The sequence below is a fragment of the Paracoccus nototheniae genome (genome assembly GCF_004335005.1).
GTDB classification, from domain to species: Bacteria; Pseudomonadota; Alphaproteobacteria; order Rhodobacterales; family Rhodobacteraceae; genus Paracoccus; species Paracoccus nototheniae.
Genome location: NZ_RQRT01000012.1, coordinates 1 through 57,327, shown reverse-complemented (window position 1 = coordinate 57,327; position 57,327 = coordinate 1). Strand labels below are relative to the sequence as shown.

The following is a 57,327-nucleotide window of genomic DNA, read 5'->3' as shown; positions in this document are numbered from 1 at the left end:
GCGGACATTTACTGTGATAGCCAGTGTATTATCGGCGAACTTGAACGGCGCCACCCTTCCCCCACCCTAATGCCCACGTCCGAGCAGGGTTTGATGTGGTGCCTCGGCAGATGGACGGACAGGACCTTGTTTGACCAGACAGTGCGACACGTTCTGGGAGCCGCTGGCTATAGTCAGGATAAGGACTTTGCTGCGGATCGCGGGCGCCTTTATCTTGGCGAAGACTGGGCCAGATGGGGCTTTGGCGCTGATTGAAGAACCGGTGTAAGTCTGCCGCCTCTACGAACGAATTTGTGCCAGCATACTAAGCAGGTCCAAATTGTTCTGCGTTTGCTTGAACGTGCGTCCGAACGTAATCAACCCAGTTTGGGTACCAGTACCAAGCTCCGTCTGCCAAGGTGATGCCATAAGACTTGCCTGCAGCTTTCGCATCTGAAGCTTTCCACAACTGTGTATGATGATGAGCCTTGAAGCGAGGGTAGCCCTCCTGTTGCAACAGGGCGACAATTTGACCTGGTTTTAATTTCGGCTTCTCGACTTCTTTCAAAGCTAGCCGCACATGGTCACCTTTTTCTGTTCCTGGGCGCAGAAACTCAACAACTTGATCTGCCTTGCCACGAGAGTTTACTGCTTGCTCAATATAGGCGACACGATAAGAATAACGAGGATCGGAAACAATTTCGTCAGAAATTCCGTTTTCAAAGGCCGTATGTGCCGCCTGAATGTGCGCTGGCATATCAGTGTCAGATAGCAGCAAGTCTCGTTGATCCCGAGAAATTCCGCTAAACTGCAATGCAAGAGCAAGGTCTCGATCAAGTCCGTTCTGCGCGCCAGAGAGTTCTTTAATAGACCTATTGAAATTAAGACAGCAAGCTTGAAGCTTTGCTGATATAGCGTCGTCAATCCGGTTCGTTAATTGGTGCTCGATCTCATGCCGAATAGCAATCAAGAATCGAAGGTTTGCTACGGAAGGCGCATCAAGAGGACAGTCAGCATGGTCTATGCAAGCCTCAAGCTCCCAATGTTTATCAGCGCCGTGCCGCGTTCGCAAAACGGTCTCAACACCATCTACCATTCTCTTATATCGGATATCTATTCCGTTCCGACGATAGTACCAGTGAAGAAGGTAAGTGTAAGCAATCACGGCAATGACAATAAACGTCTCACTCTTAAAGTAGGCGCGAGGATTGTTGAAACCTTGTACCGCTTGGATCATCGCCTCCCGCGCCTTTAATAGTAGCTCGTCTCCCTTTAGATGGGCTCCGGTAGCAGGGTCGATCTGCGGCCAAGATGCGAGAAAAGCATCGAATTCTGCTTGGGTCGCCGCGAGTGTGTTTCTGTGTTTGGTCTGATTGCGGATTTCTGAGATGCGGGCATGATTGATGCTTCGTGTGGGCCTAGTAAAAAACGCTAGGATGTCTTGGTCATTCAGTCCACCAGACGAAATCATCTTTTTGATGATCGCGATCTCCCACCGTTCCAGCTTATTTACAACGTTACGTCTCGGTTCCTGCGCCACGGCATCAATACCTTCTCTCAACTGAATCCATGAAAGTGAAAGTCGTCATATTGCCTGTCGTACATACGCTTCTGAGCGTTCCTGATTCAGCTTAAAGAGACGGGCTAGAATTTCATCATCGGTCAGCTGGCCCGCGCGCCATTCGTTGCGCCAGCCATAGGCATCGGCAACGGCGGCATCCAGATCGGCATGAGCATGGGTCAGCCAGGCTGGGCGTTGGTTATATAGGTTCGTCAGGGTGCGTTTCTTTAATTCCTTTTCCGCATTGCCATCGACGGGCAGTATGCGATCAGGATAGCCCGGCACAACCTCGGGGACGCGGCGCACCAGATCGGACGGGTTCAGCCAGTTTTCGCGCAGTTCGTTCAGGCGGGCGGCAGCCTTGGCGATGGCCTGCGCGCGTGGGTCGGCGGCATAGTCAGCGGCGGGAATGTTAGGCGTCAGGCCCTGCGGAAAGGGGAAGGTTTCAAAGGTGGTCGAAGGGGTGTAGCGGGGATCATTGCCCACCCCAAGAAAGGTGCCCATCCGCAGCGACCAGAGTTCATGAAAGCTGGAATGCAGGATGCCAAAGGTGGTATCATCGTCGCGTGCGATAGCGTCTGTTGCGGTATCAGGAACAGTGGATTTAGGTTGCCAAGTGAATATTCGATATTTTGAAACCCTCGGGGTAATAATATATCGATCAAATGCCGATATCTGCTCTCTCAACCTGTTCCTCGGGCGCTCATATTTCCACCATATTTCTTTAGTCTTTTCGTTCCTAATTTGCTGCCTATATGGATAGACAAAGCTTTTTGCCCAAGTGAAGGGTAGCTCATAAAGCGAAGCGTTGGCCTCTGTGTTTTGATCGCTCAAATCTATAACCCAACGATCCTCTGGCCTTCTTACGATGTCCATCGCGTTCACCAGTCGCTTCAAAACATCTGCGTTAGAGCGTCCATTTGGGTTTACTGGGCTAATCAGCCATAGTCTTGCGGTGTCCCCAGGAACGTCGAAAGGACCATATTTTTTCATTCCCTCAAAGCATATACCGGAATTTTCTTTTAGCCTTTTAGCCGCCGTTAGGTCGAAGCCATGATTGTTTGAAGTTAGATCGGAAAGTATTTTCTCAGCCGCTTTGCCGTTTAAGTTTATGCTTAATGAATTGGATTTTTTAACAAAGCAAACCAAAGAGACGCGCAATGCAGCGCCCTCAACCGTCCATGGCTCATCGCTCCAAGCGTCAAAAATGCGCCCACTATCAACGATAGGCTTTAAGACCTCGCGGTTAGCTCCACCCCGGATCGAGTTCGTCGCCACAAGCCCGGCACGACTTAGCGCGCCCGCTTGCATCTGTTGCCACGCCTTGGCGAACCAATAGCAGACCAGATCGGCCGCCCCCGGCACGGCAGGCCACGCAGCGCGCAAGCGTGTAGCGTAATCCTCTCCCAATTCTCCAATCATTCTGCTTGTACCCAAGAACGGGGGGTTGCCTACAACAACATCTACGGTTGGCCACTCGGCTGGCCTACCATCAGAGGCCAGTACAGCATCGCGATTGTCGATTGTCGCTAGCGGCCGAAGGATTGGGTTACGCGCAGCCTCGAACCCGTTGCGACGCATCCATTGAATTTCGCCGATCCAGACTGACACGCGGGCCAGTTCGGCGGCATAGGGGTTTAATTCAATCCCATAGACGCATTCCGGCCCGACACGGGGAAAGCCGCGCGGCAGGCCCATCGCCTCGGCATCCAGATTGATGCGGTGTTCGGTGTCCTTCAGCGCCAACAGGGATAGATACAGGAAATTTCCCGATCCGCAGGCCGGGTCCAGCACCCGGAAATTCGCCAGCCGTTCCAGAAAGGCATCCTTCAGCGCCTCGGCCTGTTTTGTCGCGCGGGTGCGGGCGGCGGGGGACTTCGCGGCCTGTGCCTTGTCCAGCGCATCGGTGATGCTGGCGCGCACCGCATCCCATTCCGCCAGCAAGGGGCGGATGATGACGGGTTCGACAATCTGCATGATCTTGTCGCGGTCGGTATAGTGCGCGCCCAACTGGCTGCGCTTATCTGGGTCCAGTCCGCGTTCAAACAGCGTGCCCATGATGGATGGGTCGATTTCTGACCAATCCAGCCGGGCGGCGGCCACCAATTCCTTGATGTCGATGGCCTCAAGCGGCAGGGCGTCCGCATGGTCAAACAGTCCGCCGTTGAACCATTCCACCTGTTCGAACCCAACACGCCCGCCCGATTGCATGGCCTTGAACAGGGTGCCCGCATCCACTTCGAACATGCCAGGATCGCGCTCCGCGCCTTCGATCATGCGCTGAAACATGCGGTTTGGCAGGAGGTTCACATCTTCTGCAAACATGCAGAAAATCAGGCGGTTCACGAAATGGGCGACGGACTGGGCGTCGTGGCCGCGCTGCCGCAGGTTCATCGCAAGGGTCGCAAAGCGGCTAGCGGCTTCCTCGGTCAGGGCCTGACGGGTTTTGGACGGGCGCAGGCGTTCAGGGTCAGTAAAGGCGGCTTTCAAAAGGTCGCGTTTTGTCGCGTCGGCAAGTTCGTCCAGCGCAATCTTATGCACTCGGTAGACAGTATTGGTCCAGTTCGTGTGGATTTCGATGCGGTCCATATCTGACACGATCAGAAGGGGCGGATTATCCAGTGCAAGTGTATATTGTTGAAGCTGAGATAAGGCTTCTTTCAGATTCTTGCGCTTACCCTTGTATTCCCAGGCAAAACATTCCTTGCGCCACACATCGGCCCAACCCTCACCCCCACTGGTCTTGCTCGCGCCCCGCTCGAACATATACCAATCGCCTTTGGGGTCTGCCGTTACCGGATCTTCGACGTCCAGCAGGCGGCACAGGTCCAGAAAATGCGCCTGCGATGCGCTGCGTTCTTTGAGTTCGACGTTCTGCCATTTTGCAATGAAGCTGTGCGGTGTCATGGTCCCTCCGGTTGAGACATATGAATGTGCAAGAGGGGCGGCGGCAAGCCGGGAAACCTTTAGCGGCGTCCCTCGTGTTGGTCGGTCTAGGGCTGATCGCCCTGGACCGACCAACACGAGGGACCGCGCTCTAGGCTTGGCCGGCTGCACCGGCCTGCGCCCCGAGCCTATCCCCCTGCCCCTCCTTTGCGCCTGATCCCGCGCGGCCTGTCTCTCCGAGCCAGTCCGCGCGGTGGCGCAATAGTCGGCCCAGGGCGATAGTCTCGGCCCTTCGGGTCACGATCGCTCGCGCAAGGGCCAGCCTGCCCACAGGACGTCTCGCCTTCCTTCGCTCTATGAAGGCGCGTCCAGCTCGACGCCTGCAAGGCCCTGCCCTTCCGTTCGTCAGTCAGGGCTGGACAGGGCTGGCATAGGGCACCCGGTTGTCCAGTCGCGCGCCGGGAACGACCTTGGGAGTGAAGGCGCGGGACCGGAGCAGGCTGTAAGCGAGACCACAGGGATCGAGCGTCAGCCTGTGGGCAACCGGGTGCCCTGTGACAGCCGATGCAGCAGAGCTACCCCCCTTCCCTTTCCAGAATACCAAGATCCCCGCGCAAGCGCGGTGATCGCCCCTCCGGGGGGATTTGGACAAGCCAAACGCCCCCTGCGTGGCGTTCCTTATCGCGACGGGACGGGCCTGACTGTCACCCTTCGGCCTGGTCGCGTCCTGCGCCTGACAGATCGTCCCCATCCACCCAAGGGGCTTTCGCGGCATATCCTTGCCCCTGCGGGCCTACGGTATTCCACGGTCCCCTTGTGCGTCTGTGACCGATCCGTCCTGCTGGTCCTTGCGCGACCGACCCGAAGGCTGACGAAGAAGTCAGGCCAGGCGCCGATCCGCGACCGTCACCAATACGGACACCGCGTTGCGGTGACAGTTTCTTTTTTGGCCCCTTGCGGGGCTGTGCGCTCCCTCCCCTCAGGCATCAAAAGAAGCCCGAAGGGGGTGCCTCGGTCAAGCTATTTAGTTGCCGAAAACGGCAATAAATAAGTAGGAAAGCGTTGTTATACATAGTAAAAAGGAGGTGCGGAAGGGGCGCAGCAAGCGAACCACGCTAACCACCACAAGGAGGCCAGACATGGCTCAAGCAATCCAGACCGACACCGCCGCCGAACAGGCCCGCGACCACATGCTGCGCCTGCTGATCGCAGAGCAAAATGATGCCTTTCGGCGCTGCCTGGGCTTCGCAGCCCTGTGGCGGGACCATCATCTGAAAGGCCGCGCTGTCGTCACGCCGGGCTTCGAGGCGCTGCCCGTGGCGACTAAATCCGCGCTGATGGAGAAGGTTATCAACTTCACCGACTTCACCGAAGAAAACGACCCTTGGGAGGATCATTCCTTTGGGCGCGTGGAGGCCGATGGCTCGGCGATCTTCTGGAAGATTGACCTTTTTGACACCGCCTACACCTTCGGCGCGACGATGCCCGATTGTGCCTGTGACCCCGACCAGACGCGCCGTGTCCTGACGCTCTACCTGCCGTCCGAACACTGACCAGAGATCGGCCTGCTTTCGCTCCGTTAGCAGGCCGATGCTTCCCGCAGCTTCAACCGGAAAGGGGGTGAACACATGAGCAATGCAATCTTGGAACAGCGCCTCGCGGAAGCATGGGCGCTTGTCAGGAAGGGCGACACCTTTGGAATTGGACGCCGCTTCCTGAGCCAGCACGGGGTCAACTAAGCCCCCCTCGCCTTGTCCTGCCCTCACAGCCGGACAAGGCACAAAACAACAATAATCGCACCACATAGGAATACCAGCCATGAAAACCGAAATCATCGCCGCCGCCCCGATCCAGTATTTCCCGCTGGCCCAACTCTATGTCTCCGGCCTGAACCCGCGTCAGGATGCGGACCCGGAAGGGATCGACCTGCTGGCCGACAGCCTTGCCATGATCGGTCTGATCCAGAACCTGTCCGGCACCGTCGATGCGGATGGCCGCGTCGGCATCGTCGCCGGGGGCCGCAGGCTGCGCGCCATCGCCCGCGCAGTCGAGCGTGACCCTACCGTCACCAAGCGCCACCCTGAACTGGCATCCGTTCCCGTCCGCATCGCCCCCGACGAGGCCACCGCGCGGGCATGGGCCAGCGCCGAGAACGCCGCCCGCGAGGACTTGGCCCCCGCCGATGAAATCCGTGCCTATGGCCGGATGAAGGAGGCGGGCGCAGACGTGTCCAACATCGCCCGCAGCTTCGGCAAGACTGAAGCGCATGTTTATCGCCGCCTTGCGCTGGCCGCACTGCCCGCCCCCGTTCTGGACGCCTTGAAGGCGGGACAGATCAGCTACGGGATGGCAAAAGCCTTTACCGTGTCCCAGGACGAGGCCCTGACCTTGCAGGTTCTGGCCGAGGTGAAGGGCCGCGACCTGTCGGAACACCAGATTAAGCGCGCCTTGCAGCCCGACGCGATCAGCGGCACCGACCGCCGCGCCGTGTTTGTCGGGCTGGACGCCTACGAGGCCGCAGGCGGGCGGTTGATCCGCGATCTGTTCAGCGAAACGACCGCGCTGCACGATGCCGACCTGCTGGACCGCCTGTTCATCGAAAAACTGAAAGAGGAAGCGGCGAAGGTCGGGGAGGTCTGGAAATGGGCCGATGTTTCGACCGACAGCTATATCCCCTACGGCACCACCGAGAAGATGGACCGGGTTTACCGCGTCGAGGGCGAACTGACCGAGGAACAGACCGAGCGTTATGACGAGTTGGCCGAACTGGCGAACGGCGACGTTCTGGACGAGGCAGGCCAAGCAGAACTGGCCGAACTGATCGCAATCCTTGACGGAGATTACACCGATGCACAGCGCGCCGTGGCGGGGGTGTTCGTCTATGTGGGGAGCGATGGACGGCTTGGTGTAACCAACCCCCTTGTCAGCCCCTATGACCGGGAGGAAGCAATCGAGACGCAGGTTCTGACCGGCCACGCCGCAACGCGCCACGGCGCGGCCAGCGTCGAGGATGCCCCCAAATCGCCCTATTCCGGCGCGCTGGTCGAGGACATGAAGGCCGTGCGGCTGGCCGCGATCCAGACCGCGCTTCTGGACAAGCCGGAAATGATCTTTGACCTACTGGCCTTCGGCATGTCGCTGGCATCTGGCGTCAGCACCCATGTTTTCGACCTGTCGCCCGGACGTCCCAACAACTGCCCGAGCAAGCCCGAGGGGTTGGAGTTTTCCGAACGTCTGACCCATGCCCCTGCGGGACATGAGGCATGGAGCCGCCGGGAATTGCGGGTGGACGATCTGGCGACCGCCTTCCGCACGTTCATCGCCGCTGGCAAGAAAGCCCGCAACGCGGTGCTGGTCGAGAGCGTGGTGCGGACCCTGCCCTATGGCGCAGGTAGCGCGGAGTTCTTCGGACTGATCGAGGCCGATGCCGGGGCCGGTATCCGCAAGGTCTGGACGCCCACCGCCGAGAACTTTTTCAGCCGCGTCAGCGCCGATTATCTGGACGCGCTGCATCTGGACCTGACCGGCTGTGACCCGCAGGGGAACGGCTTCAAGGCGCACAAGGCGCAGAAGAAGGCCGAGAAAGCGCAGTGCATGGAGCGTCTGTTCAGCGATGCCGAGTATCAGAAGGCATGGCGGATCGACGCGGACAAGAAGGCCCGCATCGAGGCTTGGACCCCGGACTGCTTCTGATACAAATTAGGGCGGCAAGCGCCGCCCTAATTTCAGACAGGAAATGAGAAAATACGTAAATTAGCGAAACGCTTGTCCGTTCTAAACCCGACTTCAACCAAGGCGATATCAGTCATGAATTTCCTCTATCATCGCATCTATCTTGCCGGGTATAGTGGATGGATGATGCCGCGCCGGTTGCGTAGGATCATCCCAAGATCGCAAATTCACCGAGCTTGGTTTTTAGGTTCAACCGGCCATTTTGCAGAAAATGGCATACGATACGGGTTAGCAAATCCCCGGACACAGGAGCGGACTTGCCATGACATTTGAAGAAAGACTTTTTTCCCATGAGTGCGAACGCGACCGTATGGCGGAGACGCAAAACACTCTTTACAAATGGGCGTCGGGTTTTGCAGCATCTGTAGTCGGCAGCATTGGATACGTGGGTTTATCCATTCAGAATCCCACAGTGCCGATGGCCGCAGTATTGATCCTATTTGGCTTTCTTCTTGTCTGCCTCCTTAGAGTAGTCGAGCTGCACAACGAGATAGATAGAGCCAGGTATCGCCTTGTACATGATCTGCTGATTGTCGCGCCAACCGGACACGGCAAAGGCATTCCATTCCCAGAACGGCAATCGTCGTTCGACTGAACACCCCCCATTCCTTGTGGTGAGGAATACTGACCCCGCTTCGGCGGGGTCTTTTTTTTCTTTTAGATTGGAGCTACCACTTATTGACTGAACAACCTTAGCGACCGAACCGGAGAAGCTGATGAACGTAACTGAAATGAGCTATGCCCAACTGGAAGAACAGCGAAAGCAGATTGAAGACGCGATGCGCAATCTTGATAAAACACGCAAGACTGACGCAAAGAAGGCTGTCAGGGCAACGGCGAAGGAATACGGCTTTACCATCGAGGAACTGTTTGACTTGCCCGTCAGCCCGAAAAGCAGCGGTGCTGGAGCAAAGCCAAAGTATCGGAACCCCGAAAATCAAGACGAAACGTGGTCGGGTCGAGGACGCAAACCGCAATGGATCAAAGAGGCCGTTGAGAACGGCGCTGATCTTTCGTCGTTTGAAATCTAGGTCAGATCATGCGGGTCAGGGTTTCACCCTGGCCCGCGCGACGGGCGGCATTGTGCCCACTGCGCACGTCACGGCCAATAAATGGATGTGACACTAGCCCGTCAGAAAGTAGCGGCCCTGCGGGCCGCTTTTTTCGTTGTTCGCTTTAGTCGCCGTGCGCTGTTTTTTCTTTGTGACCTGTCCCGAACAGAAACCAGTTGGCATCTATTCCACAGCGTTTGAGGACAATCGCAAGCTCACTTGCCTTAAGGTCGCGCTCTCCAGACTCGATCTTGCAATAGGTTCGGAACGGCGTACCAATTGTTTCCGCCATGTCCCGTTGAGACATATCCGCGCTTGTCCTGACATGCTTGAGCCGATCCATAAGACTATGCTCATGCCCAAGCGAAAAGACTTCAACTTTCCTGCCGCGTGTTTCTTCTGTCATTGGTCGAAGCCCACATAAGACGGTTGTTGAATCATCTAGTAGGGATGATTGCCGATAACGGCAACAATTTATCTTTCCGTAAAAATCCACGCGTGGGGCTGTTTGCCGGGGGCGGTAGCGCGTCTATCGTGGCGGCGTCCCTCGGGGCGGGCGGTCTAGGGCTGATCGCCCTGGGCCGCCCGCCCCGAGGGACCGCGCTCTAGGCTTGGCCGGCTGCACCGGCCTGCGCCCCGAGCCTATCCCCCTGCCCCTCCTTTGCGCCTTATCCCGCGCGGCCTGTCTCTCCGAGCCAGCCCGCGCGGGGGCGCAATAGTCGGCTCAGGGCGATAGTCTCGGCCCTTCGGGTCACGATCGCTCGCGCAAGGGCCAGCCTGCCCACAGGACGCCTCGCCTTCGGGCAGAAGGCCCGTGGCAGGTTACTCACAGACCGCCCGTCGCGCCGACGGTAGGCATGGCTTGATACGTTAGCGAGCATATGCCCTGGTTGAGTCTTACCAAGGACAGCAGGTTACTGTTAGCCGCATCCCGCCATTTCGTATTGCTAATCAGCTCCATTTTATCTTCCGCTTCTGGGGTGCCGTAAGCCGCATGGATTAAACGTTCCAGCTTTGGGCAATCGGCATCCGATAGGGGTGTCAGGTCGACGCGCATCAGCTTCTGGTCGGACGCAAACAGGAAGCTAACCTCGAAGTTGATCCCCGAGGATTCATAGTTGGATCTCAATTCGGCACGGAGTTCGAGCGCATCCTTCCCACGATCATCGTTGGGGGTGACATCCGGGACGGCATTCTGGACCTCATCCTGTGTCATGCCCCATTCCGTCTCCTGCCAGCCAGCCGCAGCCTGCGGCGTCGTGGCAATGAAGCTTAATAGGATGGCAGTACCAGCCACCATCACCCGTGTCTTTTGCATTCCTTATCCCCTTGGGCTGTCTCATCGCATGTGATGTTCCTTCACCAGCGGTCGGCAGTAAAGGCAGCACCGGATGGATGCGCGGTCAATGCCTCTGACAGACGCGGTGATCGCCCCTCCGGGGGGATTTGGACAAGCCAAACGCCCCCTGCGTGGCGCTCCTTATCGCGACGGGACGGGCCTGACTGTAACCCTTCGGTCTGGTCGCGTCCTGCGCCTGACAGATCGTCCCCATCCACCCAAGGGGCTTTCGCGGCATATCCTTGCCCCTGCGGGCCTACGGTATTCCACGGTCCCCTTGTGCGTCTGTGACCGATCCGTCCTGCTGGTCCTTGCGCGACCGACCCGAAGGCTGACGAAGAAGTCAGGCCAGGCGCCGATCCGCGACCGTCACCAATGCAGACACCGCGTTGCGGTGACAGTTTCTTTTTGGCCCCTTACGGGGCTGTGCGCTCCCTCCCCTCAGGCATCAAAAGAAGCCCGAAGGGGGTGCCTCGGTCAAGCTATTTAGTTGCCGAAAACGGCAATAAATAAGTAGGAAAGCGTTGTTATACATATTAAAAAGGAGGTGCGGAAGGGGCGCAGCAAGCGCACCACGCCAACCACCACGAGGAACGCCAGATGGCACTTTTTGAAATCATCACCATGACCGACGACAGCGGCATGAGCCGCGTTGTGACAGATGACCTTGCCGCATGGGTCGATGACATGGGCACCGAAATCACCGGCATCGAGACCCGCGCCAGCCTGCGGACCGAATTGCAGGGCCAGCCCAAGATTGCCGGTTTCCTTGGCCCCTTCTGGGGCGGCCTGTCCCAGACCGGCGATGCCATCATCCGCTATGAGGATGAAGGCACCTATTCGGCACTGAGCCAGTGAGGGAGCCGCAGATGACCCATTTTTCTGTCGTGCAGACCGATATTCACCCCGCCCCCTATGTCGCAGCAACGGGCAGCGCGCGGAGTGCCCAAATCCTGGCCCGCCTTGTGCGGGAGCGTTGCCCCGGAAATGCCTTTGGCATCCGCGAAGGCGCGGCCTTTGGCGGGCCGAAAAGCAATGGTTTCATTCGCGATTGCGCCCGATCCTTGGAGGTTCAGCGGATTGCAGCGGAAGAATTGTTTGCGGAAGCCGACGAGAACCCCGACCAGCTCGTGAAGTGGCACGTCTATTTCTACGACGCCGGGACTGGGAAATTCCGCTTCACCGTGAACGCCTATCTGGATCACGATTTGCCCGTTCGGGCCAAGTGTGAAGCCGACCCCGAACTTGTCGGGCGCACGGTCGTCTATGGCGATCCGCCCACGATGGAGACGCTTTACCTGATGCTCGATGCCTTTGCGGCAAAGCAGGAGGCAACGGCATGAGCGGTTTTTCCTTTAACGGTTTTGTGGCGGGGGATACCCCCGCCACCTTCACCGACTACCGCGTGTCGCCGGTCAAGATGATCCGCGAGGGCACGGATGCGGAAGCCATCGAGGTTTGCAGCCCTGCAGGCCGGGCTTTCTGGTCGATCTATGGCGACACCGGCGCAGGCTGGCGGCTTGTCCATGACGCCGAGGCTGACGACGCGGGCCTTGCCCTCGCCGCCCTGTCCCGGAACGCGGCAGCCCGGTTCGAGTATGCCGACCTTGAGACTGTCACTGTCGCCGGGACGCTGGCCGATCTTGCCGACCGTCTGGCCGAACGCATCCACGACGAAATCCCCGGATACGACAACCCGGAGGATTTTCGCGGTGACGACTTCGACGCGCACCCCCTGTCCGAGCTGCGCGAGCAAATCCTTGAAGCCATCGAGAGCGAGGCAGCAGCATGAACACCCGCACCACATTCAGCGCCGGCGCACTGGTCGCACCGATGAACATCATGAGCATTTGTGCCGCCCGTGAGGCCGCGCTGACGCAGATGCAGGATGCCATCGGCACCCTGTCGGACGGCTACAGCCGCGCGCTGGACGCGGCCGAGACAGCCAAGGGCGCGACCGCGGGGCATTCCTGCTATCTGCACTACAGCGACAACGAGGCCGTGAAATCGGCCCTGTTTTCCGCCTTCGATCCTGTTGCCGCCTTGGCCCGGTACAAGCGCACCCTCGATGCCGCAATCTGGCTGCGGATCGTTGAGGAAAGCCGCCTCAAGGAAATCATGGACCGCACCGAACGGGACCAGCTGGACAAGCAGATGGGCGCGGATGACATGCCCGAGCCGACGCTTGAGAATATCCGCGCCACCTTGGAACGCCTGACCCTTGATGCCGACCTGATTTTCATGCGGGGCGTGGCCCGCGCCTTTTCCGAACTGGACCCGGCTTTCAAAAGCCACGACGCGTTCAAGATCGGCAAACGCATGATCTTCACATGGGTCTTCGATGATAGCGGCCATTGGTCCTATTCCGGCAGGGGCGAACAGATGCGGCGCACCTTGGCGGATGTGGAGCGGGTGTTCTCGCAATTGTCCGATCAACGCAGCTACGGCGATCTGGAAAGCGCAATCAATGCCGCCCGGCGCGGCGGATGGGGCGCGCGGCAAACCGAGATCGAGACCGAGTATTTCACCGCCCGATGCTTCAAGAACGGCAACCTGCACCTGTGGGTGAAGGACGCGGACCTGCTGCGGAAGGTCAATCAGGTCCTGGCAAGCTATTACGGCGAAGTGCTGGCCGATGCCGCCGGGTCCGACGAGCAACCCGCCGACTTCCGCACTGGCACTGCCGTTGCCAAGGATCTTGCCTTCTACCCGACGCCTGCGGCGACGGTTGAAGAATTGCTTTCTGATCTGACGATCAAGGCGGGCATGCGCGTTCTGGAGCCGAGCGCCGGGATTGGCGCCATCGTCCGGCCCGTCTTGAAGATGGGCGCGACCGTGGACGCTATCGAAATCCACCCCGACCGGGCAGCGGCATTGCGGGGCATGGCTCACACTGCGCTGAAGGTTCATTGCGCAAACTTCCTGAAGGTCACGCCTGCGCCGGTCTATGACCTGATCCTGATGAACCCGCCGTTTTCAGGCACCCATTTCATGGATCACGTCAAACATGCGTGGGACTTCCTTGCGCCGGGCGGCGAGCTGCGCGCGATCCTGCCCGCGTCCGCCGAGGTCGGATCGACCGCTAAGCATGAGCGGTTCCGGGCATGGGCAGCACAGCATTCCCCGCGCGGCTATCGGTGCCACCAGTGGTGCGATCTGCCGCCTGAGAGCTTCGCCAGCGTAGGCGTCCGCATCAATACCGTGGTGCTGACCCTCCGGAAGTTTTAGGCAAACCCTACTTCGTTCAGTGTCAGAGTAGCTTAGGCCCCGCTTCGGCGGGGCCATTAAGATTTGTCAACCAAAAACGCTAAATAGACCTTTTTGCCTGTCCTTTTGGTCTTGTCACTATCCTTGTTCGTTGTCGCCTCTAAGAGTTGCGCCAGTGTTCAAGAGGGCTACATTTTATGTTGGGATCAATGAGACTAGAGCAGTCGTGCAAGGCAGAGATCAGCCGCGCCATGGCCGAGGAAATACTTTCTGTTTTTGAAAAAGCAGGGCATAGCCTTGATGTTCTTAAAGTCGAATTGCGTGGGAATGCGCTGTATGTTCTGAACCCTGTAAGCGGCATCTATGAATTAATTGGGTTGGCTCGAATGCCTCCGTCAATGTCGCATCTATGAATCAGGACTTTATTGTCTGACTAATTATTTGGTATATGGGATTTCTCTACCTAATAAGATAAACAATGAGGGTGGATGGGGTGACCTATCACCCATTGAAATTCGTTACTTAGGAGTCCGCTAATGGCGCAAAATCATTCAAATCTGATGGCCGGGAATGAGGGCCAAGCGGAACCTAGCAGCGCACCAGCCACTCATTCGAAGATTATTTTTGAAATGCTGACAACGCTCTATCCCGAGGTAAAAGGGCATGTCGGAGACCTTCTGGAATTTGCGCTGTGTGATCTGCGGCACTTTGCAGACCACCACCAGCTTTCTTTCTCATCGTCCGATCAGGCAGCGCAGCAGACCTACCTTATGGAAAAGTGACCTTATCCATGCGCCCGCCTCAATGGCGATCATCGTCTGACACGCCCAGGATCGAGCTTTGATTGGCCGGTGCGGTAGGGTCCAAGAACCCTACCGCACCGGCCCGGCGCTTGCGCGCCGCAGCACGGCCTTGCGGCCGCGCGCACCTAGACGGCAGGATATTCGTTTGCTAATATCCGGGATATGCAACGAGGGATATTCGATGCCGCTCTACATTCGTGACGACAAGGTTGATGCTCTTGCTGAGCAGGTCATGCGCATCACAGGTGCCAAGACCAAAACAGACGCAGTGCGAGAGGCGCTACAGGCTGCGCTTGATGCGAAGCTGAACCAAACCTCGATCTTTGATAAAATCAAGCCTTTGCAATCTCGTGTCGCAGACCTTGGTGCAGTGAATCCAGACTTCGACATGAAAAAATTTAGTGATGAAATGTGGGGTGACACCTGATGTTTTTGGACGCGTCCGTGATCGTTGCCATCCTGGGCGACGAGCCAGATGCCACGGCCCATCTTCAGCACATCGAGGGTTTGCAGGGGCAGCTTTACTGCTCACCGCTGGCGCGGTTCGAAGCATCGCTTGCCATCGCTCGACGCCTTGAAGGGGACACGGGCCGAAATGCTGAAACGCACGAACGTGCTGAGCGGATCGTCAACGACTTCCTGGACGTTATAGGCGCGCGAGATATTCACATAACGGGAGGCATTGGACGCTTGGCACAAGAGGCCGCGCGAACCTACGGGAAGACCGTAAACCATCCGGCTCAGTTGAACTTTGGCGACTGCTTTGCCTACGCTTGCGCTAAAGCCTATCATGTCAAGTTGCTCTACAAGGGCAACGATTTTTCGCAAACGGATCTCAAGTGACAAATCTCTTATTTTGTGATAACCACTTCATCCTATTGCGCCAGGAGCTTTTGATTTTTGAAAAGATTGCCGCAAAGGAGATGAACGATGGGTTATTCTCAGAACGGCGCTGCGTTCTTTTACTGGGCGCACAAGCGCCGCAAGACGGCTGACGAAGCACGGCGCGTTGCAGGCAAAGGCAGCTCACTTTCAGACGGCATGGTGGTTTTCCTATTCATCGTATTATGCGGTTTGGTTGGCGCTGCGGTTCACGCTTTCAACTATGCAATGTTCCATGCTGCCAAACTTTTCGATGCAGCTTTGTCGCTAATACCCTTCATGTGAAAAGTTTCGGACCGGTAATTCATCCTTCTTTGATTATCCACGCGGGGGCTTAAAGCCGGGGGCGGTAGCGCCTCTATCATGGCGGCGTCCCTCGGTTCGTTCGGTCTAGGGCTGATCGCCCTGGACCGCCCGCCCCGAGGGACCGCGCTCTAGGCTTGGCCGGCTGCACCGGCCTGCGCCCCGAGCCTATCCCCCTGCCCCTCCTTTGCGCCTGATCCCGCGCGGTCTGTCTCTCCGAACCAGTCCGCGCGGTGGCGCAATAGTCGGCCCAGGGCGATAGTCTCGGCCCTTCGGGTCACGATCGCTCGCGCAAGGGCCAGCCTGCCCACAGGACGTCTCGCCTTCCTTCGCTCTATGAAGGCGCGTCCAGCTCGACGCCTGCAAGGCCCTGCCCTTCCGTTCGTCAGTCAGGGCTGGACAGGGCTGGCATAGGGCACCCGGTTGTCCAGTCGCGCGCCGGGAACGACCTTGGGAGTGAAGGCGCGGGACCGGAGCAGGCTGTAAGCGAGACCACAGGGATCGAGCGTCAGCCTGTGGGCAACCGGGTGCCCTGTGACAGCCGATGCAGCAGAGCTACCCCCCTTCCCTTTCCAGAATACCAAGATCCCCGCGCAAGCGCGGTGATCGCCCCTCCGGGGGGATTTGGACAAGCCAAACGCCCCCTGCGTGGCGTTCCTTATCGCGACGGGACGGGCCTGACTGTCACCCTTCGGCCTGGTCGCGTCCTGCGCCTGACAGATCGTCCCCATCCACCCAAGGGGCTTTCGCGGCATATCCTTGCCCCTGCGGGCCTACGGTATTCCACGGTCCCCTTGTGCGTCTGCGACCGATCCGTCCTGCTGGTCCTTGCGCGACCGACCCGAAGGCTGACGAAGAAGTCAGGCCAGGCGCCGATCCGCGACCGTCACCAATACGGACACCGCGTTGCGGTGACAGTTTCTTTTTTGGCCCCTTGCGGGGCTGTGCGCTCCCTCCCCTCAGGCATCAAAAGAAGCCCGAAGGGGGTGCCTCGGTCAAGCTATTTAGTTGCCGAAAACGGCAATAAATAAGTAGGAAAGCGTTGTTATACATAGTAAAAAGGAGGTGCGGAAGGGGCGCAGCAAGCGAACCACGTCAACCACCACAAGGAGGCCAGACATGGCTAAATCTTTTGACCTCTACCAGCACGTCACCGACAGCATCATTGCCAGCATCGAGTCCGGCACCCCCGCATGGCGCAAGCCTTGGACCGGCGAAAAGGGTGGCGCACCGTTCCCGCTGCGCAGCAACGGCGAACCCTATTCCGGCATCAATGTCCTGATGCTGTGGCTTGCCGCAGACGCCAAAGGCTATCGTGCCCCGTTCTGGTTTACTTATCGCCAAGCTCAGGAGGCAGGCGGAAACGTGCGTAAAGGAGAGCGTTGTGCCACGGTTGTCAAATACGGGACGTTTGACCGCGAGGACAAAGAGACCGGCGAAGAACGCCGCCTGCCCTACCTAAAATCCTACAGCGTGTTCAACGCCGAGCAGATCGAGGGCCTAGCCCCGGAATACTATGGCAGCCCCGCCGAGGCCGCGCGTGACCTTGGGACCGAGGCCGACCCGGCGCTTGATGCTTTCTTTGCAGGGATCGGGGTGGAAATCCGCACCACCGACGACCCGCAAGCCTACTACAGCCTCGCCGACGACTATATCCACATGCCGCCGATTGCCACGTTCCACAACGCGGGAGGCTATTATGGGACGTTGGCACATGAGGCAGTGCATTCCACTGGTCATAGCACCCGCCTTGATCGCTTTTCGCGCTTTTCAGACAAAAAAAGTTACGCTTTTGAAGAACTTGTGGCGGAATTGGGAAATGCCATGCTTTGCGCCAAGCTTGGCCTGACGCCTGATTTTGGACAGTCTGGCGCATATATCAAGAGCTGGCTTCGCGCCTTGAACGACGACAAACGGATGATCTTCAAAGCCGCCAGCGAGGCACAGAAAGCCGCCGACCTGCTGACCAAGCGCCAGCACGTCGAAGAAGAAAGGGCGGCCGCGTGAGCGGCCCCCTGCCCGACCTGTCGTGCCGCAAATGCGGCACGACCAATCCCCCGGTTTATCTGGCCCCTGTCACGGTCGGGGGAGCAGGAACCTGCATCTGCATCGGTTGCGCGGAGGCGCGGGGCTGGCTGGACCGGGATGGAAACGTGAAACCTGGGATCGCGTTGTGACCTACGAAATCCGCGACGACCCCGACGACCTGCCAATCCCGTGCGCCACGTTGGCGGAAGCGGAGCGGCGCGGCAGACGCCGCGCCGCCCGGATCGGATCGCCCGTTCTGATCTACGAGATAGACAGCCGGGGTGGCGAAAGGTTTGTGGGGGTCTGCTGACCCCCCTGCCCTGCCCCTCTGTCCTGGCGCGCAGGGAGAATGTCGGGCGGGCGCGCTGGCAGCTTCGCCGCCACCGCGCCCGCCCGAGGCTTCGCCTTACATCGCAGCGCGGCAAGCCGCACCACATGATCCTTATGCGTTTCACGCAGACGCCGCCTGACGGCGGCTTTGGGCGCCGGCTGCGCCGTCGCGGGTGCGTGGCGAAAGGTGCCGCTTTACAGGATGGATTTGACCACAGCCCACTCACGTGCCTTCGCTCTATGGGGGCCGTTCCGTTCGCGGTCTGCAAGCCCGTGGCCGCAAGATGGGCCACGGGTGGACAAATCCATCCTGGTCGAGATTACGTTCCCGCCAAGGGCAGACTATTTTGCGGCTCGATTCAGTTTTGAAGACAGCTCGGCCACAGCCTCTTTGAAGGCAGCGAAATACATAAGGCGGCAGCAATCAGCGATAGAATAGATTTCCAAAGGGTCGTGGACTTCGCGGAAGCGCGCAATCTGTGACTTCCTAGCGTAGTGTTTTTTTCTTTGGATCGGCTCTAGGCTCGCCGGAACCTCTGCAGGGATCACAATGGTTGCTACATCCATTGTTCCCATGATCTTAAATGAAACAGAAATCAGCCGCTTCATAAGAAAGTCTTCAGTAACACCACTTCTTTTTTTGAGTTCGTGATACTCCGAAGATGACGAAGCAGGGACGCCAACCTTGAAATTTACCGAGAATGTTTCGCTAGCTTGAACATTGTCCGTTAATTCAGGCTTTGCGGCACTCTCTTGCTCACCCTGAGATACCTTCAGAAGATCTGCGTTGCTATCGTCAGTGCCAGCAGTATCAGCACTATCAGAAGGCACCTGATGGGCCGCAAGTGACCCGCTGTCATGAGCTGCGGGTTGAGAGACATCCGCTTGAGAGGGTTTCTGACCCCCCTTCTCAGCCTTCTTTTCGGAAGGAACGCCCTCATCATCTTCGTTCCCGACCTTGAACTTGTTCAGGATGCGGGACTCAGGGAGTGGTGTTTCAACAATCTCGAAACGTCTTTTTGCCATCATTCCGCCTCCTCAAACAGTTCATTAATGACAGCTAGACCTTCTTGAAGAACCTTCATCGTGTTTTTGGCGTTTAGAGCCTTCGCTCCTTCAACCGTATTTTCCTCACGCTTAAAACGTGAATGTAAAGGACCTTCATCTGTCCAAAGTTCGATAATTGGCGAGTTGCTAATATAAGCGTTCAAGCACAAAGGATGTTGCCCTAGACGGTCAAAATTTTCGCTATGCCCTTTGCGCCTGTTGGACAACGTTGGAATGTTGCACCGAACCACCCTAACAACTGCCTTTTTGCCCTCGTCTAACTGGTCGACCATCTGTGTAACAACTGTAGCTGTTTCCAGAGTGGTCCCAACAGAGTCTGATCCAAGCATGATTGGAAGGATAACAAAGTCACTGTTGTTGACCATGTACAATGATGCTTTGTCGCCAAATCCTGCGGTATCTACAAAAACCAAACCATCGAAACCTTCATCTGTAAGCTGATTAAGAGCTTCAACAATCTCTTTGGCAGTTCTCGCTTCGAACGCTGCGGCGTTCGAAGGCCAGTTTCCGGCCTCTTTCGCTTTATCGACCCAACCCATTAAGTTCTGCGTAGGGTCGCAATCAAAAGCGACAACTTTCTGCCCGGATGCCAATGCCGCGCTGATAAGAACTTTGGTGAGTGACGTTTTTCCTGCGCCACCCTTAGCGTTTATCACCGACACCACATCGAATCCGTCGCTCATACCAACCTCACTAGAATTTTTTAGCCCTAAGTCTGCTTGTTGCCAGGCTATGACAGCCTGAGACATTGTGACAAGTGCGAAAGTTGCGAAAGTTGCTACCTAAGATACTACTGTGACCGATGTGCCCAGTACTACTAGTGCAACCATCGTACCCATCCATGCTAGTGCGACTATGATGCCCAAAGGCACTATTGTAGCTATAGCTACTATTGTGATGTTTGCGAATTTTGTAACCAATGCACCCAACACACCTATCGCACCTATAGCACCTTTTGCGCCTAACGCACCTAGTGCACCCATCTCGCCTAGTGAAACCCCTCCACCTAACCGACCCATATCAGCCAATGCATCCAGTGCGCCTAATGCACCTAGTGCACCTAATGCACCTAATGCACCTAATGCGACCATAGCGCCTACTGAAACCAACGCACCTATCGCACCTAGTGGTACCAGTATGACCACTATGCCGAGGAAGGCCGGTCCTTCTGCCAAGCCATGTGCTTTGAAGCGACCTGGCAGAGAGCTGCGGGCGCGAGGTGGCGCATCCGGAGGTCAGGCGCGATTTTTAGCGCCACAGGCCCACGATTGGGCCTTTGCGGTATCCGGGTAGCCGAAAACCTATTTTGTGGCTTCCACGGCTCTCTCCGGCGCTCTCAGGGGCATTGAAGGTTGCATGCAACCTGTCCCGAAATGCCCTGCGCCCTTCGATCTGTGATCTTCGGGAAGGAAATTGCCAAACACTACCCGCATTCTGCCCCCCACATTCCCTTTTTCGACGCCTGCGGCATCGAGGGATTGTTATTGAGGGGGTCAGAGGGTAGTGTTTGAGTTGCAGGATATGTCCAATGTTAACCAAAATTGCATTTTGGAGCCATTTGTGTGAAACCTCTTGAGCGCCGGAACCGCATTCGGACCCTTCTTTCGCAGGGTCATTCAGCCGCGAAAATCGCGCAGCAGCTCGGCGTTGCGCCATCGACGGTCTACCGGATCAAAAGCGGCCAGGGCGCTATCCTCGGAGACCGCGCCGCCTACGTGACCGTCGGAGCGAAGGTGACGACCCATGAGAAGGCTGGCCTAGACAGGCTTGTTCGGGAGAATGTTGCGTCGAGCAGGGCCGCTCTCTTGCGCAAAATGACACGGGCGGTCGGCGGATTTTACGATTCCAGCCCTGCTGAAGAACAGTTTCTTGCAGAAGCCATGAGGCACCTGACCGCTTTAGGCGGCAATTTTAACCAGATCGCGGCGGCTCTGTCGGTGTCTGTGAAGAAGACCGGGACTGCAAATCCATCACCGGAGCAGATCGAACGCATCCGCCAGGCGAACGACGAGGTGGAAAATCTGAAGAAGGTGGTCGGGGCCATGCTTCGCAACATGCAGGTGAAGGCTGCAACCCTGCATGGCAGACTGTCTGCTGACGAGGCGGGTGACACCCTCGATGAGTAAACATTACTCTGCAATCGAACAGGTTATGGGCCGACTGTTCGACAGGGAGCAGTCAAGCCGCAACGGATCGCCATGGCGCAAAGGCAGCGGGTCGTCGGGCGGTAAGTCTTCGAGAGGGAAGGGGCTTTCTGTCAGCCGCATGAGCCGGGTCGGCGCACGCCACGGTCAGGCCATTTTTAAGCTCGTGCGAACGGGTGGCGTTGACAGCAAAAGCGGACTGAAGGGCCAGCTCAATTACATTTTCCGCGACGACAAGGTTGCGGAGGTCATTGATCCGAGCGGCATTCTTAGGGCGCACGATGAGCCAACAAACAAGCAAATCAACAGGCTTGTAGACAGCCTTTCCGATAACTGGTGGGCGAATACCCGGAACGGTCAGACATCGCACATGATCCTCAGTTTTCCGGAGGGTACGTCAATCAAGGACGTGACAGAGATCGTCCGCGATATATGCGCCGAGAAATTTGAAGATGGTGATGTGCGTTTCAAGTATGTCGCGGCCATTCACGACGACCAGGAACACCACCCCCACGCCCATATCGTCTTGAACCGCCGTGGCAGCGACAACAGCCTGTTCAATATGCGGCGGGGGACCGATTACAGCTATGAGGCATTCCGTGAAGCGATGGCGGAACATGCCGAACGGCGCGGTATCATGCTCGATCCAACTTCGCGCTTTGAACGCGGGATTACCGATCGCCAGCCGACGCAAACCGAGCAGTGGAATGCAAGCCGGGAAGGCCGCGCACCGCAGCAGCGGCCTCGGACTGGGACCGATCTCTTGTATGCGCAAGAGCAAGTGAGCTTCGCTAAAATTGGTTACGAGGCGATGGCTGTAATTGCAGCCAACGCAGACTGTCAGCGCCTTGAGAACGCATATGAGGGCGTTGCGAACATGCTTATGTCGAACAAAGGAGATTACAAAATGCCTGCCCTTAGCGCCGACGAGCTAGAGAAATTCGATCAGTACGCGTCTCTTTTGAACGACGCACTTGCAAGGTCGCAGGAGGTTCTTCTGACGAAGGATGCGACCCAACGTGTTCCTTACGAAAAGCAGCTTTCCGAAAATATGGCAGCGTTCACCGCGCTGAGTCCTGATGCCGGGTACGCCAAAGGTTTGCACGAAGACCCGCGCGGCATGTCGATCTACATGCACAAGGCCGATGGAAACGACTTCACCTGGTCGAAGGCAGCGGAGCGGATCGAAGAATACACCCGAGACACAGGATTGAATGCACAAGCTATCACGACGCGCCTGCAAGCAGGGGCAGGGAGCTTGTACCTTGAACAGATGTGGATGCAGGACGATCTACGTCAGGTCGCAAAAGCTGCCGATCTAAGCCTGTCCGACCCGGAGCAGCGTCAACAGGCGATTGCCGAGCTGACAAACGTGTACCAAGAAATCCGCGAGGATCTTCAGGCACACTACGATATACGGCCAGTGCCTCAGCTCGAACGCGATTATCTTGACGCTAGCGGGCGTCCAACGTTGACGGCCGCAGAACGCGACAGCATCGAACACCAGTTCAGCCGCACCGATTTTAGCTATGGCTATTCTGATGACAGCGAAGCGCGGAGTAGGGGACAGGATCAGGTTGAGGCTGCGCAAACCCGCTTCACCGAATTTTCGCAGCAGTCGCGCGAACACGCGATTTTCGCATCTGCTCTTTGGGACAGGTCAACCGATGTTGTCATGCCCCCGGAAGGGTACGTGCCTGCGAATGAGCGTGATGCCGCATTGGAAGCCCGCAGCCTCGATGCAGTGGCGGTTACTGACGCCGAACGTCAGGACATTGAAATGTCGTTCCAGCGTCAGGAATGGGATGCTGCGGAACGGTATAGCAACGACACAGAGGCATATGAGAAAGCCAGCAATGAGATGGATGCCTTCGAGCCGCAGGTTTCAGAGTTCGCCGAGAAGTCGCCAGCCCACGCAACATTGGCGTCTGAAATGTGGGATCGTTACGCCAAGGACAGAACCCCGTTCGTAGGCTACTTGGCCGAGGACGAGCGGGAGCGTGAGGGGCCGGAACAGCGTGCGGCTGCGGTAGACGCATTTGCCGACCTCAGGGCAAAGAGTGGCAGCGACTACTCGCTGACAGACATCGCCGAGGAACACCAGGAAGTCATTCGCCTGCTGAAAGAGAACACCACCGAGGCTCAGTACGACCGTTTCCGCCGCGGCGATCTAGGCGCCATCGACCACATCACCAAAGATCAGGTCTTTGGCCGACAGCTCATGGTGCAGGCGGAAATGAACAACCGTAGCACCGGCTTTGTCATGTCGCATGAAACCGAGCGGCTCATGTCGGATCACCGGGACTATCTCAAAGAGACTTTTGACAAAGATCGCGACCGCAGCAACGAGTACGAAAGGTAGCAGACATGCAACGTCAACTTGCCTCTGGGCTATTTTTCACGATGGGCGGGGTAATCCTCGCCTATATCTTTGCAACGCTGTGGGTCGATCAAAACCTATATGGGACCATAGGTTACGACTATCTCATAATGAATGCATTCGATCTTCGGACGCAGGACGAGGGTCTTTTCACGCAGGTCTGGTTGATATTTCTGTTTCTTGCCATAGGCGGTTTCGCCTTTGGCGCACACTCCGCGTCTGAGGCTCTGACAAAACAAGGCACGTCTGAATGGCAGTCGCGTTGGGAAATGCGGCGCAACAAATTGTTGGGTAAGCCGGGCAAAGGCTTCATTCTTGCAAAGACTTCTGCGCCTGAATCTCGGGGCCAGTTTATAACGTCAGATAAATACCCCAACTGCTTGATCGTAGCACCAACAGGCGCAGGTAAAGGCGTCGGTTTTGTCTACCCCAACCTTTTTACCTTCGAAGGTTCTACAGTCACACTTGATGTTAAGGGGGAGAATTTCAAAAACACCGCCAGATGGCGGGCACATATGGGCAATAAAATCTACAAATTTGCCCCTGTAGAATTTGGAAAACCATCGCATCGGTACAACCCGCTTGAGCGAATTGGAACGCTGACAGACTACGGACAGATAAACTTTGAACTCCGCAAAATCGCTACTTTGTTTCTTCAGGCTGATGGGGCAGGGGAGTGGTTGAAGGGTGCGATTCAGCTTTTCAGCGTTATGGGTGGCGTGGCCTATGAAAGAAAGGACTTCACCCTCGGAGGGATTCACCGTGCCCTATCAGAAGGTGAAGGCGATCTTCAAAAGCATATCAAAAACCTTTCTCAGACTGCCAAAGAGCCAGCCCTGCGAACCGAATTGGCAGGTATGGCTAAGCTTGAGACGAAAACGCTTAGTTCCTACAAGTCTGTCTTGAATAATGCCGGATTTGACCTTTGGGCCAACCCGCATATTGACGACATGACCTCGGCAAGTGATTTTACTTTCAATGATCTTCGCCGTGAAAAGACTTCGATTTATTTTGTTGTTGCTGAAGCTGATCTTGAGCCGCTTGCAGGATTGGTCAGGCTGTTTTTCAACGAGCTTGTTGCGACGATCCAGAGTCGGATGCCGGAGAAAGACGAGCCCTATCATGCAATGATAATTCTGGACGAGTTTCATCTTCTCGGAAAGATGACTGCTGTTGCACGTGCGATGACGACCATTCGGGGTTTCCACGGTCGGATTGCAATTATTACTCAGACAATCCCTGTGCTGGACTCAATCTATTCCTACGAAGAACGGCTCTCGATACAAGGCGGTGCGGGGTTGAAGCTCTACATGACGCCATCCGAGGAAATGACGATCGAGGATCTTTCCAAAGCTTGTGGCATGACGAGCAAACGGGCGATCACGCGGTCTCGACAAGTCGGCCTTGGTCAGCGGGTTACGTTGACCGAACGAACCGATGAAAGGCCGCTGCTAACTGAGGACGGAGCAAGACGCTTACCTGAGGACGTGAGCATCATCATCGTCAACGGCAAGCAGCCGTTGAAGGTTAAAGCTATCGTTCACCACAGGGATCGGCATTTTGCGAAAATTCTGGAAATGCAGAACGAGTTGAGCTGGGAAGCTGTTGAGAAGTCACTTCTACAATCGCGGATCAATCACCTTGAACGCAAATCACTGAAAGCGCAGCAGCCGCCGCCGCCGGTGAAAGATGCGCCCGCCAATAAGGCGGAACAGCCGAGTGAACAGGACGGACAGAAGCCGGCGACCTCGCCCGGATCGGCAGAGAACGCGGATCAGCCCGCTACACAGGGCGCACAATCACCAGTGATACCGACCGGGAAAGCCGAGCAAGCGCCTCAGGACGAACCGCAGACCTTGAGATTGCCTTCGGTGAGGGATCTTACGACTGACGACATGCAGACCGTCGCGGCCTATGTAGCATCATCGCTAGACCTTTATGATGAAATCCGAAAACTTAAGGACGCAGAACCTGTGCCCGCGGTCGTTGATCGGACCAGAAAGAAAGCAAAGCGGGACAAGCTGAATCTCGGACAGCAATTTCAGCTTGAAATTGGTAGCGACATTACTGACGGTCCCGTCGAAAGCGGCGATGTAGAGAAGATTGACGAAGACAAAAAAAAGCCGCCAGAGGCAACTTAAGCTAGCAATAGAGAAGGGGGGCAATGCCCCCCTTTTTCATTTTCGTCGCAGCCTTGCCAATCGCTCAGACGCTCGATTGATCTGGTTAGCGCGAAGGTTCACCGCATCATTGGTATTGCTGACGGGGTTCTTCATGTACGACGCGGTATCTGCGACCACGCCCCGAGCTGCTTGTCCTGCGTAGTTGCCCGCGCGGGCTGAAACGCTTGCGCCTGTTGATGGCTCGATGCCAGCAGCCCCGGTACCAACCCCACGTGCTGCGGCACCACCAGATCGCAGCGCGCCAGCTCCTGTCTTCATCGCCCTTGCAGACACAATTGCCGTGACCGCCCCCAGGGCGAAGTCACCAGCGACCATCGTGACGATCAAAGGGCTTAGAAGGACGAGGAAGGATGCGAGGACGAGTACCATCAGAACAGGCGTGATCTGACCGATAGTATCAACCGCCTCGGGGTCGATACTGGCAATCGTCGCGTTGCCCATACCCAGAATCGTCGCAAAAATGCCGATCAGGATAAGCGGATACATCAAGACCTTAATCACACCGCTCAGCCACGTATCAAAGTAGGATCTTGTTTGCGCCGTAAGCGTTGCGAGGATTGCGAAGGGGGCCAAGCCGACAAGCACAGCCAGGACGACCCTAGATGCGACCATTGCCAATGTAGCAAGTGCGCCAAAGACCGCGATAGCCATGAACATGAGGGCGTTAATCATCCCACCCAGAATGTTCAAACGACCAGCAGTGACATTGGCGTAGTTCCCCATGTTTTCTGCAAGGTTGTCCAATTCCCTAGGAAAACTTGTCTCTGTTTCCCCAACGCCAAGGCCCCCGGCCAACATGGCGTTTCCAATTGCTCCAAAGCCGCCCTCAATGGCTGAAAAGACGCCATTAAAGTCCGCCCAGCTCTGCATGAACAGTGCGACCAGAACGAGCTTGAAGATCAGCCATACCGAAGTTCCAACTTCAATATGTCTGACTTGCAGAGCCATGTTCAGAAGAACCAGAACCGCGATAAGAGCCGAAACCAACTGAGCTGTCCCGGCAATTTCTGATGCGACCGCTTCGAATTGCGATTGGCCCAGTGACGCCAACAATTCCATGGTGTTCAAGTAGGTTCGTTCGATGAATCCCATGATCTTACTCCACGCTTGCGCATAGCCTTGTGACCATAGGCAGTAACGGTCTGCTATAATCGGCCAGTTTGTCTCGCGCAGCCTCAAACCTGCCGCGTTCAGCCTCACCCCACACAAATTTAGAGTCGGGGCTGACCTCTGCCCAGATCGCCTCGACTAGTGGCCGGGACTCGTTCCAGTCGGGATAGAGCTGATCGCAAGAGCATGTCTCATTCGATGAGACTGCCCTTGCTCTTTCAGCACTGCGAAATTCCCGGCCGAGTTCAAGCCGCCACTCAAATCCGAGTGGCTGGTCAATCATCCATTGCGGACGGCCAGGGTGGTTCAGGCATCGCTTACGATCACGCAATTCTGGGTCAACGTGCGCGCTTTCCACGCTCGCGTCAGTCCCGGCGCCTTCATTGGTCTGGGCGACCGCGGGATGGCCCGCGAGGGCGATAGTAAGAGCTAGGGAAAGCCCAACAACGTTATCATGATTCATCGACCGTCTCCGTTTGCGCGTCGTATCGGCTTGGCAGGAATACCTCTAGCACACCGCGCTTTCCGTCGCGCTTTCCGACATGAATAACCACGTCGATAGAGCGTACCACATAGGAAATCATGTCCTGATAGGTCATCTTTCCATCGGCCTCCAACGCGGTCTGCGCCATGCGCTCCACAGCTAGCTCCGCCGTTTCAGCATGTATGGTCGTGATCGAGCCGCCATGCCCCGTGTTGATCGCTTTCAGGAATGTATAGGCATCAGCCCCTGTGACTTCGGATAGGATGATCCGGTCAGGTCGCATTCTCAATGACGACTGAAGTAGCACGTCAGGACTACGGAAGGGATCGTTGCGGTTTGATACCATCATCACCTTGTTGGGCTGGCGTGGCATCAGGTCAGGCACGTCCTCGATAGTGAGGATGCGTTCGCTGTTATCGACTTGGCCCACGAGCCAGCGTGCTATCGACGTTTTCCCCGAGCTGGTCCCGCCACTGACAACAACATTCAGCTTTTCCCTGACGCACATTGTCAGCGCGTCGATCAAGTTGCCTTCGGCCAGGCCCCAGACACGGTTTGTCAGCTCTCGCCTTGCCGCACTTGCGCTTTCCGGCCCGTCGCCAAGATAGGCAGGCTCAAACATTTCAGTATCCGATTTGAAGAAACGCATCGCCAGTGCATCCCCGCCGCGAACAACGGGGTGCTGGATCATCTGTGCCCGGATTAGCCAATCGCGGTAGTTGATCGAAACACTGCCCACGGGATGCTTTTCAGAGATGCGAATATCGCCTTCGGCTGCAATCTGCATCCCGGCATCCCTGACTTCTTCATTTGACAGTTTGATGGGGGACAGCTTCATCGAGGCATCCCCACGGTTCTCATACCAAACCTGACCGTCAGGATTTACGCAAACTTCAACAAGATCGTCATTCAGAAGATCACGCAGCCGACCGAATGCCTTATCGACATAGCTTTCATCCATCAGAAGATCTCCAAATCGCGATCAACTATGATCGTTACCGATGTCCCTTGGCGAACATGGATGGTCGGCGGCAGATTGATGTATGATCCGATTGCCGTGTCCGTCGCAGACGAGAAATCGTCGCCCACGCCTTGAACCACCGTGGAAACGTCATCTTCCTCTAGTTTGTTAGCGGCAATCGCTGGACCTGCCCCGATAATCGAGATCGCAGCCGCACCGCCAAATCGTTTTCCGAAACGTGTATCAACTGCACCGCCCGTACCGCTCCGGCCCAACTGGTCAGCGCCGTAGGAGGCAATGTTGACCGAACGGTTGCTAGGCGTGAGAATCCGCGTCCACACGATCAGAATGCGTTCCTGCCCTAGCTCGATGCCGCTGCTGTACTCGCCAAAGACCTTTGATCCGCCCGGTATAAGGACCGCCGATCCATCCATGCTGTGAACGTCCTCGGACACCACACCCCGGATTGGTCCGGGCAGGGTGCTGTCCACTGCCGTTTCAAGGGACGCCTGAATGATCGTACCTTGCGGGACTGTGGCTTGTGGCGCTGTGATCTGTGTTGCCCGCGCGACCGGGACCGGTTCGACAACCCGCTGAACGAAGGACTCGTTTGCGCTAAGTTGACGGCCCTCAGCCGCGCCGGCTTCCGACGCGCCGCTGTTGTTCACGGCCACAAGGGCCGATTGCGCGCGCTCGCGCTCCAACGCTGCCCGTTCAGCCCGAAGTTCCTCAAGCCGTGCCCGGTTGTCTAGCTCTAGCTGCGCCTGTCTGTCGCGCTCACGCGCCTCCTCCTCAAGCCGCAGGGTTTCAGCTCGAAGGCGCTCTTGCTCCAAGGGGTCAACTGCCCGCGCCTCGTTTAGCTGCTGCTGAAAGTTCTCCGACTGCTCAAGAAGATCTTGCTGTGCCTTGGTCTGCGCGGCAGCCAGGTCGCGTTGGTTCGCGGCAATTTGCTCGCGCATCCCGGTCAATGAGGCTTGAAGCTGTTCCTCAATGGCACGGGCGCGTTCCTGGTCATTCTCAGCCGTGCTGCGGAGGGTCGCAATGTCGGACGCGAACCGGTCCCGCTCACGTTCGAGTTCTTCACGAAGAACCCTTTCTTGCTCCGTTTCATTTTCTCGCTCAGCAACCAAAGCCCGAGCCGCCGCCAGCTCTGTCTCCAGGTCGGCCAGACGGGCCAGCGTCGCGCTGTCCGTCTGTGTCGTAACGACAGGTCGATCAATGAAGATCGGGTCGGGTGCATCTGGCAGTCCAAGACTGTCAGATGCCGATCTGTCCTCAGGAAAATCCTGAACATTGCTCGTAGGGATCGCGACGGCTGGCTGTGACGGTTGCGAGACGGAATTATAGACAGCATATCCACCAATGCCCAAAACCAACGCCGCCGCAGCCAGTCCGGCAGACTTTGCGGCTGATCCTCGTTTCCCGGATGATGTTGCCTTACCTTCAATGTCAGCCATCCTGCTGCGCAGATTGCCTTCAGCCTTAGCTTCAGGTTCGGCAGGCTTATCGGAGGGCGCGGTCGCGCCTTTACCTTCGATTTCGGCCATTCTGCTGCGCAGATCGTTGCTTTCATCGGTCATTGGAAAAGCTCCACGATACAGATTTCCTGATTGCCGAGGCGCAGTGCCCATTGCTGCGATGTGCCGCTGACGCGAACAATCCGGCCATCCATGCTTTGGGAGTTGACGCTGCGCTCACGCCCGCCCGTTACCTTAAAGACAGCGGGAACAGGCGAATTTTCGCGGAATCTGAAATACGTGAAAGCACCATCATCCCAGATTGCGATTGGGGTAATTTCGCTGCTGGCGCTGACGCCATAGTTGGTATTCGCGGCCGTCCGAACCGGCGTCGCCCCGGCCTGCTGACGTGCCCGTGCAGGATAGGAAAAGCGGACAACATAGAACGGGGTGGCAGTCTCTTTGACGCTGAAATAGTAACTCCGCCGATCCGTGTAGACCGTCACGTTGGTTTCAACATCACTGGCTGTCGGCTTGATCGCGAAAACCCGGTCCCCTGGTATCGACTGAAACTGGAACGCAGACGTATCACCTGCCACAATCGACACGATCCGTTCCCCTTCCTCAAACTCGACCGTGGTGGCACGGGTCAGGGTCACATTGATGGAATAGACCTGACCATCGACGTGCGGTGTGACGCGGACACGTCCATCATGAGACCCACGCGGCGGCGTGGCTTCACCGAAAGCCGCCGTACCAAGGCAGGCAATTAGCGCGCAGCAAAGTATCCCGGTACGCATCAATCTCTCCTGTCCTGATAAAGCTGGTAGTCAGTTACCGTGAAGCCCAATGGATTTTGCCATACGGCTTCGAGTGTCTTTTCCTGCTCAGTTGCGAAGTCGAAGCCGATGACTGCTGTGAAGTTGCCGGTGTTGGACCCATCAGGGTTCGTCAGCCGCTTTCGCATACGAACCTGGACACGATCATCGCCAAGAAGGTTGATGCCGGTTACGACCACATCGACCTGCGTTCTGTCGCCGTACCTGGTCGGCAGATAGCGGTCACTGCCAGAATCCCAGAGTTCGACCAGACCTGTCCGCGCCGCGCCCAATGTCCTCGAAAGCGCACGATTAATCCGAACATCGTTGTCAATCTGGTTATAGGACTCGCGGTCGATCACGTACTGATAGACGAGCGATTGCACGACCGCAGAACGTTCATTGAGGCTGACGGACCCGATCGCCGCATTGGGCACCGCCATTCCAGTTTCAGGATCAAACGGTACGACGATTGGGGCGGGGGGCTGATGCCAGATCATGACCGCAGCCGAAGAACAGACGGAAACAATGGCGGCGGCGGTCATGCCCGCGAACGCGATCTTCCACAGTCTTTCGCGCTGCATTGCGCCGTAGATGACTTCTGCCTCAAGGATGCTTTTATCGTTATCGGCCATTAGTCAAAATCCGGTTGTGTGAAGTCGGTGAATTTTTCAATGTCGGCAAGCGTTGCTGCATCCAGCACCCCGGTCATTCCGACATTCATGGTCTGGACTGATTCAAGCTGCCACATCGCTGCCATGGCGATTGCCAGTTCAGCGGTGACGCGGGTGTTGTGATCGACCGACGCCTTGAGGCTGTCCATGTTCTGAATTTCTGCGACAAGAACACCGACGCGCTGGACGGACTGTCCGGCCTCGGCGTAGGCGACTTCTGCTGCCGCCGATGTAGCGGCACCTGTCGTCGTTGCAGCCGCATTGCGTTCTGCCTCAGGAACACCCGAGGTTGCCATTGCCGTAATTTGCTCTTGCGAGGTGCCGCCGCCAGATAGTGCCGCCGCTACGCGCCCCTGAAACGCCTCTGCGCCTGCACCTTGCAGACCAGACCAGTCGCCTCTTGCACCCTGCATGAGTGTGCCGAGCATATCGGCGTCAAATTCGCCTTCGAGAATGCCGTCCAGGTCTGTGCCCAAGGCAAGTTCAAGAATATCCGTTGGGTTGCTGAGAAGATTTTCAATGTCACCCAGTTTCGACAAATGCTGATCCATCAGCTCGATCTGCTCAACGAGCATAGCGATCTGTTCTTCCTGCAAACCCATATCCACAAGCATCTGCTGGAACGTTTCCAACTGCTGCAACAGATTGCGCGAGTCGATAACAGGAACACCCTGAGCATTGGCGACCGTGGGTGTGAAAGCACCGATGCCGGGAATAAAGACCAAAGACAGCGATGCCGAGGTAAATGCGGCTTTCAGGAGTTTCATCGTATTCATCACGCTATCCAATCAGAGGTCAGGTTGGGTGAAATCAAAGAAGGACATGGCTTCTCTTTGCTGAGCGAGGCGCGATGCCTGTTGGGCATATTCGGATTGCGTCCGCGCAGCTTTGGTTTCGATCCGAGCATTGAGAATGAGGGTAAGTTCAGCCCGCATCATCGTGTTCAAATCGTAGGCGTCTTTTGGGTCGGTCGTGTTTCTGATTTGCGCAACGAGATTGCGAACGCGGATTAGCGCCATCTGCGCATTGTTCATCGAATACTCTGCATGATGCAAAGACCCGGCAGACATGAGACTTGCGCCGGAAACCGCATATAGAGCGGGATCAATTGTGCCTTGAGCCTCGACGCCGCCAATTGTGCGCAAGTAGCTATTATATTTCTCAGGGATCACCTGAACATAGTGCTGCGTCTCTGCGAAAGGCGGGACGCCTCCGTATTCTTCGATCCGACCTGGGCCAGCGTTGTAGGCCCCCAATGCGAAGATGATATTGCCATCGAAGCGTTGGAGCTGTGCCGCAAGATACCGAGCCCCACCGACGACCTGAATGTATGGATCGTCGTAATAGGCAGGATAGATACCCAAATCGCGGGCAGTGCCGGGGATAATTTGGGTCAGTCCGAAAGCAGCGGCAGGCGATCTTGCCCCTACCTGAAAACGGCTTTCCTGCCATATCAGGGCTTGCATCAGGCACCGCCATTGCAGGGGGGTTAGACCCGCAGCGGCAACACCGGGGAGGTTGTAGGTATCCTGCGATCCGCGAATGATGATTTCTTCAATGTTCTCTCGCGCATCACCGAAAACAAAGCGGCCCGCAGGGTTCGCAAGAGGTCCATAGACTTCTTCAACGCCTGCCATGTCCGAGTTCCCGCCCATGAACGTGGTCTGGAAAGTGGACACCGAGCTAAATGCCTCAATCATGCGGTCGAGGCTTTCGAGCTGCTGATTTTCAAAGTCCCGGATTTCAGCGCGGTTAGTTGCTTTTTCGACTTGGGTATCTTCATCATGTTCAAGATGAAGATACCCGCGCAGGCGCTCTGCAAAGCTCTGCCCATCGACAACAGGTACACCCTGAGCCATGGCGGACGATCCAAGCAGGACAGCTACGATTGCCGCACCGATCCCGCATGCAGGGGATTTAATGCGCCTGGTCACCGCACAGCTCCTCTTTGATACCTTCAGCCATCGCCCGCGTTTGGGCGTTGGTTGCTGCATCCGGCGACGTGGCAGCAAAAGAGAACACCGCGGTTTGCCCAGGCAGCGGTTGAAAGTCGCACCTTCCGCTAGGGGCACCGCTGCTTGTGAAGCACTTGCACCGCGCTTCACGCTCCTGCGTCGAAGTGCAGCCAGCGATAGTCAGAATACCGACGACCAAGAACACGGATTTCATCATTTCGCTTTTCTCCAAAAATCAGGGGTTTCACGGAAGTCTGGGCCTGCTACCGAAAGTCCGGCCGAGCCACCGCCAAGGATGTGAAGGTAGTCGCCAAGGGACGACAGGTCGGCATCGAGGACGACCGAGTTTTCATCATCGCGGAGCAGGAAATTACGCCCGGCGGAACGCGATGTGACAATATCCAGCTCAGCAGCATTGAGCCTCAAAGCCTGATAATCCTCATAAGAAGACTTCCCATCAGGAAACAGGATTTGCGTTGGGAAGAACGAGAAGACGCGCTCACCGACCTTGGAACGCGCCAATTGCGATGCGTTCTGAGTCAGCATGACGACAACCGCATTCTGCTTGCGAAGCGTGGCAAGCCACCCCTCGATCACCGTTGCAAAATAGGGGTTGTCGATTGCCTTCCACGCTTCATCAATGAGAACGATTGTGCGGGTACGGTCGCGCATCTGGCGTTCGATCCTGCGGAAGATATAGCTCAGGACAGCGGTACGCTCACGGTCAGATTGCGCATCCAAGATCTGCGTGAGATCGAAGCCGACGACATTCCCATCCAGCGAAAATGTATCCTCAAGGGTTTCACCGAACACCCAACCGAACCGGCCACCCTTTGCCCATTCCGCAACGCGGGCTTGCACGTGCCCGTCATCATCAGTGGAGGCAAACTGCTTTGCGAAAATGTCCCATTTCCGCAACGAGGGGGCGGCGGCAGCATTGCGGCGGACGTTTTCGAGGATTGCGCGGGTTTGAAGGGACGACAGTTCTTCATTCGGCGACAGGATATTAGCCAGCCAATCGGTCAGCCATGCCGTTCCTTCTTCGTCAGTTTCGACCCACAGCGGGTTCAGGCCAGTCGGCATACCGCTTTCGATGGTCGAATATCTGCCCCCCATCGCCCGCGTGACCATTTCAAGGCCGTGGCGATAATCGAAAACGAAAATCCGGGTGTCCGCCCGTTGAGCTTGCGACAAGAGGAAGGATGCCAGAACAGTTTTACCAGACCCGGTTTCCCCCAGGACGAGCGTGTGACCTGCAGGCGGCTCACCTTGGCCCGATCCGCGCCGATGGAAGCTGAACCTATAGGACGACCCATGCGCAGTCGGGAAAACGGCTACGGGCGTTTTCCACGGAAGCACATCGCCCGTTTTTCCGAGCGGCGTCCGATGAAGGGACGAATAGTCGGCAAAATGAACATTTGTGATGACATTCAGCCGGGGCCGAGCCGCCATGTTTCCCGGAAACTGAGCGAAATAGTGGGCGCGTTTAACAAAGCTATCCTTGACCAGCCTTGCCCCCGCATTGGTTGCAACGCCTTCCAGTTCGGACATTACTTCGCGAACGCGCGCCTCGCTGCGATCCACGATGGAAATTGATAGCTGATGATGACCTAAAGAGACGTCCTGAACCAAGACCCTTTCATGCAATGCGCCGAGGGCTTCACTGGCATTGGCCCGAACGTCTGCCGTAGACGACATGATCCGACGCTTGCGCTCGATCAGGTCTGCCGCAGCATTGTTTCCCATGGGCGAGAAACTTTGGCTGATGACGTAATCGCACGGCAGGGCGAAATCATCGAAGATCGTGACCCATGATTGAGGGGGATAGGTCTTGAGTGCCCGGATTTGTCCATACCGATCACCCAAAGAGCCATCGGTCAGCTCGAACCCGTCCTTGGTGAACGTGACACGATCAGACAGCACATCGTCAGCAACGACAGTCAGTGCGCCGCTTGGATAAATGGGGCGTTCATCCGCAGTCTGGACCGACCCCAGGAAGCCAAGCAGTTCTCCGGACGAGGCAGTAAGAATGCGGGTGGCGTTGCCGCCGATAGCCGACCGCATGAACCGGCAGACTTCTTCAAGAAGTTCTAAATCTTTGGCATCGCCAGCACCTTCGATAAGGTTGCTGGCACGGCTAAACAGGCCAGCCGTTTTCTTGAGACGACCTGTCCGGACAATCGAAATGGTAAGACTGCTATCGCGCAGTTCGCTGGTCGCCAGACCATCCCGCCACCGCTTGTCTACAGCAGAGGAAAAATCATTGCCTTTGAGGGGTTCAAGACCCTCGGTCAGATCAACCTTGCGGCTGATCTTGTGAGTATAGACCGTGAAATTCGAGCCCATTTGGGCCAGGACGCCGGCGAAGGCCCGCTTCATGCTGTCCAGGTCTTTGTCCGGTGTCGTGGCTGCATTCAGTCCTTCGACACGAATGCAGGTCATGAAGGAGTTGTCGCGAAGACGAACCGTATGGTCATTCACCAACGTCACATAAGGGACGTGCATGAAGCCGTTTTTAATAAGGTTTCGTTGGGCAACGATATTTGCGGCAATCGCACTTAGATCAAGCGCCATAGCTGTCACCCCCGAACATCTTGCGAGTTCTGGTTGCCGGAACAACACGCGATCCGATTAAAAGAACATCGACCACTTTTTCATCCTTTTCCGCCGCCCAACGACAAAGCCCATAAACGAGAATGCACCAAGTAATTGTGAATACGCTCACAGACCAAATTAGCGGGAGAACGGTCCCCCCCATAAAAGGTAACGCGAAGCCATAGGGTAATCCGAACAGCTTTGAAGATTGCGTCAGCGCAATATAAAAGGGGGTCCGTTCCATCATTATGCGGTGCCGCCCCAGATCGACTGGATCACAGTCGGAACAACGCCAATAATGACGATGATTAGGAGCAGGGTGAAGACACGGCCCCAATCCAGAAAGGCGAATGCGCCGCCGATAAGGACGAACACAGCGATAATGGTCATCACTGTCCGGCCCGTCACACCGGTAAGCGCAGTGAGGATCGAGTCGAGCAGTGAATCGACAGCACTCAAATCAATCTCTTGGGCAAAGGCAGGTTGCGACCAAAGCACTGCCGCAATCGCAGCCAATGCGATTAGGTTTCGGTTCATAGTCAGCTTCTCCTAATTACGGGAGGGTTTCGTTAAACACAGCCATCACCTTGCGCACGTGACCCTGTGTTTCTCGATACGGCGGGATACCCCCATGCCGTTCGACTGCATCCGGACCCGCGTTATATGCAGCTAGTGCAAGTTCGCTGGAGCCGAATTGGCGGAGCATCGCTAATAGATAGCGTGCCGATCCGTCCAAATTTTGGTGTATGTCGTGGGGATCGACGCCCAAATCTGCTGCGGTTCCGGGCATGAGCTGGCCCAGGCCAATTGCCCCGACATGGGAGCGAGCATTGGGGTTGAACGCGCTTTCGATCTGAATGTTCGAGCGGAACAGCGCAACCCATTCGGTTGCTGTCATTCCTGCTTGTGCCACTGCCCTATCACTGGCGTATCGGAAGCCAGTCTGGTGAATGGCATCGAGTATATCTGCCCGTGGGACCATAACACGGGGGGCCACGAAAGACATGCTATCGGGCGCAACATCCGCCTCAGGCTCTACGGGCTTTTGGCCGAATATGACGAGGCTGTGGCCTTGGTCATAGTTTACAAAGCCGCCTTCGCCTACCACCAGCACATCGGCAGAGGCGCTGAACGCGCGGGACATGAGTATTGAAAATGCGAGGACACCAAAGGCGCGATTAGGGAAGCGCCGGTTCGTCCTGACTTTGGGCGAAGTATCGACCGCGGCGGGCCGGTACAGATAGAAGTTTACAGCCGTATTAGTGAAAGAAGGAAATGAGGCCATACGACGGATGGCCTGTCCAAGACACGCATTCGCTTTAAGTGTCGGACCTCCAATCTGCCGTATAACGGCCATCTTTGTATAGTTCAAAAGCCTGCCCCTTTTGCATTGGCATTATCAATCCGGGGAAACCCCAGAGCATAAGTTTTGACGCAACGCCCGACACGGTGAGCGATGTTTCTGCCTTGTTTCTGACTTTATAGACCAATAGCCGGCGGGATTTTTTATCGGCCGATACGACCTCGTATATCCACTTGCCAACTACCGCCGTTCCCTTCTTGGAAACGCTTTCTTGGCATATGACGATTACCGATCCGCCCTCGTCTACGACTTGCGTAACTTCCTCGCTGAGTATCACTGGCGGTATGACTAGACTCATTGGTGGCTCCTGCTCATTGACAGGTGCCTTACTGCACTATGTTGGGTTGCTCGCACTAGCTGGTTTTGACTAGATCACCACCTGAGTACCAAAACATTCAACACCCGTCAACAATAAATGAATTGTTTGTTTAACGATGTTGAATATTTTTTGGACCTAGTTCGCGCACGGGGCACTCGAAAACTTGGAACGATCCCTCGGAATTGCTGGCAATGGGGCCGAGTTGCTTGACCGGCCATGCAAGCGAATTTGCCATCCGTTGGAATGCTGGAGAACCGAGGAACAGAACGGTATCGGCACCTTCACGACCCAAGAAGGTATTGATGCTGGCCAAGATCATCCGGGACACGTCGCGCGATCCAGTTACCACCATTCGGGTGATTTCCCATGTGCGGTCACTGGTCGGAGGCATGTCATCGCACAGCTTCTGCGGAAGCCCTGGCAGGACACCCAAGCAGGCATCACGGATCATGTAGCTGTACTGGAGGCTACCTGTCCCGCTGATCTGGTCCGTCCTCCGCAGCCGCGCGCCGCCGACAACTTCACCATGCAGCGTGGCAACGACATAGACTGTATCGAAGGAGTCGTATTGCTCGAACTCCAAATCCTCAGCATGGAACAGCGGCCATTCCAGGCGGTCCACAAAGATCTGTTTGCGCAGTTTTAGATAATCATTGACCAGATGCCACTTCTCTAAATCTTCTGGACAGCGGATGATCGCGACTTCGTATCCGTCACGCGACGCATCATCAAATTTTTGCTGTGGGGACATCATGACCATTGTTACCTACCTCGAAAACTTCAGTTGCGCCGATGAACATACGAACGCCATGAGGCGTGACGGCCCAAACGCCTTTATTAGACAGCTTCACCGTGACTTCTTCGCCTTCGTCCAAATGCGAAAACATCGTGACGAGGTTCTGTGCCATATCGACCGTGAAATTGGCCTCGGCGGTGATGGTTACGCCCTTTGGACGAGCCCTGCTGCAAATGTCTCTCATCAATCCCTCCGACCAATTCGTTCTGATCTTGGTAAAGGCATACGGGGGCGAAAAAGCGATTGACACCAACATGTACTTTTGGTCACGTAAAAGGACACAATGACGATTTTGGTTGACAATAAGAAAATGCTTGATCTCGTAATTCCGGACCATGAGCAAGAGCTTCAGGTCCTAGAGGCCATTGGTAACGCTGGATTTATCCTCGGGCTTGGCCTTAAGTTTGGGAAGCCAGACTTCGCCCTTAACCGCTATCCAGAGTCTTGGACAAAGAAATACGAGGAAGAAAACTACTTCTTCGGTGATCCTATGACGCTCTGGACCATGAACCGCGAGGGTTCAATCCGCTGGTCCGCCTGCGAATTTGAAGACATGCGCGGCGTCATGGATGAAGCCAAAAGGCATGGTCTTGCCTACGGTGCGACCTTCGTTGAAGTGGTGAAGGGGAAGCGCTCATTTCTTTCCATCGCCAGGAATGACCGGGAGCTGACCGACGAGGAAATGGCGCTTCTCATGGCCCGAGTGAAATCATGGGCAAGTCTTTTCGCGAACTACTGGAAGACCATTGGGCTGACCAAGGGAGAGGTCGATGCACTGAGCGCACTTAAGCTCGGAAGCAACCAAGACGAGGCGGCTGAGAGCTTGAAGATAAGTAGATCAGCCCTCCGGCAGCGCCTTACCACAGCCCAGGTTAAGCTACGCGCACCCAACACGGTCAGCGCCGTCGCACGGGCGGCTCAGATGGGAATTATCTGACGCCAAAGCTTGAAAATAACATAATATACATTTGGAAAAATAGGTTTATTTTACAGTCATGTCTACACAACGCATACAACCTGCGCTCCGTACGGCAATCTGGGTAGGCTATGATAAAAAATGTCTGTATTGCCGCCAGCCCATATTGTTTGACGATATGCATGTCGATCATTTTATTCCAGAGTCGATAAACCCTCAAACGCTGCAAGATTTGAAAAACAGTAATCTTGTTCCTGGGTGCTATAATGTTCGCGGCGACTATAACCTAGTAGCGTCTTGCGTAACACACAATAGCATGAAGTCAAATGACCTAGTTCCTGAATTGGCCATTCCTCTTTATTTAAACAAAATGAGGAGGCACATAGTTAAGGTGAAGGATCACCTAGTCCGGCTAAAGAAAGATAATGACTACGCTACTGCTATTACTGTAATAAGCCAATTGATAGAGGAAGGAATTGCTGATCCAGTTAAGGCAGTTGAAGCTATCAGAAATGCTTGCGAAGCTAGAGATAAACATACCTTGAGCTTTCTTGGGGTTAGCCTGCCTGAAAACATTCTTAGAATTAAAGTTGCATCAAATGTCCAACACCTATTCGACGTAAGAGAAATTGACTATTACAAAGTTTTCACTGAAGTAGCAAACGTTCGCCCTGATAAAATAGAAATGCTTCCAGGCGGATTGTTTATGATTAGAATTAGTGAAAGCGAAAGGATCATCTACAGAATAACAGATTACGGTGTTTATATTATGGGTTACAAGCGCAAGATTTTTTAAATGAATGTCACCGTATGATCCTTAAATGGCGATCCGCAAACATGTGGGTTTTCGAAAAGTCAAGCGGAAACGTCATTTTAACCTTTTGCCCGACCAAAAGGTCATAGTCCTTTTTTGGTCGGGCAAAGGCATCCACAAGCGGTGGTTCTAGTGCGCAACGCGGATCACTGAATGCCCGCCTCCCTGACCCCTTTTTTGCAGTGTTCAAAAACGATCCTTTTTGAACATGGGGCAGGGAGGTCATTGATCCATCGAGTAGCTACTTTTTGACGGCACTAAGTAGCTGAGGAAAGCTACGATGCCATTTTGGCTGATATGATAGACTTACTGGCTAACTGTTTTGGAAAAATGGAACATCTTCTTCTATCCCCAGAAATGTCCACGAAATATGTGGATAACTTTGGGTTGCGGCGAAGCGATGACAATGACCAAAAACTGCACGGTGTTACATAACATAGCTTATTTAGCTCGATCCTGTAAGTGGGGGTGGGTTCTATTCTGAAATGCGACACGCCATAATTTGCTGGTGTTTACAGATCGAGGAGCTCCCCCGTGACGTCGCATCTCACCCTCTCCGAGCGCCGCATCATCGCGGGTATGCTGCAGCGCAAGATCAGCGTGGCGCAGATCGCCGTTCAGCTTGGTCGGCACCGATCGACGATCCATCGCGAGATTAAGCGCAACTTCTGGAACGATCCTGAAGTGCCGATGGCGACGGGCTACTGGCAGATGAACGCTCAGCACCTGGCCGACGAGCGCCGCAAGAGGCAGGCTAAGCTCCTGCAGGATGATGACTTGCGGGGCGGCGTGATCGCAGCACTGGAGGCCGGCTGGTCTCCGCAGCAGATTGCCGGGCGCATGCGGCATGAGCGCGCGCGGCGGCGCGTCTGCCACGAGACTATCTACCGCTACGTCTACTCTCCAGATGGCCGAGCACAGGAGCTTGCCCGTTATCTTCCCGAGCGGCGGCGCAAGCGCAAGGCGCGCTACGCGCGCAAGCCGAGAAGCCTTGTCTTCCCAGAGCGCTGCATGATCAGGAACCGCCCTCAAGCCGTCAAAGACCGGCAGGTCTTCGGCCATTGGGAGGCCGACCTGATGATCTTCCGAAAGGAGCATGGGCCGGCCAATCTGGCCACGGTGGTCGAGCGCGTCAGCCGCTACACGGCGATCTTCCGCAACAACGATCGGCGGTCCAGGCCAATCATGGACAATCTGATCAACCTGCTTTCGCCCCTGCCCTGGCATGCCCGACAGAGCCTGACCTTCGACCGTGGGCTCGAGTTCGTGTCCTGGCGCGAGCTTGAGAAAGGGCTGGGGGCGCAGGCCTGGTTCTGCGATCCGCAGGCGCCCTGGCAGAAGCCCACAGTCGAGAACACCAATCGGCGCGTCCGGCGCTGGCTTCCCCGCGACACCATCCTGCTGACAATCGAGCAAAAGGAGTTGCTGGGCCTGGCGCAGCGGATGAACGCCACGCCCCGCAAATGCCTGGGCTACAGGACGCCGGCAGAGGTCTTCCGCGAAGAGCTGGCGAAGGCGTCAGGTGTCCAATAGCGTCCGCTATGCGGAACGGCGCGGACCCTTGCTGCAACCGCAGCCCAATGGCCTGCGCCAGCGCTAAGGTCGCTCAAGGGCTCCAGGCCGTCATTCCTGCTAGATCACCCGCCTGATCCGGGCGGGCTGCGATGGCGGATGTCTCCGCCCGCCCAGATCAGGCTACGTCAGCGCCCGTGTCGCATTTCGAGTTGAATCCGCAGGGGTGGGTGCTACACTGAGATGCGACAATCCAACATTTGCCTGCTTTTGCAGACTAAGGAACATCCCTAACCAGCCGCTACGTAGCCACCGCCAATGCTGTGGGCGTGCAGCGACGTGTAGAGCCATTACAGGCTTCATCAGCTACTTAGGCAATAGAGCGGGTTGGCCATCTAATCTCAGTTGAAGCGCCTCATGCTCCAGGTGTTCCGAGCGAGCTGCTCCGTTTTTTTGCTCGCGCTCCCGGCGGGCAGCAAGCCGTGCCTTTGCGGCCATCGATCGGGCAGGATCGTCTCGGGCGAAGATTGTACGAAGCACAGGCGCTGAACAAAGGACCTCTGCCTGTCTTTCGTTGATGATCGCGGTGCTTACTAGCGAAGTTTTAGTCGAAATCTTCTTTTTCGAGGGCGCGTCGGGGTTCAGTCGCGCCTCGATCGCTTCGAGGCGGTGCATGATAGCCGCGGATATCTGCGCCCCCGCTGCGTCATCGAAAAGCTCGGACAGATCTAGGACATCTTCGCCCTCTACGTCATCCAGCAGCGCCGCTCGATTGATGGCAGCCACGTGATGCCGTCCCAAGCCAATGGCGGCCTCATGGATTAATTGCTTTCGAAGGCCCGCGTTCTCCGGGCGCAGGAACAGTCCTTTCATGCCCTCGAAGTCCTGCATAAAAATTCCAGTGTTCGCGCTGGCTTTGAAGGCAGACAGGCGGACACGCGGAGATTTTGCTGTACAGAGTTGGACGATGAAGGCCCGAACATCCGGATCATCCGCGTGAAGGCTGGATGCGATCGTCGTGAATTTCTCGATCAGCGAAGTGTTCTCACTTTGCCGTGCAAAAATGCTCAGCATCAGCTCGTGGAGTTCGGTGCGGGAATTGGTGATGCTTCTGAGGAAGTAGAACAGGTCAGTGCGCTTGGTCAGGTCAATGTCGTCGGCGAGCAGCTTCTGGCAAAGGATTGCCGCAGTCTCTTGGTCGGCCTTTTTCAGGATCGAGTGCCTCTCGCGCCGATTTCTATAGCGTTCATGCAACCAGCCGGAGATTTCAAAGGGATCGCCTTCGAGCAGTGTGCGATACATGCGGATGGCCATAGGGTTTTCTCTGAAAAGCGAAAACTCCCGGTAGTAGGTCGCAAAGCATGATCCTTGGAGGTCGGCTCCATCGAAATTGGTGCTGCTGTCGAAGATGATGTCGGCACCGTAGCCGCCTCGCAGGTCTGCGCCGCGAAAGTCAAACCCGCGCAAATCGGCCCTCGAAAAGTCAGTATCCCGGAGGTTGCTGAATCGAAAGTCCCGCGCAGGGTCCAGGCACAGCGCCACGCAAGCTTCCCAGAATTCGCCAGATGTCGCGGCGACGCCCTCGAAGGCCGCTTCAATATCTCCAGGATCCAGGAGTTCCTGAAGGCTTGCCTCACTCCTCATCTGGCAACTTGACATTCGCGGAAGACAACGTGATTTCGCCAACGTATTTTCCGGATCCGCGTAGCGCGGAATCTATCGATTTCGCGATGAAGATATCCAACAGCCGGCGCTGTGTCGTATTGAACCTTTCAAAATACTTCCAGGAAATGAGGTCCTTCACGACGTTGCCAATTGCGACATCCCTTTGCCTCACGGTCGCACGCGCCAGTACAGCTGTTCGATTGGCTCGCTCTGTGCGAGTGAACCGCACCAAGCTGTCACTTTCCAAGTAAGTCCCGTCGAGCTGGCTTTTGTCTGCTTCGCTGACTTCCCAACGCAAGTTCGGCAGCGCTTTTACTCGGTGGTGCACGAGGCGGTCATGTGCGGTCAGGACGGTTTCCCGCCGCACCGACGCCTCGACCTCGCCTGAGGCAGAGGCTCCTAGCGATGGACCGATAATGTCGAGATTTGCCTTTGCTGACGCTTTGAAAGCTGTGGCTACGTCATTTCTCTGGGTGACAACCCTGTCCATCTCAAAGATTGGTTGTTTGCGAGGCTCGCCGAAGCGGCTCCCGGGCACAGGCGTTGCTCCTTCAAGGGCGAGCGATAGCGTCAACTTCGATATCGAGATTGAGGTGGTTCGGTTTGTCTGAACAGTTTGCGGGCGTTTTCTAAGTGGATTTCCGCCTCGGTTACGCCGCCACCGCTTCCGGCGTCGGCTGGTGGAAATAGGCTTGATCGGGGGTTCTTCCGTCAAGCGATGAATGCGGGCGGCGGCTGTTGTAGAAGCCAAGATAGCGCCGGATCGAATTTCGGGCCTCTGTGACGCTGGCGTAGGCGTGCAGATATACCTCTTCGTATTTGATGGTCCGCCAGAGGCGCTCGACGAAGACATTATCCCGCCATGCTCCCTTGCCGTCCATACTGATCCTGATTTCGCGGGTGGCCAGCACTTTGATGAAGTCGGCAGAAGTGAATTGGCTGCCTTGGTCGGTATTGAAAATCTCTGGCTTGCCATGGCGCGCCAGGGCCTCCTCCACAGCCTCTATGCAGAAGTCGGCCTCCAGCGTGATCGACACGCGCCAGGCCAGAACGCGCCGCGTGAACCAGTCCAGCACGGCGGCAAGATAAATGAAGCCGCGCGCCATGGGGATGTAGGTGATATCCATCGCCCAGACCTGGTTGGGCCGGGTGATGGGCAGGGCGCGAAGCAGATAGGGGTAGATCTTATGCCCCGGTGCCGGTTTCGAGGTGTTGGGTTTGCGATAGAGCGCCTCGATCCCCATCCGCTTCATCAGCGTGGCAACGTGCAGTCGCCCGACCTTGAAGCCTTCCTGGACCAGCAGCCCCTGCAGCATCCGGCTGCCCGCGAAAGGGAACTCCATGTGCAGCTTGTCGATCCTGTGCATCAGCTTCAGATCGGCGTCCGACACCGGGCGAGGCTTGTAATAGACGCTGCCCCGGCTGATCCCCAGCACGATGGCCTGACGGCTGACGCTTAACCTTGCCGTGGGATCGATCATCTTTTTGCGCTCGGCAACAGACCCGCCTTTCCGAGCGCGCCGGACAAAAAATCATTCTCCAGCGCCAGCTCTCCGATCTTGGCATGCAGTGTCTTCACGTCGATCACAGGGACCAGTTCAGCCTTCGGCGTATCGCCAAAGACACCTGTCGCACCTTGCAGCAACTGGTCACGCCATTGCTTGATCTGGTTCGGATGGACGTCAAAGTCCTGCGCCAGCTCGATCAGAGTTCGCTCACCCTTGATTGCCGCTACAGCGACCTTGGCCTTGAAGGCCGGGCTATGGTTCCGGCGCGGTCGTCTCGTCATGGTCATCTCCTCGCTCGCAGCATCATGCTGCTGTTGCGCGGAAAATCCACTTATCCCGGCTGTTCAGTTTTCCCGAGCCACCTCAGATTTCGCAGGTCTCGTCACACAGATCTACATCTCCCGAGGCGAGCCGCAATTCAACGATGCAGTCCAGCTCACATTCGCGCGCGGCTGAAGGCTCCACGCGGATGACCAACTCGCACAGCTCGGAAACAGCATTCCTGGTATTCATATGACCTCCGCGGCTACCGCCAGTATTAAACCCCGCGAAGCGATCGACACCCCCGCTTGTGACGTCCTACGTGGTGCATTCCTGCTCTTCAGCCGGTTCGACCAGTGGCTATGGTTAGGATATGTGAAAACTGGCCGCACCGGAACTTCGCACTGCGCCTATGAAGGCTCTAAAGCGTTTCTGCAAAAACCGGAATCATGGGATTCCCAAAGGGGTCTGCTTGTGATTCATCCTCCCAGAAAGGATGAATCATGTCAGCACCTTTACCGAATGCGCTGCGTGCGCGGTTCAAGGCTTGCATCGAGGAGGGTTTGAGCGGGCGAGCTGCGGCGGCGCGATTGAAGCTCTCGCCTGCAACGGGTTCACGTTGGGCCCGGGCGATCCGGCAGCACGGCAATGCAGCGCCTGCGCCGCAGGGGCGGCCACGCGGGCGCGGAAAGCTTGCACCGCATCAGGCCTTTCTCGAGGAGCTGGTCGCTCAGGATCCGGATATCACGCTCTATGAACTGCGCGATGCACTGGCCATGGCCGAGGGCGTGAATGTGCATCACTCCTCGATTGCGGCGCTGCTCAAGCGGCTTGGTTTCACCTATAAAAAAAATCGTTGGTGGCCTCCGAGCAGCACCGCGCCCGCGTAAAAAAAGCCCGGCGCGAGTGGCAGGAGCGGCGCATTCCCTTCATGCGCCGCCAGCCCGAACGGCTGGTCTTCATTGACGAAACCTCCGTGAAGACAAACCTGACCCGGCTGCGGGGGCGCGCCTGCCGCGGTCAACGGTTGCGGATGGACGCGCCTTTCGGTGGCTGGGGCACACAGACCTTCATCGCAGGCCTCACGTCGGAGGGGCTTATCGCACCCTGGGTGATCAAAGGCGCGATGGACGGCTCCGCCTTCGCGACCTATGTCCGCGACGTCCTGGCCCCGGAACTGACGCCCGGCACGGTCGTCATTCTCGACAACCTGGCCACTCATCGCAACGTCGAGGCCGCCGCAGCCATCCGAGCCGCCAAATGCTGGTTTCTGTATCTGCCGCCCTATTCACCCGACCTGAACCCCATCGAGCAGGCGTTCTCGAAGCTGAAGGCGCATCTCCGCAAAATAGGCGCACGAACCTTCGGTGACCTGTTCAAAGCCCTTGGTGACATCTGCAGCATGTTCTCGCCCGAAGAATGCTGGAACTACTTCCACGCTGCAGGCTATGTGTCAGGTTAAAAGCGAAATGCTCTAAGAGGGTATGGTATGTCGAGCGGGCTAGAGATCTCTTCTAGACACGAAGTAAACCTACGTTGACATACTTAGCAATAATATCTATATATCCCCTTGCGACCCGTCATGCCGCGTGCAGGGCGAGCGCAGCGGTGACCCGGGCCTTCAACGAGGACGGTTGCCAGCCGCACACAAAAAGCTGCTCCTATGGGGCAGTTTTTTGTGTATTTAGACTACACGGATCCTGTAATTCTGCCGCAGTCCCTCGGCGTTCTCCTCGCCTCGGCGAATCCACATCCGCGCATATGCAACGACATCGGCTAGCTGAAGCATCCTAGACGCAGCCGAGTCGATCTGCGTGGCGTGCGTCACGGCACGAAATCGACCGTCCCTCTTTTGGGCCGTCGCGATTGCCGACATAAAGTCCGGATGGGTGTTCTGTTCGTTCCGGTCCAGAATAAGCTCCACGTTCCCGATGTTCCGGTCGCGGATATTGTTTTCGTTTCTAAACTGCTTGGCGGCAATCTTGACAGCTTCGACGACGTCGTTCGCATAGATCTGCGGCGCCGTCCCGACAGTCGATGTACCCAAACGGTTCAGCATCACCATTCCATTTGGTGTCTCCGTCTGCGCGAAGCGCGCCAGCAGGCTCTGCAGATACTCATGCTGAAGTCCTGCTGCATGCAGTTCATTCACGTTCGGCTCCAGAAGGTCACTAAGCGACTTGTCTGTCCTGCCTGCATCCCGTGCCCATAGCATGACACACCCCAAGGCGAAGTTCGGCTGACCTGCCGTTCCGCATTCGTCGATGAAACACAGGATCTTTTTGTTAAGCCGTGCCATTAGTGACCCCCGTTCGCGTTCGCTTCCGCTTGGGTGCCTCGACAACGGATTTTAGCGCTCTCCTCTCCTCTCGCTCCTTGTCAAATTTCGGCTGCAGTCTCTTCAGCTTCGCGATCAGGCCGTCGAGGTGGTAGGTGTTCGAACTCCAATCCCCGAAGGATGTCAGCTGCTGCTCCCGCCTAATCAGGCCACGGTCTTCTAGTTTCTTGACGTTAATGCGAAGGGTGTCAGTCGTGATACCCATCCGTTGCGCCAACTCCTCCTTTGATGGAAAGGGCGGGCGGTCGGGATTGATATAGTAGCTTAGGAGCTGCACGATGATGTTGAACTGCGTCGTATTGATCCCAAGCGCTGCTTGACTGCGAACCAGGATATTCGGGATCGCCGTGTAGCCGTGGTCCCAGACCTTTGCTCCGAAGATCTTTGCGCCCGAGGACAGTACACGTTTCGCGGTCGCCTTTGCGGCGGGCGTGGGTTTCGTAAGTACAGGTGTTGTTGTTTTCTTTGCCATCTTGGGCCTCCTGACCTTTGGATCTACGCAGGTCAGCGGCAGCGCTCAATGCAGCAAACGCATCTCGCGATGCCGGGTTTTCGCCCTCACCGGAACTCCATCTATCCCGCTATCTCAAATTCCGCTGCTTGTATACACGCTACTTAGATGCTGGGTTTTCAGGGAGGGGGTGGGGGCGAGAATCACGCAAATGGTGGCCTTGAAAACCTCGCATCGATAGATGGCGATTTTTCGGCTAACGCTCGGTCTCAGGCCTGATTTTAGCACAATTTGCGGTAGGCTCAACAACAACCAGCCTTGCGTCCTCTTTGGGTGCGGCGGCCGCCAAGCTGGCGCACATCCATGACCTGTCGCACCCGACGATCAAGGTCACCCGAAACGGCTGACCCGTCAGCCAAGCTCCATCCAGTGAACCTTGCCTTCGGCATCGGCCGCGAACAGCCAGCCGGGCACGGTTGCGACTGCCAGCGCCTCGATTGCGGGTCCTGGCAGCTGCTTGAGGATCTTTGGAATGGCATCTTCAATTGCTAGGTCGAAAAGATCAGGACCGCAATCGGGGAATTTCAGGGGCGACTGCCGGTGCCGCGCTCTGATGTTTCAGGCCGCGCGGTTTCGGGCCGCCTGTCGCCCAGTCGAGCAGTTCAACTGTATGGACGATCGGGATGCCGGTGACGGACCCGATCTGCATCATGCAGCCTATATTGCCCGCCGCAATGACCTGCGGGCCTGTCGCCTCGATAGCGGCGACCTTGCGGGTTTTCAACTGCGCGGAAATCTCGGGCTGCATCAGGTTATAAGTGCCCGCCGAGCCGCAGCAGATATGGCTGTCTTTGGGTTCCACCACCTGAAACCCGGCAGCTTTCAGCAGATCTTTGGGCGCGGTCCGCACCTGTTGGCCGTGTTGCAGCGAACAAGCGGCGTGATAGGCGACGCGCAGCGGATCGGCGTGGGTGGCATCGGTGATGCCCAAATCGGCCATCACCTCGGACACATCTTTTGCCAGCGCCGAAACGCGCGCGGCATCGTCAGCCAAGGGATCGTTGCGCAGCATATGGCCGTAATCCTTGACGGTGGTGCCGCAGCCAGAGGTGTTGATGACCAGGGCGTCCAGCCCCTCGCCGTCGATTTCAGTCATCAGGGCGCGGATATTGGCGGCGGCCATGGCGTGGCTGTCGTCGGTCTTGCCCATGTGATGCGTCAAGGCACCGCAGCAGCCCACTCCTTGCGGGATCACCACGTCACAGCCGTGGCGGCGCAGCAGGCGGATGGTGGCGTCGTTGATATCGGTGTTCAGCGCGCGTTGGGCGCAGCCGATCAACAGGGCGACACGTTTGCGGCGGGGTCCGGTCGCGGACAGGGTCTGGGGCCGGTCGTTGAGGCTGGGCGCGGGCAGATGGGCGGGGGCCATATCCAGCATCGCGCGCAGACGGGGATCGGGCACCAGTTTGCGAAAGGGTCGCGCAAAACGTGCCGCCACCAGCGCCAACCGGAACCGCGTTGGATAGGGCAGGATCAGCGCCAGCACCCAGCGCAGGGCCCGGTCATCCCAGCGGCGTTTGTAATTTTCGTTGATATATTCGCGGGCGTGATCGATCAGGTGCATGTAATGCACCCCCGACGGGCAGGTCGTCATACAGCTAAGGCAGCTTAGGCAGCGGTCGATATGCAGGACTGTTTTTTCATCCGGCACCTTGTTGTTTTCCAACATATCCTTGATCAGATAGATCCGGCCACGGGGGCTGTCCAACTCGTCGCCCAGCACCTTGTAGGTCGGGCAAGTGGCGGTGCAGAACCCGCAATGCACACAGGACCGCAGAATTTCGTTCGACCGGGCGGTATTGGGGTCGGCAAGCTGCTGGGGCGTGAAATTCGTTTGCATGTCAGATGTCCATCAGGCCGGGGTTGAAAATGCCCGCAGGATCGAAGGTCCGGCGCAACGCTTGGGACAGTTGCGCCACGCCTTTCGATTGGGGCGGAAAGACGGGGCTGGGAAAGGCGCTGTCAGCGGCGCGGCGCATCAGCATCGCCTGACCTAACGCGGCGCCCCGGCGCACGGCCGCGGCGTCGCCGCTGCCGCGATACCAGATCAGACCGCCACCCCAATCCAGCGACAGATCACCGCCCAGAGCCTGCAGCGCGGCAGCGGTCGCAGGCGCATCGGTCGGCTTGACGAGAATGCGCCACACCGCATCGGCGGTGCCAGCAAAATGCGACAGATCGCGCAGGCCGCGCCACAAGTCCCGGCTGCGCGCATCGGAAAGCGTGTCGATTTCGCGGTTGCGGAACAAAGTTACCAATTGATCGCGGCGGTAATCCACCTGCCGCGACAGACCTTCGATGCGCAGCCATGCCGTGCCGTCGTGAAAGGCCGCGCCCGACACTTCGAACGGGGTCGCCAGTGCGGTAGAGAAGATGGCGACCGCGTCGGCTACCGAGACACTGGGAAATGCCAGCGTTTTCTGGCTTTCGGCCAAGGGCAGGGTTTTTAGCGCCACTTCGGTCAGCACGCCCAACGTGCCGTAGGAGCCGCACATCAGCTTGCCCAGATCCATGCCGGTGACGTTTTTCATCACCCGCCCGCCGTTCTTGACTACCCGGCCCCGGCCATCGACGAACCGCACGCCCAGCAGATGATCGCGGCAGGCCCCTGCCCGCAACCGGCACGGCCCCGAGACATTTCCCGCGACCATGCCGCCAATCGTCGGCACCCCGTTCGACCCCAGCAATCCTCGGTGATCCATCGGTTCAAAAGCAAAGGCCTGACCTTCGGCGGCAAGGGTGAGGGTAATTTCATCGATTGGTGTGCCGGTGCGGACGATCAGGGTCAGTTCGCCGGGTTCGTAGGTCACGATACCAGACATCTGACGGGTGGTCAGCGCGGTATCTCCGGCGGCGGCGGCGTTGCGGATGCGCGTGCCGCCACCGGCGATGCGCAGGGGCCGCGCGTTGGCGTGGCAATCGGCGACAAAGGTCGCCAGTTCCGTCTCGTCCCCCGGTGCGATGCTGTGTGCCATCAATGGCCGGCCGCCGCGCGGTCGCGGTGCGGGCGGCTGGTTTCCAGCGGAAAGACCTTTGCCGGGTTCAGCAGCCATTGCGGATCAAAGGCATCTTTTATTTCCATCTGAATGGCCATGTCGTCCGCGCCATATTGGCTGCCCATCAGGTCGCGCTTTTCGATACCAACGCCATGTTCGCCGGTCAGACAGCCGCCAACGTCGACACAGAGCCGCAGGATGTCGTTGCCGCAAGCCTCGGCCCGTTCCAGATCGCCGGGGGTATTGGCATCGAACAGGATCAGCGGATGCATATTGCCATCGCCCGCGTGAAAGACATTGGCAATTTTCAGCCCGTGTTCCTTGGACAATTCACCGATCCGGCGCAGGGTAAAGGACAGTTGCGACACCGGCACCGTGCCGTCAAGGCACAGATAATCGCCCAATCGGCCCATCGCGCCAAAGGCCGATTTGCGGCCTTTCCAGATAGCCAAAGATTCCGCCTCGTTCCGGCTTGATCGGAATTCGACCGGATGCAGGTCGTCGGCGATCAGACGGATGCGTTCGATCTGATCGGTGATTTCCGCCTCGGAACCTTCGACCTCGACGATCAGCATGGCCGGGCAGTCGGGGTAGCCGGCCTTGGCGAAGTCTTCAACCGCGCGCAGGCAGACATCGTCCATATATTCAATGGCGACCGGCAGGACGCCGGACCGGATGATCCGGGTGACACATTCGCCTGCCGTTTCGGCGCTGTCGAAACCGATCAGCATCGGGCGCGCGCCCTGCGGACGGGGCAGGATGCGCAACGTCGCCTCGGTCACGATGCCAAGCTGACCTTCGGACCCGCAGATCAGGCCCAGCATGTCCAAGCCCTGCCCGCCAAAGGCTGCGCCGCCCAGTTCGACGATCTCGCCATTGGCCAGCACCATCCGGACGCCCAGCAGATTATTCGTGGTAACGCCGTATTTAAGGCAATGCGCGCCACCCGAATTCATTCCGATATTGCCCGCGATGGTGCAGGCCAGTTGCGACGATGGGTCGGGGGCGTAAAAGAAGCCTTCGGGTTCCAGTTCGGCGCTGACCGACAGGTTGGTGATGCCGCTTTGCACACGGATGAACCGGTTAGCGGTGTCGATTTCCAGAAAGGCCGACAGCCGCATGGTGCCGATCACGACGCTGTCGGCGGTGGGCAGCGCGCCCCCCGCCAGCGAGGTGCCCGCGCCGCGCGGAATGACCGGCACGCCCAGATCGTGACAGACCCTCATCGCTGCCGCGACCTCTTCCGTCGTGCGGGGCAGCACGACGGCAAGCGGTGCACAGCGATAGGCGGTCAGCGCGTCGCATTCGTAAGCCCGCGTTTCATCGGCATCCGAAATGATCGCATCGGCGGGCAGGACCGCGGCCAGCGCGGCAACAATATCCGGTTTGCGGGCGATCAGACCGGCATTCGGGGCGGGCATGGCAATCGTTGACACGGGTGTGGTCCCTTTCATTGTTCAGAATTAAGGCAGGCGGATGGTTGCGGTTTTAGTTGCCGGGCAAGACCGTGCCAGACAGCGGATCACCAATGCCAAGGACAAAGAACCCGATGCAGACCAGCAGCCCGGAAAACACCAGATAATAGATCGTCGGCAGAATAGTGATGCGCAAAGTCGCGCCTTCTTTACCCAGCAAACCAACGGTCGCAGATGCGGCCACAACATTGTGGATGGCGATCATGTTCCCGGCGGCAGCGCCCACCGATTGTGCGGCCACCATCAATGCCGACGACAGCCCCAGACCTTCGGCCACCGAGAACTGGAACTGGCTTAGCATCAGGTTGCTGACCGTGTTCGACCCGGCCAGAAACGCACCCAAAGCCCCAACTGCCGGGGCAAAGAACGGATAAACCGACCCCACCTGCGTCGAAACCCAGTCGGCGACCAAAACCGGCATGCTTTGCAGGTCATTAGCGTTGATGCCCGAATTGATCATCACCCGCACCATCGGCACGGTAAAGATTAACACGAAGCCTGCGCCCAAGAGTGTGGCGCTACTTTCACTGACCGCTTTGGTAAAGCCGCTGAACGACATGCGGTTCATCACTACCGTCACCAGGCAGATCATCACTAGAATCCCTCCGGGCGAGAACAGCAGTGAAAAATCACCGTTTATTCCTTCTTCGCCCAGCATGCCGCTGAATGCGATATTGGCGGATTTCAGCAGATCGCCAAAGGGCGCGATGGTCCGGCTCAGGACCAAGACGACTGCGAGGATCACATAAGGCGCCCATGCCAGTGTCAGCGGGATCTTGCGCTGCGCCAGATCGTCCAGCTTGAAATCGACCTTACCGAACCATTCCTTAGACCAGTCGGCGACCGGCGGAAAATCCCACGTGTCGCGCGGCACCAAAATGCCTTTGCGGGCGGCAAAGGTCATCAGCGAAAGACCGACCAGGCCGCCGATGACCGACGGGAATTCGGCACCTAAAAAATACGCCGACAGGACATAGGGAATGGTCATCGCAAAGGCGGCGGCGATCGCAAAGGGCGCAATCGACAGACCCTCGGTCCAACTTTTATTCCTACCGAAAAACCGCGTCATTACTACCACCAGAAACAGCGGCAAAAGGGTGCCGCAGATGGCATGCAAAACTGCCACTTCGGAGGTGATGATGTGGAAGAACGCGTCCCAGTTTGATCCGACCGCATCTAGTTCGCCGCCAATGGCAGTGCGATCAAGGCCGGTCTGCACGCCGACGATCAGCGGCGTTCCGACCGCGCCGAAGGATACTGGCGTTGATTGAATCATCATCCCGAATACAACGGCGGCCATGGCCGGGAACCCTACCGCCACCATCAGCGGGGCTGCGACCGCAGCAGGCGTGCCGAACCCCGACGCGCCTTCGATGAACGAACCAAACAGCCAAGCAATCAGGATGACCTGAATGCGGCGATCAGGACTGATCGCGGTAAAGCCCGAACGAATGGTTGAAATTGCCCCGGAATGTTTCAGCGTGTTCAGCAACAGAATGGCGCCAAAGATGATCCACAGCAGACCCGCGCTTTGCACAAGGCCCTGCAATGTCGATGCGACGATCCGGTTGGCGCTGACGCCCCAAGCGGTAATCGCTACGACCACCGCAAGCACATAGACCAACGGCATCACGTATTTCGCGGGCACCCTGAAACCGATCAGCAGCACCCCTGCCGTTAGAATCGGCAAAAACGCCAATAGCGCCAAAACACCTGTCGACATCTGGCCATTTCCTCCCTGAAGGTGGATTCCCCGGTCGAGACATCAGAACCACACGGAACTCGACATGTTTTTTTGTAAAAATCGGCCAGCCCTCCCAGACCAGCGATGATTGTTGGTAAAATAATTTTACCAAAACTGTCAAGGAAAATGCAGAATGGCCATTAGCGCATGATTGTTTCACGGTGGCATTCTGCCACGCTATTGCTGACATAAACCAACGAAAGACCGTGACCCCGATGAGCGACCCCAGACCCAACCGACCGGAAAAAGCCGCCGACGGGGCAATGACCCGAATCGAGGATTTGATCCTTGAAGGATCCCTGCGTCCGGGGGAAATGTTGCTGGCCGAACGCGAACTGGCGCTGCGGCTGAATGTGTCACGCCCGACCCTGCGCAACGCGTTAAAGACACTGGAGGACCGGGGCCTGCTGGTCAAGGACGGGCGCGGTATGAAGGTGGCCCAGATCGGCGCGCAAAGTATCACCGACCCGCTGATCGCCTTGCTGGCCCAGCGCAGCGATGTGGCAGACGATTACCTTGAGTTTCGCGATATCGTCGAAAGTTCGGCCGCCGCGATGGCGGCAGAGCGCGCCAATAAACCGGAAATCGCACGGATCCGCGACTGCATCGCTCGTATCGAGGGCGCGCATGATCGCAACGATTCTGTCGAGGAAGCCGACGCCGACGCCGAACTGCATCTGGCTATCTATGAGGCGAGCCATAATCTGGTTATCTTGCAGATCATGCGGGCTCTATCGGGCAATTTGCGCACTGATGTTCTGCATAACCGCCAGCGACTGTTCACGCTGCCCCTTGTGCGCGATTTGCTGCGCGATCAGCATCTGGCAATCGCCAATGCCATCTTGGAAAAGCGCGCCGATGATGCGCGGGCCGCCGCCCATGCCCATCTAAGCTATCTTCGCCGCGCCACCAAAGAGATCCGCGAGGCCGAGGCCAAGCTGGATATTTCATCACGGAGGCTGGACCGGGGCGGTCTTACCGCGCTGAAAGGGCCGAACCGGGGCGGGTCGCCGGAAAACAGCCCCGGCAGGACTACAACTAAGTGATAGGTTGGAGAACCAACCAACGATTGCCCCTGATACGCGCCAGTTTGTTCCGCAGTTTTGTGCTGATGCTGGGCTGGAGCACGGTTTCTTGAGACAGCGTCGAGCGCTACTTTTCCGTAGGAACGGGGGTAGAGCATGGACGACAAGAACGAGTTGAAACCTGGCGCGACGGAGGCCTCGGCCGCGACGACGCGCGTCTCACACGCTGGCGGCGGCGGGGCCGAGGCTGGTCGAGGCAATCGCTTCTCGGCGAAGAGGAAGCTGGTCGCGGTGCAGCGGCTGATGCGGGGCGAGAGCCTCGAGACGTTGTCGCGGGAGTTGAACGTGCCGGCGCATCGGTTGTCGGAATGGCGCGACCGTGTCCTTTTTGCGGCCGAGACCGCGCTGAAGGAGCGCGAGCGCGACGCGCGCGATGAGGAGATCGCCCGGCTGAAGACGAAGGTAGGCGACATCACCATGGCCAACGAACTTCTTTATGCGAAGATCGAAAAGCTGGAGGCGGGCCGCCCTGTGACCCGGCCCAACGGCCGCCGCGCGGAGAACCGTCACCGCCCGCCCTGCGCCGACCCCAGATTGGCTGAAATCTGCGCCGCCGCCGTAGCAACCATGACTCCGATCCGGTCGACGGCCGCATCGGTCATGCGGTTTGTCGGGCCCGATACCGACACCCCCGCCACCGCCTCTGCGTAGCTGTTCACGATCGAGGCCGCGACGCAGCGCATTCCCAAGGTGCGCTCCTCGTCGTCGAAGGCAAAGCCGCGGCGGCGGATCAGGGCGATGTCGGCATGCAGCGCGTCGGCATCCACGATGGTCTTGTCGGTAAACCGCGTGAAGGTCGCATCGCGGACGAACATTGCCAGCCGTGCCGGGTCAAAGGCCGCCAGCAGCGCCTTGCCTATCCCCGAGGCATGCAGCGGCGACCGGGTGCCCGGCGGGAAAAAGGCACGGATTGTCTGATGCGTCTCGACCTGACTGACGAACAGCACGTCGCCGTCGCGTTCGATGCCCAGGTTCGCCGTCTCTCCGGTCAGGGCCATCAGGTCGCGCATTACCGCACGGCTGCGTTCGGCGATGTTGGTGCGCCGCAGGAACGCCGATCCAAGGCGGAACGCCTCGGGGCCGATGAACCACTCCTGCCGGTCGGGATTGTTCTCAACATAGCGGCGGTGTTTCAGTGTGGCCAGAACGCGGTGCATGGTCGCGGGCGACTGATCAAGATGCGTGGACAGCCCGGTCAGGGTGATGCCCTCATGCGCGGCCAAAGCCTCCAGCACGTCCAGCCCGCGGTCCAGGGCCTGGATGCTGGCCGCGGGCTGATCGGCCTTGCCCCCCTTGGGACGGCCCCGCTTGCGTGCCGGCTGCTGCATCGGAATCGCCCTTTTTTGCACCTACGATCGTACTAAATTATTTTCATGAAACCCAATTTTCGACAATGGAAAAATGGTTCGCTAATGATTTTCCTGCGAAAACCTTATTAAATTTGTATTCAGGAAAACCATTTCAAAAAAATTTACCGGTTCCCCCGCCCGTGCTACACCTTGTCGCATCAAGGAGGAGCCGACTGTGAGCACCCAGAACCCGATCTTCATTCCCGGCCCGACGAACATCCCCGAGGTGCTTCGCAAGGCCGTCGACATGCCCACCATCGACCATCGCAGCCCGATGTTCGGCAAGATCCTGCATCCCGCGCTGGAGGGCGTGAAAAAGGTCCTGAAATCGACGCAGGCGCAGGTCTTTGTCTTTCCCTCGACCGGCACCGGCGGGTGGGAGACGGCGATCACCAACACCCTGTCGGCGGGCGCCGCGGTGCTGGCCACCCGGAACGGGATGTTCAGCCACCGCTGGATCGACATGTGCCAGCGGCACGGGCTGGATGTGCAGGTCGTGGATCAGCCCTGGGGCGAGGGCATCCCCACCGACCGGTTCGAGGAGATCCTGACCGCCGACACCGCCCATCGGATCAAGGCCGTCCTGGCCACCCATAACGAGACCGCGACCGGCGTTCGGTCCGACATCGCCGCCGTCCGCCGCGCGCTGGACCGGGCGGGCCATCCGGCGCTGTTGCTGGTCGACGGGGTCAGCTCGATCGCCTGCTATGATTTCCGGATGGACGAATGGGGCGTCGATGTGGC

At 57.2% G+C, this 57,327-nt stretch carries 53 protein-coding genes and 1 pseudogene (1 of these 54 only partly in view); 25 read left to right on the top strand and 29 right to left on the bottom strand.

The window, feature by feature from the left end; genetic code table 11:
- Window positions 1-255, top strand: the 3' portion of a protein-coding gene (locus tag EG885_RS23510) for a hypothetical protein (protein WP_341352753.1). It extends 54 nt beyond the left edge of the window; the window shows 255 of its 309 coding nt (coding positions 55-309); its start codon lies off the left edge, out of view; the stop codon is at window positions 253-255.
- A 49-nt stretch (window positions 256-304) separates the two neighbouring features.
- Here the strand turns inward: EG885_RS23510 and EG885_RS07225 are convergent, their stop codons facing one another.
- Window positions 305-1,519, bottom strand: a complete 1,215-nt coding sequence (locus tag EG885_RS07225) for a DUF3644 domain-containing protein (RefSeq protein ID WP_242679543.1) — start codon at window positions 1,517-1,519, stop codon at window positions 305-307.
- 45 nt (window positions 1,520-1,564) lie between these two features.
- Complete coding sequence (locus EG885_RS07220; protein WP_131573808.1) at window positions 1,565-4,447, bottom strand: class I SAM-dependent DNA methyltransferase; 2,883 nt, start codon at window positions 4,445-4,447, stop codon at window positions 1,565-1,567.
- Between the two features lie 1,118 nt (window positions 4,448-5,565).
- Here EG885_RS07220 and EG885_RS07215 point away from each other — a divergent pair.
- From EG885_RS07215 to EG885_RS07195, 4 genes are all read left to right on the top strand, one after another.
- Window positions 5,566-5,979 (top strand): DUF3768 domain-containing protein, encoded by a 414-nt coding sequence (locus tag EG885_RS07215; RefSeq protein ID WP_131573807.1) that lies wholly within the window; start codon window positions 5,566-5,568, stop codon window positions 5,977-5,979.
- A gap of 265 nt (window positions 5,980-6,244) precedes the next feature.
- Window positions 6,245-8,119, top strand: a complete 1,875-nt coding sequence (locus EG885_RS07210) for a ParB/RepB/Spo0J family partition protein (RefSeq protein ID WP_131573806.1) — start codon at window positions 6,245-6,247, stop codon at window positions 8,117-8,119.
- A gap of 301 nt (window positions 8,120-8,420) precedes the next feature.
- Window positions 8,421-8,753, top strand: a complete 333-nt coding sequence (locus tag EG885_RS07200) for a hypothetical protein (protein ID WP_131573804.1) — start codon at window positions 8,421-8,423, stop codon at window positions 8,751-8,753.
- Between the two features lie 121 nt (window positions 8,754-8,874).
- Entirely contained in the window at window positions 8,875-9,189 is a 315-nt protein-coding gene (locus tag EG885_RS07195) for an H-NS histone family protein (protein WP_131573803.1), read from the top strand.
- A 145-nt stretch (window positions 9,190-9,334) separates the two neighbouring features.
- On the opposite strand, the gene EG885_RS23555 is transcribed toward EG885_RS07195, so the two are convergent.
- Both EG885_RS23555 and EG885_RS07185 read right to left on the bottom strand, forming a co-directional pair.
- Window positions 9,335-9,553, bottom strand: coding sequence for a helix-turn-helix domain-containing protein (locus EG885_RS23555; protein ID WP_379107699.1), 219 nt, complete (start codon window positions 9,551-9,553; stop codon window positions 9,335-9,337).
- A 483-nt stretch (window positions 9,554-10,036) separates the two neighbouring features.
- Window positions 10,037-10,528: a hypothetical protein gene (locus EG885_RS07185; RefSeq protein ID WP_131573801.1), complete on the bottom strand. Its 492-nt coding sequence runs from the start codon at window positions 10,526-10,528 to the stop codon at window positions 10,037-10,039.
- 621 nt (window positions 10,529-11,149) lie between these two features.
- On the opposite strand from EG885_RS07185, the gene EG885_RS07180 reads away from it, so the two are divergent.
- From EG885_RS07180 to EG885_RS07135, 10 genes are all read left to right on the top strand, one after another.
- Window positions 11,150-11,407, top strand: coding sequence for a hypothetical protein (locus tag EG885_RS07180; protein WP_131573800.1), 258 nt, complete (start codon window positions 11,150-11,152; stop codon window positions 11,405-11,407).
- An 11-nt stretch (window positions 11,408-11,418) separates the two neighbouring features.
- Entirely contained in the window at window positions 11,419-11,892 is a 474-nt protein-coding gene (locus tag EG885_RS07175) for a hypothetical protein (protein WP_131573799.1), read from the top strand.
- Window positions 11,889-12,341: a hypothetical protein gene (locus tag EG885_RS07170; protein ID WP_131573798.1), complete on the top strand. Its 453-nt coding sequence runs from the start codon at window positions 11,889-11,891 to the stop codon at window positions 12,339-12,341. The genes EG885_RS07175 and EG885_RS07170 overlap by 4 nt, the downstream gene beginning before the upstream one ends.
- Window positions 12,338-13,777 (top strand): DUF4942 domain-containing protein, encoded by a 1,440-nt coding sequence (locus tag EG885_RS07165; protein ID WP_131573797.1) that lies wholly within the window; start codon window positions 12,338-12,340, stop codon window positions 13,775-13,777. Before EG885_RS07170 ends, EG885_RS07165 begins: the two co-directional genes overlap by 4 nt.
- 176 nt (window positions 13,778-13,953) lie before the next feature.
- Window positions 13,954-14,169: a hypothetical protein gene (locus tag EG885_RS07160; RefSeq protein ID WP_131573796.1), complete on the top strand. Its 216-nt coding sequence runs from the start codon at window positions 13,954-13,956 to the stop codon at window positions 14,167-14,169.
- Window positions 14,170-14,292: 123 nt separating this feature from the next.
- Entirely contained in the window at window positions 14,293-14,538 is a 246-nt protein-coding gene (locus EG885_RS07155; protein ID WP_131573795.1) for a hypothetical protein, read from the top strand.
- Window positions 14,539-14,740: 202 nt separating this feature from the next.
- Window positions 14,741-14,986, top strand: coding sequence for a type II toxin-antitoxin system VapB family antitoxin (locus EG885_RS07150; RefSeq protein ID WP_131573794.1), 246 nt, complete (start codon window positions 14,741-14,743; stop codon window positions 14,984-14,986).
- Window positions 14,986-15,402, top strand: coding sequence for a type II toxin-antitoxin system VapC family toxin (locus tag EG885_RS07145; RefSeq protein ID WP_131573793.1), 417 nt, complete (start codon window positions 14,986-14,988; stop codon window positions 15,400-15,402). The genes EG885_RS07150 and EG885_RS07145 overlap by 1 nt, the downstream gene beginning before the upstream one ends.
- 87 nt (window positions 15,403-15,489) lie before the next feature.
- On the top strand, window positions 15,490-15,726 hold the full coding sequence (locus EG885_RS07140) for a hypothetical protein (protein WP_131573792.1): 237 nt from the start codon (window positions 15,490-15,492) through the stop codon (window positions 15,724-15,726).
- 1,137 nt (window positions 15,727-16,863) lie between these two features.
- On the top strand, window positions 16,864-17,751 hold the full coding sequence (locus EG885_RS07135) for an ArdC family protein (protein ID WP_131573791.1): 888 nt from the start codon (window positions 16,864-16,866) through the stop codon (window positions 17,749-17,751).
- Window positions 17,752-18,444: 693 nt separating this feature from the next.
- On the opposite strand, the gene EG885_RS07130 is transcribed toward EG885_RS07135, so the two are convergent.
- Together EG885_RS07130 and EG885_RS07125 are read right to left on the bottom strand one after the other, a co-directional pair.
- A complete protein-coding gene (locus EG885_RS07130; RefSeq protein WP_131573790.1) occupies window positions 18,445-19,131 on the bottom strand; it encodes a hypothetical protein in 687 nt (228 codons plus the stop codon).
- Window positions 19,128-19,853 carry a ParA family protein gene (locus EG885_RS07125; protein WP_165571067.1) on the bottom strand — a complete coding sequence of 242 codons (726 nt, stop codon included), beginning with the start codon at window positions 19,851-19,853 and terminating at the stop codon, window positions 19,128-19,130. The genes EG885_RS07130 and EG885_RS07125 overlap by 4 nt, the downstream gene beginning before the upstream one ends.
- An 879-nt stretch (window positions 19,854-20,732) precedes the next feature.
- On the opposite strand from EG885_RS07125, the gene EG885_RS07120 reads away from it, so the two are divergent.
- The 3 genes from EG885_RS07120 to EG885_RS07110 are packed head-to-tail and all read left to right on the top strand — an operon-like array spanning window position 20,733 to window position 25,835.
- Window positions 20,733-21,296, top strand: coding sequence for a helix-turn-helix domain-containing protein (locus EG885_RS07120; protein WP_165571066.1), 564 nt, complete (start codon window positions 20,733-20,735; stop codon window positions 21,294-21,296).
- Window positions 21,289-23,676, top strand: a complete 2,388-nt coding sequence (locus tag EG885_RS07115; protein WP_165571065.1) for a relaxase/mobilization nuclease domain-containing protein — start codon at window positions 21,289-21,291, stop codon at window positions 23,674-23,676. Before EG885_RS07120 ends, EG885_RS07115 begins: the two co-directional genes overlap by 8 nt.
- 5 nt (window positions 23,677-23,681) lie before the next feature.
- Window positions 23,682-25,835, top strand: a complete 2,154-nt coding sequence (locus tag EG885_RS07110; RefSeq protein ID WP_131573786.1) for a type IV secretory system conjugative DNA transfer family protein — start codon at window positions 23,682-23,684, stop codon at window positions 25,833-25,835.
- A gap of 36 nt (window positions 25,836-25,871) precedes the next feature.
- Here EG885_RS07110 and EG885_RS07105 read toward each other — a convergent pair whose 3' ends face one another.
- From EG885_RS07105 to EG885_RS07045, 13 genes are all read right to left on the bottom strand, one after another.
- Window positions 25,872-26,969, bottom strand: coding sequence for a TrbL/VirB6 family protein (locus EG885_RS07105; protein ID WP_131573785.1), 1,098 nt, complete (start codon window positions 26,967-26,969; stop codon window positions 25,872-25,874).
- Between the two features lie 470 nt (window positions 26,970-27,439).
- On the bottom strand, window positions 27,440-28,432 hold the full coding sequence (locus EG885_RS07100) for an ATPase, T2SS/T4P/T4SS family (RefSeq protein WP_045984243.1): 993 nt from the start codon (window positions 28,430-28,432) through the stop codon (window positions 27,440-27,442).
- A complete protein-coding gene (locus tag EG885_RS07095) occupies window positions 28,432-30,012 on the bottom strand; it encodes a TraB/TrbI/VirB10 family type IV secretion system protein (RefSeq protein ID WP_165571064.1) in 1,581 nt (526 codons plus the stop codon). The genes EG885_RS07100 and EG885_RS07095 overlap by 1 nt, the downstream gene beginning before the upstream one ends.
- Window positions 30,009-30,689 (bottom strand): TrbG/VirB9 family P-type conjugative transfer protein, encoded by a 681-nt coding sequence (locus tag EG885_RS07090; RefSeq protein WP_131573783.1) that lies wholly within the window; start codon window positions 30,687-30,689, stop codon window positions 30,009-30,011. The genes EG885_RS07095 and EG885_RS07090 overlap by 4 nt, the downstream gene beginning before the upstream one ends.
- Window positions 30,689-31,342, bottom strand: coding sequence for a VirB8 family type IV secretion system protein (locus EG885_RS07085; RefSeq protein ID WP_045984241.1), 654 nt, complete (start codon window positions 31,340-31,342; stop codon window positions 30,689-30,691). The genes EG885_RS07090 and EG885_RS07085 overlap by 1 nt, the downstream gene beginning before the upstream one ends.
- Window positions 31,342-32,157 carry a type IV secretion system protein gene (locus EG885_RS07080; RefSeq protein ID WP_242679541.1) on the bottom strand — a complete coding sequence of 272 codons (816 nt, stop codon included), beginning with the start codon at window positions 32,155-32,157 and terminating at the stop codon, window positions 31,342-31,344. The genes EG885_RS07085 and EG885_RS07080 overlap by 1 nt, the downstream gene beginning before the upstream one ends.
- Before the next feature lie 12 nt (window positions 32,158-32,169).
- Window positions 32,170-33,315, bottom strand: a complete 1,146-nt coding sequence (locus EG885_RS07075) for a lytic transglycosylase domain-containing protein (protein ID WP_165571063.1) — start codon at window positions 33,313-33,315, stop codon at window positions 32,170-32,172.
- 234 nt (window positions 33,316-33,549) lie between these two features.
- Complete coding sequence (locus tag EG885_RS07070) at window positions 33,550-35,910, bottom strand: VirB4 family type IV secretion/conjugal transfer ATPase (protein WP_131573781.1); 2,361 nt, start codon at window positions 35,908-35,910, stop codon at window positions 33,550-33,552.
- The gene (locus EG885_RS23550; protein ID WP_379107757.1) at window positions 35,900-36,175 is read right to left on the bottom strand and encodes a VirB3 family type IV secretion system protein; all 276 of its coding nucleotides are present in this window, start codon (window positions 36,173-36,175) and stop codon (window positions 35,900-35,902) included. Before EG885_RS23550 ends, EG885_RS07070 begins: the two co-directional genes overlap by 11 nt.
- Before the next feature lie 2 nt (window positions 36,176-36,177).
- Complete coding sequence (locus EG885_RS07060) at window positions 36,178-36,468, bottom strand: TrbC/VirB2 family protein (RefSeq protein WP_131573779.1); 291 nt, start codon at window positions 36,466-36,468, stop codon at window positions 36,178-36,180.
- A gap of 16 nt (window positions 36,469-36,484) precedes the next feature.
- Window positions 36,485-37,303, bottom strand: a complete 819-nt coding sequence (locus EG885_RS23545; RefSeq protein WP_379107750.1) for a lytic transglycosylase domain-containing protein — start codon at window positions 37,301-37,303, stop codon at window positions 36,485-36,487.
- A gap of 419 nt (window positions 37,304-37,722) precedes the next feature.
- Window positions 37,723-38,373 (bottom strand): acyl-homoserine-lactone synthase, encoded by a 651-nt coding sequence (locus EG885_RS07050; protein WP_131573778.1) that lies wholly within the window; start codon window positions 38,371-38,373, stop codon window positions 37,723-37,725.
- Complete coding sequence (locus EG885_RS07045) at window positions 38,342-38,665, bottom strand: hypothetical protein (RefSeq protein WP_207392221.1); 324 nt, start codon at window positions 38,663-38,665, stop codon at window positions 38,342-38,344. The genes EG885_RS07050 and EG885_RS07045 overlap by 32 nt, the downstream gene beginning before the upstream one ends.
- 27 nt (window positions 38,666-38,692) lie before the next feature.
- Here EG885_RS07045 and EG885_RS07040 point away from each other — a divergent pair, with 27 nt between their 5' ends.
- The 3 genes from EG885_RS07040 to EG885_RS07030 all read left to right on the top strand — a co-directional run bounded on the left by EG885_RS07040 (window position 38,693) and on the right by EG885_RS07030 (window position 41,672).
- Complete coding sequence (locus EG885_RS07040; protein ID WP_131573776.1) at window positions 38,693-39,346, top strand: autoinducer binding domain-containing protein; 654 nt, start codon at window positions 38,693-38,695, stop codon at window positions 39,344-39,346.
- 58 nt (window positions 39,347-39,404) lie between these two features.
- The gene (locus tag EG885_RS07035) at window positions 39,405-40,121 is read left to right on the top strand and encodes an HNH endonuclease (RefSeq protein ID WP_131573775.1); all 717 of its coding nucleotides are present in this window, start codon (window positions 39,405-39,407) and stop codon (window positions 40,119-40,121) included.
- Between the two features lie 552 nt (window positions 40,122-40,673).
- Window positions 40,674-41,672, top strand: coding sequence for an IS30 family transposase (locus EG885_RS07030; protein WP_278248462.1), 999 nt, complete (start codon window positions 40,674-40,676; stop codon window positions 41,670-41,672).
- A 345-nt stretch (window positions 41,673-42,017) separates the two neighbouring features.
- On the opposite strand, the gene EG885_RS07025 is transcribed toward EG885_RS07030, so the two are convergent.
- From EG885_RS07025 to EG885_RS07015, 3 genes are all read right to left on the bottom strand, one after another.
- A complete protein-coding gene (locus EG885_RS07025; RefSeq protein WP_207392220.1) occupies window positions 42,018-43,295 on the bottom strand; it encodes a pentapeptide repeat-containing protein in 1,278 nt (425 codons plus the stop codon).
- Window positions 43,285-43,854 carry a hypothetical protein gene (locus EG885_RS07020; protein WP_131573774.1) on the bottom strand — a complete coding sequence of 190 codons (570 nt, stop codon included), beginning with the start codon at window positions 43,852-43,854 and terminating at the stop codon, window positions 43,285-43,287. Before EG885_RS07020 ends, EG885_RS07025 begins: the two co-directional genes overlap by 11 nt.
- Window positions 43,855-43,966: 112 nt before the next feature.
- Window positions 43,967-45,105 (bottom strand): IS3 family transposase gene (locus EG885_RS07015; protein WP_242679540.1). Its coding sequence is split into 2 segments (ribosomal slippage): window positions 43,967-44,839 and window positions 44,842-45,105, totalling 1,137 coding nucleotides; the frame shifts between segments, so codons are not numbered across the junction.
- A gap of 483 nt (window positions 45,106-45,588) precedes the next feature.
- On the opposite strand from EG885_RS07015, the gene EG885_RS07010 reads away from it, so the two are divergent.
- Window positions 45,589-46,547, top strand: a protein-coding gene (locus tag EG885_RS07010) for an IS630 family transposase (protein ID WP_131573773.1) whose coding sequence is annotated in 2 segments (ribosomal slippage) — window positions 45,589-45,930 and window positions 45,933-46,547 — 957 coding nt in all. Because the reading frame shifts where the segments join, the coding sequence is not laid out codon by codon here.
- A gap of 222 nt (window positions 46,548-46,769) precedes the next feature.
- Here EG885_RS07010 and EG885_RS07005 read toward each other — a convergent pair.
- The 6 genes from EG885_RS07005 to EG885_RS06980 form a co-directional block, all read right to left on the bottom strand.
- Window positions 46,770-47,384, bottom strand: coding sequence for a DUF3800 domain-containing protein (locus EG885_RS07005; protein WP_131573772.1), 615 nt, complete (start codon window positions 47,382-47,384; stop codon window positions 46,770-46,772).
- On the bottom strand, window positions 47,371-47,895 hold the full coding sequence (locus EG885_RS07000) for a helix-turn-helix domain-containing protein (protein ID WP_131573771.1): 525 nt from the start codon (window positions 47,893-47,895) through the stop codon (window positions 47,371-47,373). Before EG885_RS07000 ends, EG885_RS07005 begins: the two co-directional genes overlap by 14 nt.
- A 541-nt stretch (window positions 47,896-48,436) precedes the next feature.
- Window positions 48,437-49,774: a glycolate oxidase subunit GlcF gene (gene glcF / locus EG885_RS06995; RefSeq protein WP_131573770.1), complete on the bottom strand. Its 1,338-nt coding sequence runs from the start codon at window positions 49,772-49,774 to the stop codon at window positions 48,437-48,439.
- A gap of 1 nt (window position 49,775) precedes the next feature.
- Window positions 49,776-50,909 carry an FAD-binding protein gene (locus EG885_RS06990; RefSeq protein WP_131573769.1) on the bottom strand — a complete coding sequence of 378 codons (1,134 nt, stop codon included), beginning with the start codon at window positions 50,907-50,909 and terminating at the stop codon, window positions 49,776-49,778.
- Window positions 50,909-52,351 carry an FAD-linked oxidase C-terminal domain-containing protein gene (locus EG885_RS06985; protein WP_379107755.1) on the bottom strand — a complete coding sequence of 481 codons (1,443 nt, stop codon included), beginning with the start codon at window positions 52,349-52,351 and terminating at the stop codon, window positions 50,909-50,911. The genes EG885_RS06990 and EG885_RS06985 overlap by 1 nt, the downstream gene beginning before the upstream one ends.
- A gap of 67 nt (window positions 52,352-52,418) precedes the next feature.
- Window positions 52,419-54,128 (bottom strand): L-lactate permease, encoded by a 1,710-nt coding sequence (locus EG885_RS06980; protein WP_131573767.1) that lies wholly within the window; start codon window positions 54,126-54,128, stop codon window positions 52,419-52,421.
- 236 nt (window positions 54,129-54,364) lie between these two features.
- On the opposite strand from EG885_RS06980, the gene EG885_RS06975 reads away from it, so the two are divergent.
- Complete coding sequence (locus EG885_RS06975) at window positions 54,365-55,195, top strand: FCD domain-containing protein (protein ID WP_165571062.1); 831 nt, start codon at window positions 54,365-54,367, stop codon at window positions 55,193-55,195.
- A gap of 135 nt (window positions 55,196-55,330) precedes the next feature.
- Window positions 55,331-55,621 (top strand): annotated as a pseudogene (locus tag EG885_RS23445) (hypothetical protein); the annotation flags it as partial.
- A 119-nt stretch (window positions 55,622-55,740) separates the two neighbouring features.
- Here EG885_RS23445 and bhcR read toward each other — a convergent pair.
- The gene (bhcR, locus tag EG885_RS06970; protein WP_131573766.1) at window positions 55,741-56,562 is read right to left on the bottom strand and encodes an HTH-type transcriptional regulator BhcR; all 822 of its coding nucleotides are present in this window, start codon (window positions 56,560-56,562) and stop codon (window positions 55,741-55,743) included.
- 196 nt (window positions 56,563-56,758) lie between these two features.
- Here bhcR and EG885_RS06965 point away from each other — a divergent pair.
- The coding region (locus EG885_RS06965) for an aminotransferase class V-fold PLP-dependent enzyme (RefSeq protein ID WP_131573765.1) at window positions 56,759-57,327 on the top strand (569 nt) is incomplete at its 3' end.

What these genes read in the sequence shown, in the direction of transcription:
- EG885_RS07220 (WP_131573808.1), bottom strand. Translation starts at nt 4,447, where the DNA reads ATGACACCGCACAGCTTCATTGCAAAATGGCAGAACGTCGAACTCAAA.
- EG885_RS07215 (WP_131573807.1), top strand. Translation starts at nt 5,566, where the DNA reads ATGGCTCAAGCAATCCAGACCGACACCGCCGCCGAACAGGCCCGCGAC.
- EG885_RS07210 (WP_131573806.1), top strand. Translation starts at nt 6,245, where the DNA reads ATGAAAACCGAAATCATCGCCGCCGCCCCGATCCAGTATTTCCCGCTG.
- EG885_RS07200 (WP_131573804.1), top strand. Translation starts at nt 8,421, where the DNA reads ATGACATTTGAAGAAAGACTTTTTTCCCATGAGTGCGAACGCGACCGT.
- EG885_RS07195 (WP_131573803.1), top strand. Translation starts at nt 8,875, where the DNA reads ATGAACGTAACTGAAATGAGCTATGCCCAACTGGAAGAACAGCGAAAG.
- EG885_RS23555 (WP_379107699.1), bottom strand. Translation starts at nt 9,553, where the DNA reads ATGGATCGGCTCAAGCATGTCAGGACAAGCGCGGATATGTCTCAACGG.
- EG885_RS07185 (WP_131573801.1), bottom strand. Translation starts at nt 10,528, where the DNA reads ATGCAAAAGACACGGGTGATGGTGGCTGGTACTGCCATCCTATTAAGC.
- EG885_RS07180 (WP_131573800.1), top strand. Translation starts at nt 11,150, where the DNA reads ATGGCACTTTTTGAAATCATCACCATGACCGACGACAGCGGCATGAGC.
- EG885_RS07175 (WP_131573799.1), top strand. Translation starts at nt 11,419, where the DNA reads ATGACCCATTTTTCTGTCGTGCAGACCGATATTCACCCCGCCCCCTAT.
- EG885_RS07170 (WP_131573798.1), top strand. Translation starts at nt 11,889, where the DNA reads ATGAGCGGTTTTTCCTTTAACGGTTTTGTGGCGGGGGATACCCCCGCC.
- EG885_RS07165 (WP_131573797.1), top strand. Translation starts at nt 12,338, where the DNA reads ATGAACACCCGCACCACATTCAGCGCCGGCGCACTGGTCGCACCGATG.
- EG885_RS07160 (WP_131573796.1), top strand. Translation starts at nt 13,954, where the DNA reads ATGTTGGGATCAATGAGACTAGAGCAGTCGTGCAAGGCAGAGATCAGC.
- EG885_RS07155 (WP_131573795.1), top strand. Translation starts at nt 14,293, where the DNA reads ATGGCGCAAAATCATTCAAATCTGATGGCCGGGAATGAGGGCCAAGCG.
- EG885_RS07150 (WP_131573794.1), top strand. Translation starts at nt 14,741, where the DNA reads ATGCCGCTCTACATTCGTGACGACAAGGTTGATGCTCTTGCTGAGCAG.
- EG885_RS07145 (WP_131573793.1), top strand. Translation starts at nt 14,986, where the DNA reads ATGTTTTTGGACGCGTCCGTGATCGTTGCCATCCTGGGCGACGAGCCA.
- EG885_RS07140 (WP_131573792.1), top strand. Translation starts at nt 15,490, where the DNA reads ATGGGTTATTCTCAGAACGGCGCTGCGTTCTTTTACTGGGCGCACAAG.
- EG885_RS07135 (WP_131573791.1), top strand. Translation starts at nt 16,864, where the DNA reads ATGGCTAAATCTTTTGACCTCTACCAGCACGTCACCGACAGCATCATT.
- EG885_RS07130 (WP_131573790.1), bottom strand. Translation starts at nt 19,131, where the DNA reads ATGATGGCAAAAAGACGTTTCGAGATTGTTGAAACACCACTCCCTGAG.
- EG885_RS07125 (WP_165571067.1), bottom strand. Translation starts at nt 19,853, where the DNA reads ATGAGCGACGGATTCGATGTGGTGTCGGTGATAAACGCTAAGGGTGGC.
- EG885_RS07115 (WP_165571065.1), top strand. Translation starts at nt 21,289, where the DNA reads ATGAGTAAACATTACTCTGCAATCGAACAGGTTATGGGCCGACTGTTC.
- EG885_RS07110 (WP_131573786.1), top strand. Translation starts at nt 23,682, where the DNA reads ATGCAACGTCAACTTGCCTCTGGGCTATTTTTCACGATGGGCGGGGTA.
- EG885_RS07105 (WP_131573785.1), bottom strand. Translation starts at nt 26,969, where the DNA reads ATGGGATTCATCGAACGAACCTACTTGAACACCATGGAATTGTTGGCG.
- EG885_RS07100 (WP_045984243.1), bottom strand. Translation starts at nt 28,432, where the DNA reads ATGGATGAAAGCTATGTCGATAAGGCATTCGGTCGGCTGCGTGATCTT.
- EG885_RS07095 (WP_165571064.1), bottom strand. Translation starts at nt 30,012, where the DNA reads ATGACCGATGAAAGCAACGATCTGCGCAGCAGAATGGCCGAAATCGAA.
- EG885_RS07090 (WP_131573783.1), bottom strand. Translation starts at nt 30,689, where the DNA reads ATGCGTACCGGGATACTTTGCTGCGCGCTAATTGCCTGCCTTGGTACG.
- EG885_RS07085 (WP_045984241.1), bottom strand. Translation starts at nt 31,342, where the DNA reads ATGGCCGATAACGATAAAAGCATCCTTGAGGCAGAAGTCATCTACGGC.
- EG885_RS07080 (WP_242679541.1), bottom strand. Translation starts at nt 32,157, where the DNA reads ATGAATACGATGAAACTCCTGAAAGCCGCATTTACCTCGGCATCGCTG.
- EG885_RS07070 (WP_131573781.1), bottom strand. Translation starts at nt 35,910, where the DNA reads ATGGCGCTTGATCTAAGTGCGATTGCCGCAAATATCGTTGCCCAACGA.
- EG885_RS23550 (WP_379107757.1), bottom strand. Translation starts at nt 36,175, where the DNA reads ATGGAACGGACCCCCTTTTATATTGCGCTGACGCAATCTTCAAAGCTG.
- EG885_RS07060 (WP_131573779.1), bottom strand. Translation starts at nt 36,468, where the DNA reads ATGAACCGAAACCTAATCGCATTGGCTGCGATTGCGGCAGTGCTTTGG.
- EG885_RS07050 (WP_131573778.1), bottom strand. Translation starts at nt 38,373, where the DNA reads ATGGTCATGATGTCCCCACAGCAAAAATTTGATGATGCGTCGCGTGAC.
- EG885_RS07045 (WP_207392221.1), bottom strand. Translation starts at nt 38,665, where the DNA reads ATGTTGGTGTCAATCGCTTTTTCGCCCCCGTATGCCTTTACCAAGATC.
- EG885_RS07040 (WP_131573776.1), top strand. Translation starts at nt 38,693, where the DNA reads ATGACGATTTTGGTTGACAATAAGAAAATGCTTGATCTCGTAATTCCG.
- EG885_RS07035 (WP_131573775.1), top strand. Translation starts at nt 39,405, where the DNA reads ATGTCTACACAACGCATACAACCTGCGCTCCGTACGGCAATCTGGGTA.
- EG885_RS07025 (WP_207392220.1), bottom strand. Translation starts at nt 43,295, where the DNA reads ATGAGGAGTGAGGCAAGCCTTCAGGAACTCCTGGATCCTGGAGATATT.
- EG885_RS07005 (WP_131573772.1), bottom strand. Translation starts at nt 47,384, where the DNA reads ATGGCACGGCTTAACAAAAAGATCCTGTGTTTCATCGACGAATGCGGA.
- EG885_RS07000 (WP_131573771.1), bottom strand. Translation starts at nt 47,895, where the DNA reads ATGGCAAAGAAAACAACAACACCTGTACTTACGAAACCCACGCCCGCC.
- glcF (WP_131573770.1), bottom strand. Translation starts at nt 49,774, where the DNA reads ATGCAAACGAATTTCACGCCCCAGCAGCTTGCCGACCCCAATACCGCC.
- EG885_RS06990 (WP_131573769.1), bottom strand. Translation starts at nt 50,909, where the DNA reads ATGGCACACAGCATCGCACCGGGGGACGAGACGGAACTGGCGACCTTT.
- EG885_RS06985 (WP_379107755.1), bottom strand. Translation starts at nt 52,351, where the DNA reads ATGCCCGCCCCGAATGCCGGTCTGATCGCCCGCAAACCGGATATTGTT.
- EG885_RS06980 (WP_131573767.1), bottom strand. Translation starts at nt 54,128, where the DNA reads ATGTCGACAGGTGTTTTGGCGCTATTGGCGTTTTTGCCGATTCTAACG.
- EG885_RS06975 (WP_165571062.1), top strand. Translation starts at nt 54,365, where the DNA reads ATGAGCGACCCCAGACCCAACCGACCGGAAAAAGCCGCCGACGGGGCA.
- bhcR (WP_131573766.1), bottom strand. Translation starts at nt 56,562, where the DNA reads ATGCAGCAGCCGGCACGCAAGCGGGGCCGTCCCAAGGGGGGCAAGGCC.